The organism is Streptomyces montanus, from assembly GCF_005786655.1.
In the GTDB taxonomy this organism is placed as follows: domain Bacteria; phylum Actinomycetota; class Actinomycetes; order Streptomycetales; family Streptomycetaceae; genus Streptomyces; species Streptomyces sporangiiformans.
Genome location: NZ_VBZC01000030.1, coordinates 1 through 54,508, shown reverse-complemented (window position 1 = coordinate 54,508; position 54,508 = coordinate 1). Strand labels below are relative to the sequence as shown.

The window sequence follows — 54,508 nt, the reverse complement described above, 5'->3', positions numbered from 1 at the left end:
CGGCCTCGGCGTCGGCCTCGGTGTCCGCGTCGGCCTCGGTGTCCGCGTCGGCCTCGGCGTCGGCCTCGGTGTCCGCGTCGGCCTCGGTGTCCGCGTCGGCCTCGGTGTCCGCGTCGGCCTCGGCGTCGGCGTCAGCGCGGGTGGCGGTGGCGGGCGATGCCGTGCCGCACGGACCGCATCGACACCACGGGGACGAGGCATGCGCTCTGGACGAGGCCGTCCGTACGACGGTCCAGGCCGCGCAGCAACCACCTGCTGAGGCGGAGGCGACGGCCCTCGCCGGCCTCTCCACGGCCCTGGTGCGGCCACCGGCCGCGAACCGCCGACCGTACCGGCTCCGCAGCAGACGTACGGGAAGGACCGCGCTCGTCCGCACCTCGCGGTGGCGCATCTAGACCTCTCGCCCGCAGCCGACTCCATACCGGCTGCCGCGCCACGGCACACACCCCCGGACGACTGACCGTCCGTCATGGGGCCGTGGCGCGAGATGAGCACGCATCACGCATTCATCGAGCGAGAGCGAAAGAGATGCAGTCACTGATGAATACCCCTGTCACTCCTGTCACCCCTGTCACGCCCGTCAGGCCCGACCGGTCCGCCCTGTCGGCGCTGGTGGGGAACACGCCGCTACTGCGGGTGTCCGAGCCGCTGACTCCCGCGGACCGCGGCTTCTGGGCCAAGCTGGAGGGCTTCAATCCCGGCGGCATCAAGGACCGTCCGGGTCTGCACATGGTCGAGCGGGCCCGCGCCCGCGGCGACCTGGGACCCGGCGCCCGGATCATCGAGTCCACCAGCGGCACCCTCGGCCTGGGCCTCGCCCTGGCCGGGATGGTCTACGGCCACCCCGTCACCCTGGTCACCGATCCGGGACTGGAGATGTCCATGACCCGGCTGCTGACCGCCTACGGCGCCCAGGTCAACGTGGTTTCCGAGCCCCACCCCACCGGCGGCTGGCAGCAGGCCCGCCGTGAGCGGGTCAAGGAGTTGATGGCGCGTCACTCGGGCTCATGGTGCCCGGACCAGTACAACAACCCGGACAACACCACCGCGTACACCCCGCTCGCCCTGGAGTTGGCGACGGAGATGGGCCACATCGACGTCCTGGTGTGCAGCGTGGGCACCGGCGGGCACTCCGCAGGCGTCTCCCGCGTACTGAAGCAGCTGTACCCCGAACTGAAGGTGGTCGGGGTCGACACCATCGGCTCCACGATCTTCGGGCAGCCGGCCCGGCCGCGGCTGATGCGGGGCCTGGGGTCGAGCATCTATCCCCGCAACGTCGCCTACGACAACTTCTCCGAGGTCCACTGGGTGGCCCCGGCCGAGGCGGTGTGGACCTGCCGCCAACTGGCCACCTCGCACTACGCCACCGGGGGGTGGAGCGTAGGGGCGGCTGCCCTGGTCGCCGGCTGGCTGGCCCGCACCATGCCCGCGGACACCCGGATCGCGGCGATCTTCCCCGACGGCCCGCAGCGCTACCTGGGCACGGTGTTCGACGACGACTACTGCGCCGCTCACGGCCTGCTGGACACCCCGCCCTCGCCCGAGCCCGAGGTGATCGGGCGGGCGGACGAGAAGGAGGTCACTCGCTGGACCCGGTGCCCCGCCGTGGTCGACCCACTCACGCTGACCGAGCCGTCGCAGGAGACCGACGTACGGGCCGAAGCGCGGGCCGACGTCGTGGGGGAGGGCCGGTGAAGAGCACCCTCGCACAGGTACGCACGTACGAGCGCAGCGTCCAGCTGTTGATGGTCAATCAATTCACCATCAACCTCGGCTTCTACATGCTGATGCCGTATCTGGCCGCCCATCTGTCCGGCACCCTCGGACTGGCCGGATGGGTCGTCGGACTCATCCTCGGCGTACGGAACTTCAGCCAGCAGGGCATGTTCCTCGTCGGCGGGACGCTCGCCGACCGGTTCGGCTACAAGCCGCTGATCGTGGCGGGATGCGTGCTGCGTACGGTTGGCTTCGCGACGCTCGGGCTGGTCGACTCGCTGGCCGCGCTGCTCGCCGCGTCGGCGGCGACCGGTCTCGCGGGAGCGCTGTTCAACCCGGCGGTACGGGCCTATCTCGCCGCGGACGCGGGGGAGCGCAGGGTCGAGGCGTTCGCGCTGTTCAACATCTTCTACCAGGCCGGGATCCTGCTGGGCCCGCTCGCGGGCATGCTGCTGACCGGGGTGGACTTCCGCGTCACCTGCCTGGTGTCGGCCGGGATCTTCGCGCTGCTGTCCGTGGTGCAGATCCGCGCCCTGCCCGCCCGCAAGGGCGAAGACCGCGAGGACCGGGAGGGCGACGGCCAGGAGAGCGTGCTCGCCCAGTGGCGCGGCATCCTCGCCAACCGGCCCTTCCTGCTCTTCTCCGGCGCCATGATCGGCTCGTACGTGCTGTCGTTCCAGGTCTATCTCGCGCTGCCGCTCGAGGTGCGCCGGCTCGGGGGCGAGGGCGAGTTCGGCACGGCGGCGGTGGCGTTGCTCTTCGCCGTCTCCGGCCTGAGCACGATCCTGGGGCAGACGAGGGTGACCGCCTGGTGCAAGGCCCGTTACGAGCCCGGCCAGTCGCTGACCCGGGGGCTCGCCGTCATGGGCGTCGCGTTCGTGCCGCTGCTGGTGGCCACGGCCGTGCCCGTACCCGAGTCCGGCGTCGGACTGTGGCTGCTGGCCGCGGTGCCGCCGACGCTCGCCGCGTTGCTGCTCGCGATCGGCACGATGATCGCCTACCCCTTCGAGATGGACACCATCGTCCGCCTCTCCGGTGACCGCCTCGTAGCCACGCACTACGGGCTCTACAACACCATCTGCGGGGTCGGTATCACCCTCGGGAACCTGCTCACCGGCGCCGCCCTGGACGCCGCCCGCGAGGCCGGCATGCCCGCGCTGCCGTGGATTTCCCTGCTCGCACTGGGCCTCGCCTGCGCGACCGCCCTGTACGGCCTGCACCGCACGGGCCGACTGGCGACCCCGGAGCCGCAGCCCCGCCCCGTCCCAGCCTGACCCACCTTCACGAACCGGGGGGCGGGCGCCGTCGAGCGCCCGCCCCTTCCGGGTTCAGCGCCCGCCCTCTGCGGGTTCAGCGCCCGCCCCTTCCGGGGCAGAAGCAACGCCGAGGGCTCAGGACACGGGCGCGGAGCTTGGTGGACGCACCGTACCCACTGGCCACACCCGGTTCACCGGGATTCCCCGCTTACCGGCCTCCGCGACGACGTCGGCCGTGCCGCCGTAGCCATGGGCGGGCAGCCCGTCCCATACGGCGAGCAGGGCATCGATGTCGTCGAGCATGAGCTCGCCGGCGACCATGAACGCGTGCCCGTCGGATGTGGCCAGGCCTGTCCGACGCACGGTGGAGGCGTGGGAGAGGAGGTGGTCGAAGTCGGCGTGGTGACGTGTCGGAAGAACAGATCTGTAGTCCTCGGCGGGAATGACCGCCTCGATGCTTCCGGCGTGCGCCAGGGCTTCGTACGCGCACCAGGTGTCCGGGCCGTCGGCAAGACACGTGACCACCACCAGGTCGCCATGCGAAGCGACGGCGTATCCCTCGATATGTGTGGCGAGTTGCTCTCGCACCGGCAGGGCGATCGCCTCGGGCAGCCCGCGGTGTCCGGTGATGCCGACCCTCATCAGTCCTCCTCGTGGTCGGATGACATCCGGACCAACTTCGGTGAAGTACCGCCGTATTGCCCGTGACGGCCGTGACGGCATGGACAGGTCATGGCCTCCTGGGTGAAAGCTTTTCCTCGCACCATTCGGCATGGTCCCGACATCCTCGACGGTAAGGAAGCGTCTGTGAGAACGCACCGCACCACGCGAAGAGCCACAGTCCTCGCCTCAGGCACCGTGCTGATCACCCTCCTCGCGGCGTTCCCCGCAGGGGCGGGCGCGTCCGACCTGCCGGTGGTGACCGCGAGCAGCGAGACCGCCGCGCTCTACGACGACGAGGCGGGCGGCAACGCCGATGCGGATGACCCGGCGATCTGGCGAAACGCCGCCGACCCCGGCCGCAGTCTCGTCGTCGCCACCGCCAAGGAGGGCGGCCTGCGCGTCTACGACCTGCGAGCGCGCCTGGCGCAGTCGCTGGCCGCACCGAAGCCGCCGGCGGAGGACGACGCCCCGGGCCGCTTCAACAACGTCGACCTCGTCTCCGGTCTGCGTACGTCGTCCGGCCGGGCCGATGTGGCGGTCGTGACCGACCGGGGCAATGACCGCCTGCGGATCTACCGCATCGATCCGTCCCGCCCGGACGGCCCGCTGACCGACATCACCGACCCGGCAGCCGCCCCGGTGTTCTCCGCCGACCAGGCCGAGATCAACGACCAGCGGACCGCGTACGGCTTGGCCACGTGGAAGGACAAGGCCACCGGGCGCACGTACGCCCTGGTCAGCCGGCGCGAACGTACCCGCCTCGCTCTGCTCGAACTCGTCCCCGCCGCGGGCGGCACGGTCGGTTACCGCAAGGTGCGCACGCTCGACCTCCCGTCCTCCTTCCGTCTGCCCGACGGCACGACGTGGAGCCCCTGCGCGGAACCCGGTGAACTCCCGCAGGTCGAGGGCATGGTCGTCGACCCGGCCACCGGCACTCTCTACGCCGGCCAGGAGGACATCGGCATCTGGCGGCTGCGCGCCGACCTCACCGGCAAGCCGGTCCTGATGGACAAGGTCAGGGAGTACGGCGTCCCCGGGACGTACGACGAGGAGACCGAGGAGTGCGCGCCGGGCGCCGACCCGGGCTTCGGCGGGAAGCGGCTGTCTGCCGACGTCGAGGGCCTGACCCTCTACCAGGAGAGCGACGGCGACGGCTACCTGCTCGCCTCCAGCCAGGGCGACAACACCTTCGCCCTGTACGACCGTGAGGTGAGCGAGGACAACGAGTACGAGGGCGGCTTTCGGATCGGCGCCGCCTCGGAGACCCTCGACAGCGTGGAGGAGTGCGACGGCGCCGCCGTCCTGAACGCCCCGCTGGGCGCCCGCTACCCGCGCGGCCTGCTCGTCGTCCAGGACGGCCAGGAGACGCCGGCGGTACCGGACGGGGAAGGCGGCACCCGTACCGCGACCGGCTTCAAGTTCGTCGATCTGGGTGACGTCGTGGACGCCGCCGACATGTGAACGGCCTGTGCGGCCGCCGGGGCGCGCCCCGGCGGCCGCACAGGCGCAGATCAGAGCTGGAACTCCGCGGGGTTCACTCCCAGCGCCGTGCAGGCCTCCCGGATGATCATCTGCTCGGCCGGGGAGAAGTCTCCGTCGGCACCCGCGATGACCATGCCGGTCTGGATCACCGCCCTCGCCTCGGTCGGCTTCTTGGCGGCCTTGGCGATGTCCTGCATCGCCTCGGCCTTGCCGTGCGGGAAGTTGTGGGTCAGCTGGTCCACATGCTTGTTGAAGCGCTGACGCAACTGCTCCGGCGGGAAGTTCTGCAGCACGTCATTGCTGAGGATCATCGACTCCACGTGCTGCCGCTCGGCCGGGTCCACATGCCCGTCGGCTGCCGCGACCAGTGCGCACATCGCCATGCTCGCGTCCCGGTACGCCCCGCTCTTCAGCTCGGTCTTGAGGGAGCCGAGTTGCGTCTTCAGTACGCTGACCAGCTGGGCGCGTGAACCACCGCCGGACCCCGCACCGCGGCTCCGTCCGCCGGTCGCGCCGCGCCCGCCCTGGGACTGCTGCAGGGTCTTGGCCTGGTCCTTGAGCCGGTCCCACATTGCCATGGATGTCACCTCGGTAGTTGAGTCATCGGTCGCAAACCCGCTCGCGCGCGCTCAAAGGACCAACGGCCGCCTCTGTGCAAAGGTTCCGCAAAGTGCGCCGCCCCTGCCGTCGTCCGGTGTTCCGTCCGCCACAGAGCCCAGCGCGCCGGAGTGCGCCTCATCCCTGCGGTGGGCCGTCGTGTCCGTCTGGGCCGTCGTGGGCCGGCTCGGGGCGGTGGATGCCGCGGGGGCGGTAGCCGAGGGCGTCGGAGCGGCCCAGCAGGTCGGCGAGGAGCCAGATGATCGCCAGCCACATCTCGGTGCCCTGGAGCCCTGGTTCCGGGCCCGGGCCGGAGGTCCCCGGACCGAAGCCGAAGCCCCGGCCGTCCTGCCAGCGCCGCAGGGCGGCGTCCAGTTGCCGCTCGGCCCAGGCGCGTATCTCGGCCGAGCGGTAGCCGCCGTCGCCGGTGCCTCCGCCCAACTGCCGGGTGCACAGCCACAGCGGATGGGCGACGTCCAGCACATTGCAGGCGTTCTCCTGCCCCGCGCCGAAGTGGCGGACGTCGCGGGCGTGGTCCAGGACCGCGTCCACGGCCCGCCGCGGGTGCGGCACCGGCAGCCCGAACTGTGCGAACGAGCCGCGCGTCAGCCGGTAGTAGCCGTTGACGACCTGCAGCCGCCCGGCCACGGGCGAGGGTCTGCCCCACATGCCGCTCCACGGATCCGCCCGGGTCAGCAGCCAGCCGAACAGGGCCTCCAGGCTGCCCGGTCGGGTGCCGTCGCCGTTCGCGTACCGCAGGTTCCAGTGGGCGGCCGTGGCCCAGGTGTCGATCCACGCCCCGGCTCCCCACGCGCCGTCGCGCCACGGCAAGCCCTCCAGACGCGCGATGAGTTGGCTCGCCGTCATCTCCCTTACGCCGCGCACCGGATGCGGGAAGGAGGAGCCCAGCAGATCGAGGGCGTAGCCGACGGACAGGACGTGGTAGAGCGCGGCGCCCTCGCCGAGGAAGCCGTCGTCGTCCGGCGCGGGCAGCGGTTCGCCGAACTCGGGCACCAGACCGGTGTCCGGGTCCTGCAGGGCGGCCAGGCGCTGGACATGGTCGCTCGTGTCGAGCTGTTCGGGAGCGGTGCCCAGCAGCAGGTCGGCGATCTCCACGGCATCGCAGTGCGCCCGTACCGTGGGCGCGGTCCCGGGCCGGTCGGCGTACCCCTCGCCGTCCCAGCACCGGCCGAGGACGTCGGCCGCCTGCGCGCGGGCGGTCTCGGCGAACCGGGCCAGAACATCGCCGTCGTGTCCCGTGCGGGCCGTGCGGGCCGTGCCAGCCGCGGAGGTCGCCTTGGCGTCCCGCCGGTCGCGGACCGGCCGTGCAGGGTTTCCGGCGGCCACCGTCCACGCCGGCAGGTCCTTGGTGACCACCGCCCCGGCGCCGATCACGCAGTGGTCACCGATGGTCACGCCGTCCACTACGACCACGTGCGACCCGATCCATACGTCGTCCCCGACGGTGATCCCCCGGCTGGAGTGCGGCTGCTGGAAGACCGGCCGGTCGGGAGCCATGGAGTGGTTGAAGCCGAGCAGCGAGGTGTGCGCGCCGATCCGCACCCCCTTCCCCAGCGCGACGGTGCCGCGCACGACTGTGAAGGGGTTGAGCGTGCAGTCGGTGCCGGTGGTCAACTCTCCGGTGACATAGGCGTGGGCGGCGATGTACGAGTCGTCCCCGAGCCGTAGTTGATCGGGGAACACCGCCGCCGACTGGGCGACGTAACACCGCTCACCCGTCTCGCTGTCCCCGCCGATCGACCGCTGCCGCTCCCGCTGCGCGGCGCGCTGTTCCTCCGTCGCCTCCTCCGCGAAGAGCCAGGGGCAGTGATCGAAGTGCTCTGCTGACAATTCCTGTCCAAGACCCATGAGCCGCACAGTAAGCAGCGGGACGCCCGTGGCGAAGCTGGCACCTGGGTCAAGGCCTGCCTGAATGCGGAGGACCGTCTTTCAATTGCTCTGAATCGGGGTGCGGTTGACCCGGACTGCGTGATCGTTGATGGACTGGCGGCCAGCCCTGCAGGGGCGGATGCCGGTCGTGACCGCATGATCACTGGGGGAAGAATGACCCGTCCGAGCAAGCCCGCCTTGACCCGCCGCACTGTGCTCGGCGGTACCGCGGCGGCCGGAGCCGGCGCGGCGCTGGCGTCCGGCAGCGCCGCAGCGGCGGATTCCGGCCGCCACCGCCCGCTGGACCAAGCATCGATCGACGCTGCCGCCGCGCGGCTCGACAGCGATCTGATCGCGCTGCGGCGTGATCTGCACCAGCATCCCGAGACGGCGGGGCAGGAACTCCGTACCGCCGCCGAGGTGGCCGACCGGCTCCGTGCAGCCGGGCTTGCGGTGACCACCGGCGTGGGCGGCAACGGAGTCGTCGCCGTACTCAAGGGGGCGCGCCCCGGACGTACGGTGGCCTACCGGGCCGACATGGACGCGGTGCCGCCGGACGGGATCGTCACGGGAGGCACCGAGGCGGCCCACGTCTGCGGGCATGACATCCACACCACGGTGGGTGTCGGCGTCGCGCAGGTGCTGGCACAGCTGAGGCACCGGCTCAGCGGGACGGTGGTCTTCTTCTTCCAGCCCGGTGAGGAGGCCCTTGTGGGCGCTCGCGCGATGATCGACGCCGGTGTGCTGGAGTGGACCCGCCCCGAGGAGATCCACGCGCTGCACTGCGGCCCGTTTCCGGTGGGGCAGTTCGCGGTGACACCAGGCAGCGGACTGCCGGGCCAGGACCGTGCGGTGATCACGCTGACGGGGCCGGACACGACCGAGTCGGCGCGGCGGCTGGCCGCGGAGATCGGTGGGCTCGCCACGGTGGCACCCCCGCAGACGCCCGCGGACCTGGAGCGGATGGTCGCGGCGGTGCAGACGCCGGACGGTCCGCTGGCCCGGTTCGTCGTCACCCGCGCCAGGGCGAAGGAGGCCGACGCCGAAGGCAGGGCCGAGGTGCAGGTGTCGTACCGCTGCTGGCCCGAGGAGCGGTACGTCGAGGTGCGCGAGGAGATCCGCCGGCTGGCGAAGCCGTACGCAGGGGCCCTGGTGAGTTTCCCCGCTGATCCGTTCCCGGCCATGGTCTGTCCGGAGAAGGAGGCGCATGCCGTGGCACGGCATCTGCGCCGGGTGCTCGGCCCCGGCGGGGTGACGGTGCTGCACGCGGCGTTCCCCTTCAACGGCGAGGACTTCGCGCTGTTCCTCGACCGCATACCCGGCACCTACACCTTCCTCGGCGTCCGTGCCCCGGGCGCCGGCATCACGAGCAGCTACCCGCACTATGGCGACTTCGACCCTGATGAGCGGGCCATCGGTATGGGCGTCCGCGCGATGTCGGGCTGGCTCGCCGCGCGCGCCCGGGCGTGACCGACCCGGGTTGACCAGGGGCACACCTGCGACGGCTGCCGACTTCGACACGCGTTCGACTGTGGCAGCCAGAAAGACGCGCTTCACTGGTCTCGTGGAACTCGTTGAGCGACCGATCAAGTGGGACCAGCAGAAACATGCGGTCGGCACGGAGTCTCATCAACAGCGCTGCGCCTGGGGTGCTCCTTGTAGCCGCGCAGCGAGTTGGAGCGTTCATGTGACGGACAAGGGCGGCGACAGCTGGTGGGCTGTCTGCGAGGAACACCGTGCCTCGTCGGTGGTCTTGAACGCCATGCGTCCGGCTGAGTAGCGCAGGCTTCCTCTCGCCGCCGGCGACCTCTCAGTCGTCTGATCAGGCTCGGCCTCGGCCTTGGCCTCTTGCCGTCGGCCGTGTGGCGGTCGGGTGATCCTGTTGGGTGTTGGCTTTGAGCAGGGCCGCGCCCAGTGGGGTCAGGGTGTGCAGCACGGTGGTGGTGTGCCTGTGGCTGGTGATCAGGTGGGCGTTGCGCAGTGACGTGGTGTGGTGGGTGGCGGTCGCCGGTGAGATGCCGAGCGCGCGGGCGAGTTCTCCGGTGGTGGCCCCGGCGGCGATGAGGTGCAGGGTGGCGGCGCGGGTGCGGCCGAGCAGAGCAGCCAGTGTGGCCTGAGCCGAGGGATCGGCCGGCTGGGGCGGCGCCTCGTGGAGGAGCGGGTAGAGCAGTACGGGCGGCAGGCCAGGATCGGCCAGTGAGACGGGGGTGCCCCAGCAGAAGTAGGAGGGGATCAACACCAGGCCGCGGCCGTTGAGGTGGAGATCGCGCTCGGCGGCCGAGTAGTCGACCGTCAGCACCGGGGCCCGCCAGCGTACGCGGGGGCCCAGTCGGCGTAAGAGGGCTTCGGCACCCTGGTCGATGAGGCCGCGGGCGAGGTCGGAGCGTGTCGCGTCCAGGCGGGCCTGGAGGATTTCGGTATGCGGCGCGATGAGCGCGTCGTGGTAGGCGCGCAGCGCGCGGACCAGGTCGCCGCGGGTCTCCCGGTCGGCCAAGGCCGGTGCCCAGGCCGGGGCGCCGCTGACCCGGGCGAGGATGCCGACTTCGCGCAGGACCCGCCGACGGGGGGTGGCCACAATGGCCTCCAGGCCGGCGTCCAGGCCTTCGCCGGCCTGGGCGGGGGTGAGGAAGTCCGGGAAGTAGGCAGCGCGAGGGAAGAGCGGGAGCAGCAGGGTGCGCACCATGCAGTCCAGGCCGCGGTCCTGGAGTTCAGTGCGGGCCGTGCGATACCAGCCGGCGTAGGCCCAGCGCCCGCGGCGGGTCTGGAACCGGTGCAGGCTGAAGGCGAGGGCAGGGCCTCTCGGCAGCTCGGGGATGCGAATCGAACCGAGCAATGCCGGGAGGCCCTGTCGCCGTCTTCGAGATGAACGGGGCTGTCCAGGACGACTCCGACGCCGTGATCACACCGGCCGCACCAAGACCATCTCGCTCGCGACCAGCCGTCACAGGACAGCCGTCAGGTTGAGCGGATGGTCGAACAGGATGTGAGGAGGACGCGGGCGATTTCTGCGGCGAGCGGATGGCTCTGTTCTTCCAGCTCGACATCCCCCCGGGACTTGGAGCCTTTCGGCGGAGACCACTTGCCGGCCTTTCACTGCCGCACGCACAACGACGCATCCGACCCCCAGTCGGCTGACGGCCGGCTCGTGCCTGGGCACTGGGACGCTCCGCAGCCGCCCTACCCGCGTCCGTTCCGGCGCGTGCTGCTCCAACGCCACGCGGCGCTGTCGGCCGCGGAAGTCGAACCATCCCTGTGTGCCCTGCCGCTGACTCTGCAACGAGGTCTACCTGCTGGCGTGCCCAGGCCCGCCGCGACCCGGCGGCGGTGTGGCCGGTGAACCGGAACTGATTCGCCCAAAGGGCCCCTGAACAGCCAAAAGGCCCTTCCGAAGAAGGGCCGAGGCGCGGCGCCCCCGGCAGGACTCGAACCTGCGGCCAAGCGCTTAGAAGGCGCCTGCTCTATCCACTGAGCTACGGGGGCCGGGTGTGGTGGCCTGTGGCACTGATGCCCGGGTGTGGGCGGATCCGTGACCTCGCCGGGGACAAGGATAGGGCTCCCGGGTCCTTGTCCCTGGTGCTTCGCCTCCGTGGCTCAATGTGGAGGTTCGGTGAAGCGGTCCCGATAATCGCAGGCAGGTGCGAATCGTGCATCGCTTTTGGCGCCTCACGCCCCGGGTGTTGTGCACTCGTTATGCCTGCGCCCCAGTCGTCCCTTCCGCCCCGTGTGTCTGATCGGCGCGCAGACATGCTCATATGCTTCAGAAAGCATCCGAAATTGGGCATTCTTCGCATGTGGTGACCTTGGACGTACGGCCTCAGCTGCTCGATGCACTCTCCGCCCTGCGCGACCGCGTCGCCGCCGCACGCTTTCCGCTGCCCCTGGCGGGGGCTCCACGCGCGCGTGCCAATCGCGACGAACTGCTCGCGCAGCTCGACGACTATTTGGTGCCCCGGTTGAAGGATCCCGAAGCGCCGTTGCTCGCCGTCGTCGGGGGGTCCACCGGCGCCGGGAAGTCGACGCTCGTCAACTCCCTCGTGGGGCGGCGCGTCAGCGAGGCGGGGGTGCTGCGGCCCACGACACGCACTCCGGTGCTGGTGTGCCATCCGGAGGATCATCACTGGTTCAGCGGTATGCGCGTACTGCCCGCCCTCAAGCGCGCGTGGGCGCCTCAACGGGGGACCGGGGACAACATGTTCCTGCCGGGCGAGGAGGGCTCGCGCGTGCTGCGTATCGAGACCGTCGACACCCTCCCGCGCGGGCTCGCTCTCCTCGACGCGCCCGACGTCGACTCCCTGGTCGCCGACAACCGGGTGCTCGCCGCCGAGCTGATCTGCGCGGCCGACATCTGGGTCATGGTCACCACGGCCGCGCGGTACGCCGACGCCGTCCCCTGGCATCTGCTGCGCACCGCCAAGGAGCACGACGTCACACTCGTCACCGTCCTCGACCGGGTACCGCACCAGGTGGTGACCGAGGTGTCGCGGCAGTACGGCGCCCTGCTCACCAAGGCGGGGCTCGGCGAGGTGCCCCGCTTCACCGTGCCCGAGCTGCCCGAGTCCGCATGGGGTGGGGGGCTGCTTCCGGCCACCGCGGTGGCGGAATTGCGCGAGTGGCTCACCTATCTGGCTCAGGAGCCCGGGGCCCGGCAGCAGGCGATGGCGCGTACGGCGTACGGGGTACTCAACTCGCTGAAGTCGCGGATGCCCGAGCTGGCCAGCGCCGCGGCCGCGCAGTACGCCGCCGCGCTGCGGCTCACCGCGGCCGTCGACGGGGCGTACGACAGCGAGCACACGCGCGTGCGGAACCGTTTGCAGGCCGGGGCCGTGCTCGCCGGAGACGCGCTGAAGCGGTGGCGCAGCTATCCGCTGGACTGCACCGCCGGCGAACTGCTCGACGCGCTCGTCGAGAGCCTGGCCGCGCTGCTGCTGTGTGCGGTCACCGCCGCCGACGAGCGGATCGACGAGGCCTGGCGGCGCGAACCCGCGGCCCGCGCGCCTGGCCTGATGGACCGTGATCCGTCGCTGGAGGGAGCCGAACACCGGATCGGGATGACCGTACGACGGTGGCGGCGGGTCCTCGAGGAATACGCGGAGGAAGAACTGCGCCCCTTCGACAAGGGCTCCGCGCCGGACGCCGAGGTGGTGGCCGCGCTGGTCGCCACCGCGCTTCTGGGCGGCCGCAGGGCGCGGTCCGCGGGCGAAGGCCTCGCCGAGCGGATCGGAGCGCACCGTGCCCTGCGGCTGCGCGACCAGGGCGGCCGGCTGCTCACCGAGTACCTCGGCCAGGCCCTGCGCACCGAACGAGACCGCCGGCTCGCCCCGCTCGACGCCCTCGACGTACAACCGGAACCCCAGGCCGAACTCATCGCCGCGCTGTCCGTACTGCAGAAGGAGAGGTGACCGCGGTGACTGCCGTCACGGACCACTGGGATCACTCGGATCACACCGGAGACAACGAGGGACGCGGAGAACGCGGGAGACGTGAGGGACGTGAGGGACGGGGAGGGCCCGGGGGACATGAGGGACGCGAGGGACGTCGGGGTCGCGGGAAGGGTGAGCACGCGCGCGTGGCGGACGAGGACGACGGTTCCGAGGCTGACCCCAGGGACGGGGCCGACGACGCATCCGTTGACGCGGACTCCGAGACCGCCTGGGACGACGGGCTGATCGCGCGGCGCGTGTCCGACACGGCCGAGGGGCAGGCCATGCCGGAGAAGGTCGTGGACACCAAGCCGCCGACGGTGACCCCTCTCGCGTACGACGGGTCGCTACGGTCCCGTCTCGACGCGCTTCGCGAACTGGTGGGGCTGTCCCGGACCCGCCTCGACAGCAAGACGCTCGCCGAGGCGGGCCGGGTCCTCGACGAGGCCGCGGCGCGGCGCCGGCTCTCCGGGCAGCACACCGTCGTCGCCATCGCCGGAGCCACCGGCAGCGGCAAGTCGCAGCTCTTCAACGCGCTCGCCGGCGTGGCCATTTCGGAGACCGGAGTACGCAGACCGACCACCGCCGCGCCCATCGCGTGCAGCTGGAGCGACGGCGCGGCGAGCCTCATCGACCGGATCGGCATCCCGGGGCGGCTGCGGCGACGCCCCTTGCAGAGCCCGGAGGCCGAGGCGCAGTTGGGCGGGCTCGTCCTCATCGACCTGCCCGACCACGACTCCGCGGCCGTCCAGCACCGCGAGCACGTGGACCGCATCCTGGCGCTCGTCGACGCCGTCATCTGGGTCGTCGATCCCGAGAAGTACGCCGACGCCGTGCTGCACGAGCGCTACCTGCGGCCCATGGCGGGGCACGCCGAGGTCATCTTCGTGGTCCTCAATCAGGTCGACCGGCTGCCCGGAGAGGCCGCCGACCAGGTCCTCGACGACCTCAGGCGACTGCTCGACGAGGACGGGATCGCGCTCGGTGAGTACGGCGAACCGGGCGCGAGCGTGCTCGCGCTGTCCGCCCTCACCGGGGACGGCGTCGGGGAACTGCGCGAGGCGCTCGGCCACTTCGTGGCCAGGCGGGCAGCCGCGACACGCCGGATCTCCGCCGACCTGGACGCGGCGGCGGCGCGACTGTGGCCCGTCTACGCGACCGAGCGCCGGACCGGGCTCAGCGAGGAGGCACGGGAAGAGTTCGCCGACCGGCTCGCGGACGCGGTGGGCGCCACGGCCGCGGGTGAGGCCGCCGAGCGCGCCTGGCTCCGCAACGCCAACCGTGCGTGCGGCACGCCCTGGTTGCGGCTGTGGCGCTGGTGCCAGGACCGTTACGACCTCATGCCCGGGCGCCTCCCCGTACGGACGCAGGCGGACGAGGAGGCCACGGCGCGTCAGCGCGTCGAGCAGGCCGTGCGCACGGTGGTCGAGCAGGCCGCCGGCGGGCTGCCCACGCCCTGGGCGCAGGCGGTGCGGGAGGCAGCCGTGCGAGGAGCGCAGGGGCTGCCGGAGGAGCTGGACGAGCTGGCGGCACGGGCCGGTTCTCCGGCCGGACGACCGCCGCGACCTGGCTGGTGGCCGGCCGCCGTACTGGCGCAGGCATCCATGACGATCTTCCAAGTCATCGGTGGGCTCTGGCTGTTGGGGCAGATCATCGGCTTCATGTCGCCCAATCTCGGGGTGCCGGTGCTGCTGATGGCGATCGGCATCGTGGGCGGGCCGTTGGTCGAGTGGGCCTGCAAACTGGCGGCGCGCGGGCCGGCACGGAGGTACGGGCAGGAGGCGGAACAACGATTGCGGGAGGCGGCCGCGAGCTGCGGCCGGGCCAACGTGCTGGATCCGGTGGCGGCGGAGCTGCTGCGCTATCAGGAGGTACGGGAGCAGTACGCACGGGTCACGGGGGTCGGGGCTTCGGTCGGATGAGAGGGGCGGGCCCCATTCGGTGGGACGAGGGTGGGCCGGGTCCGTTTCGGTGGGATGAGGAGGCCGGGCCCGCTTCGATGAGGCATTGCCCCTCCATCGGGTGAAGGAGTTGTCCACAACTGGGCGGTGGCCCACAGCGCTCAGCGGGCTCGGGCCGGCGGAGGCAGTCTGAGGTCGCGGCGATCGCACCGCGGTCGTGGCGACAGACGCAGCCGTGCGGGACGGGCCCGTACGCATGTGGGCACGGGAGGGGTTCGAGATGAACGAGACGATGGTGTGCGTGGTGGGGAACGTCGCTACGCAGCCGGTGTACCGGGAGACGGCGACGGGAGCGTCGGCGAGGTTTCGGCTGGCGGTGACGCAGCGGTACTGGGACCGCGAGAAGAACGGGTGGACGGACGGGCACACCAATTTCTTCACGGTGTGGACCAAGCGGGCGCTGGCGACGAATGTGCAGGCGTCCCTGACCGTGGGCGATCCGGTAGTCGTCCAGGGCCGGTTGAAGGTCCGCTCCGAGCAGCGGGACGGGCAGTCATGGACGTACGCGGACATCGAGGCGTCCGCGCTCGGCCACGATCTGTCGCGCGGCACCGCCGCGTTCCGGCGGGCTTCCAAGGGGGAGGCGGCGTCGGCCGCGACGTCCCGGCCGGAGCCCAACTGGCAGACGGGGACGGGAGCCCGCCCGGATGCCACGGCCCAACAGCAGCCGGAGCCAGCATTGGTGACATGACGTCAAATGTCGTTGCTGTGCCGATAGGCCCAGCTCGCATCCGACGGGCGATAACGATTCCGAGTCGGATCGGTTATCCGATGGGATCACTGGGGAATGCGGTGCGACCCCGTCCCTAGGATGCCGGGCATAGCTCTTGTGGCTTGTGATTCTGCTGGTGGGACCGTAACCCCCCACGTCAACGGGTCCTGCTCGAAGGGAAATTCGTGCTTTCTTCGTTCTCTGCGTTGTCCGCGCGCGGGCTGGGCGCTGCCCGCCTCGCCGTGGCGGCGCTGGTGTCCGGGCTCGTCGTGGTGGGTGTGATGACCACCGCGGGTACGGCCGCCGCCGACGAGATCCCGCAGAACCATGGCGGCGCGACCGCCACCATAGGTGGCCTCAAGACGTCCGGGCCCGCTGTCATCCACGACAACGGCGAGGACAGGCAGGTGTCCGCGGGTCTGTTCGAGATGTTCGTCGACGACGGCGGCGCTCTGCAGACCTACTGCATCGACATCAACAGCCCGACGCAGAAGGACGCCAAGTACCAGGAGACGTCCTGGAGCGGTACGTCGCTGAACGGCAACCCCGACGCGGGCAAGATCCGCTGGATCCTGCAGAACTCCTATCCGCAGGTGAACGACCTCGCGGCGCTGGCCGGGAAGGCGGGCGCTAGCGGGCTCACCGAGCAGGACGCGGCGGTCGGCACGCAGGTGGCGATCTGGCGCTACTCGGACGGCGTCGACGTGGATGCGGTGAACCCGCGGGCGGAGAAGCTCGCCGACTATCTGCAGAAGCATGCGCGGAACGTGGCGGAGCCGGAGGCCTCGCTGACCCTGGATCCGCCCGCGGTCTCCGGGCACGACGGTGGGATGCTCGGCCCCGTGACGGTGCACACCAACGCGGACAGCGTGAGCGTGACGCCGCCCGCCGACGCTGCCAGCGGGGTGAAGGTCGTCGGCGAGGACGGCAAGGTCATCACGTCCGCGGCCAACGGCAGCCGGCTCTTCTTCGACGTGCCCGAGGACGCCGCGGACGGCTCGGCCGCGCTGACGGTTCAGGCCTCGACCACCGTCCCGGTCGGCCGGGCCTTCGCCTCAGAGAGCAGGAGCCAGACACAGATCCTCGCGGGCTCCAGCGAGTCGACGGTCTCCGCGACGGCGTCCGCGTCCTGGGCCGGGAAGGGCGCCATACCCGCGCTGTCGGCCGAGAAGAACTGCGCCAAGGGCGGCGTGGACATCACGGGGGTCAATCAGGGCGACGAGCCGTTCACCTTCGAGCTGATGGGGATCGAGCGCACCATCGAGGCGCGCGCGACGCAGACGGTGACGATCCCGTTGCAGGAGGATCAGGCGTACGACTTCACGATCAAGGGGCCGAACGGGTACGAGGAGCGCTTCAAGGGCGTGCTCGACTGCAGGACGCAGAGCAGCGCCGGCGGTGAGAGCACCCAGACGCTGAGCGAGCCGAGCCCGGCCTCGGCGGGCGGCACCTCCACCGCCACCGGGGGCGTCGATCTCGCGGAGACCGGCTCCTCCAGCGCCACGCCGGTGATAGCCGGGATCGCGATCGCCCTGCTCGCGATCGGTGGTGCCGCGGTGTTCCTGGTCCGCAAGCAGAAGACGCCGACGCGGGACTGACGGGGTGCGCACCTACTCGCCCCCGGCGCTCGGTGGTGGCCCGACCTGACCTGGGCACGGGCGATCACTGAGCCACACCGGCCAGCAGCCAGCGCCGCACGGGAACTTCGAGCAGAACGCGGCCTCCGCCCTGTTCGCGCGGGGCGGAGACATCCCATCCGTACTTCGCGGCGAAGGCGTCCGTGATCCTCTTCGGGAACGGGCCGCGGTGCAGCACCGCCTCCCCCTCGGCCACGACAGGAAACCGGCCGTCCTCCAACGTCAGGGAGACCCGCGAGAACTTCTCGACATTGCGGACCTTGACCGAACGTCCGTCCGCGCCGATCCACCAACTGCCCTGCAAGAAGACGAACCAGACCGGCGTCACATGGGGAGACCCGTCCGGACGCACGGTGCACAGCCAGGCGTGCTTCTCCTGAGCCAGACGGTCGCGCACAGCGGCCCCGGGCGGAGACAGCGGGGACAGGGGAGACACGGGATCACTCATGGACCCATCTCACCCGCACCCCCGCCGCGGCGCCTCGGTCCGAGGGCCCGGGACACATCGGGCTTGCGCCCTACTCCGATGGGACCAGGCCATGTTGCGGAGGTCCAGGTCCCTCACGGGAGGCAATTGCGCTCACGGATAAGTGCTGTAGGGACGCGGGTACTGTGGGGCGGGTTTGTTTGCCTGGACTACGGCGTAGGTGACCGAAGTTGCCACGGCTACCAAGACGATTCCCGCGATCTTCTGGACGAACGAGTTCTCGATCGACCTCACTCCAAAGGCGAGGAGCACGAGGAAGCCAACGGCCAGCAGAGCCATGAGTATTGATGAAGCGGACATCGAATTACTCCCCCGACTGGATAACTCGCGTGCGCGGTGTCAACGCTTCTCCTGGATCAAGGCATTGTCAATCACGCAGAACGCCGACTCGGAAGCGGGAGTCGCGGCAGTGGCGCAGCTCGGGGCCGGCCAGTGGAGCATTCAATCATTCAGCCGGCGAAGTCGATCAGCATCACGAGGATACAGAGAATGAGAAGCACGCCGGAGCAGATGGCGATCGTCAGGGATGTTCTGCCGCTGGTCATTTGGCCGGGGGTCGTGACATTGGTCAGATCCTGCGGATCGTAGATCACTTCCAAGGCGCCACCGATCGAGGCAGGCGGCCACTGGAACGGACCGACACTCGTCCGCAGATCGCCCGCCTCCGTGGTGAAGCGCACGAGGAGAAACGTCTGCCCGTTGTCGTTCTGCACATTCTCGCATCTCGCACTGGTGCGTATCCCGCGCTTGCGCAGCAGTCGTCCCCGCCTGTTTATGACTGCCGAAAGGATCAAAAAAAGCTTGCTATAACAGCAACCGGAATAGCCGGACCGCCCATCACCCACCTCCACAGGTCGAGCATGTTGCCAGACGTGCCAGTGCGATCGTAAGTGGTCAGAGTGATGATTATGCGGCCGCAGATGGTCAGTTGTGGCTGTACAGCAGCGAAGGACAGCAGCTATCGCGACCTCAGCTGACCATGCGCGACCATGAGTCGTCGCTTCCAAGTGAGTGGAGCTACGGGCCCTACTGGGTGTCAGGCCGGCGGCGTGCGAAGAGAATTCCCCCGAGCGTGCTCTCGGCAGAGGTGAGAGTCATCCGTGCCTCGACCGTGAAGCCGGCATCGTTGAGCCAGGCGGCCACTTCCTGGTCCGCATAGCTCGTGGCGACGGTGTCGTACGACGTGCGGGTGTCTTCTAACCAGCCTTCAGTGGTCATGCCGGGACACGGTAGGTCAGGGGCCGTTCATCTCTGCATTGCACCCCCGCTGGAGCGGGCGGAACATGAAGAGAAGGAGGCAGTCTTCTGTGCGTGCGGTGCACCGAAGGAGATGGGGATCGTGGATCTCATCCTGCGCCCAGGTACTGCGAACGATGCCGCGGAGTGCGGCAGGATCTGTTACGAGGCCTTCGCCGGAATCGCTCGTGAGCATGGCTTTCCGCCCGACGTGCCCAGTCCCGACGTGGGTGTCGCGCTGATTGAGATGGCGCTGACCAACCCGGGGTTCTACAGCGTCATCGCCGAGCTCGATGGGCGCATCGTGGGAAGCAATTTTCTGGACGAACGCTCCCCGACCGTAGGGGTCGGCCCCATCACCATTGATCCCGCTGTTCAGAACCGGGGTATCGGCCGACGGCTGATGCACGATGTGGTGGACCGGGCTGCCGAGCGGGGGGCGCCGGGAATCCGGTTGCTGCAGAGCGGGTATCACACCAGATCGTTTTCGCTGTACGTCAGCCTGGGATTCGTGTTCCGGGAGACTGTGGCCTGCGTGCAGGGGCAGCCGATCCTGCGCGAGATGCCCGGACACACCGTCCGGGAAGCCACGGACGCGGACCTCCACGCCTGTAACGAGCTGTGCCGACGGGTTCACGGCGTCGACCGTGGCGGCGAGGTCGCCGACGCACTGAAACAGGGCACGGCCCGTGTCGTCGAGCGCGAAGGGCGCGTGACCGGATACGCCACGGACCTGGCGTTCTTCGCGCACGCCGTGGCCGAGACCACCCCAGACCTGCAGGCCCTGATCGCCTCGGCGCCCGCATTCGGCGGACCCGGCATCCTCGTGCCCGCAAGTAACAGCCCGCTGCTGCAATGGTGTCTGGCGAGCGGCCTCGGCGTGGTGCAGCTGATGAGCCTGATGAGCATCGGTCTCTACAACGAGCCCGACGGCGCGTACCTGCCCTCGATTCTCTACTGACCAGAGTCTGCCGATCTCCACTGACGAGAGTCTGCCGAGTGATCGTCCCTGGGCCGTCCCTGGGTCGTCCCCGGGGCGCCCATGCGCCGTCCAAGGCCCCGGAGGGCGCTCAACGGCGACCGGCAGTGACGGGCGGGCCACCGCCGCCGGCAGTGAAACCCCAGGTCAGAGGCACCCGAACATACGGGTTTCCCCCCAGGGGTGGCGGTCGGGCAAGATGGGGTGTATTGCCCCCTGCCGATTTCAAGCGTCCCGGACGGTTTCTCTTGGCTGAGTTCATTTACACCATGCGCAAGGCGCGCAAGGCGCACGGCGACAAGGTGATTCTCGACGACGTCACCCTGAGCTTCCTGCCGGGAGCGAAGATCGGCGTTGTCGGTCCGAACGGTGCCGGTAAGTCGACCGTCCTCAAGATCATGGCCGGTCTGGAGCAGCCGTCGAACGGTGACGCGTTCCTGTCGCCCGGTTACAGCGTCGGCATGCTGCTGCAGGAGCCGCCGCTGGACGAGTCCAAGTCGGTCCTGGAGAACGTGCAGGACGGCGCCGCCGAGATCATGGGCAAGCTCAAGCGCTTCAACGAGGTCGCCGAGCTCATGGCGACCGACTACTCGGACGCGCTCATGGAGGAGATGGGCAAGCTCCAGGACGACCTGGACCACGCCAACGCGTGGGACCTCGACGCCCAGCTGGAGCAGGCCATGGACGCGCTGGGCTGCCCGCCCGGTGACTGGCCCGTCACCAACCTCTCCGGTGGCGAGAAGCGCCGTGTCGCGCTCTGCAAGCTGCTGATCGAGGCCCCCGACCTCCTGCTGCTCGACGAGCCCACCAACCACCTGGACGCCGAGTCCGTGCAGTGGCTGGAGCAGCACCTCGCGAAGTACCCCGGCACCGTCGTCGCCGTCACCCACGACCGGTACTTCCTCGACAACGTCGCGGGCTGGATCCTGGAGCTCGACCGTGGCCGGGCCATTGGCTACGAGGGCAACTACTCCGTCTACCTGGAGAAGAAGCAGTCCCGCCTCAAGGTCGAGGGCCAGAAGGACGCCAAGCGCGCCAAGCGGCTCAAGGAAGAGCTCGAGTGGGTCCGGTCCAACGCCAAGGGGCGTCAGGCCAAGTCCAAGGCGCGTCTCACCCGCTACGAGGAGATGGCCGCCGAGGCGGACAAGATGCGGAAGCTGGACTTCGAGGAGATCCAGATCCCGCCGGGTCCGCGTCTGGGCAGCATCGTGGTCGAGATCAACAACCTCTCCAAGGCCTTCGGGGAAAAGGTCCTCATCGACAACCTTTCCTTCACGCTGCCGCGCAACGGCATCGTCGGCGTCATCGGTCCGAACGGCGCTGGCAAGACCACGCTCTTCAAGATGATCCAGGGCCTGGAGACGCCGGACTCCGGCGAGATCAAGGTCGGCGAGACCGTCAAGATCTCGTACGTCGACCAGAGCCGCGAGAACATCGACCCCAAGAAGACGCTGTGGGCCGTCGTCTCCGACGAACTGGACTACATCAACGTCGGGCAGGTCGAGATGCCGTCCCGGGCGTACGTCTCCGCCTTCGGCTTCAAGGGCCCGGACCAGCAGAAGCCGGCCGGAGTGCTCTCCGGCGGTGAGCGCAACCGGCTGAACCTCGCGCTCACCCTCAAGCAGGGCGGCAACCTGCTGCTCCTCGACGAGCCGACCAACGACCTGGACGTCGAGACGCTGTCGTCGCTGGAGAACGCGCTGCTGGAGTTCCCGGGTGCCGCCGTGGTCGTCTCCCACGACCGCTGGTTCCTGGACCGGGTGGCGACGCACATCCTCGCGTACGAGGGCGACTCCAAGTGGTTCTGGTTCGAGGGCAACTTCGAGTCGTACGAGAAGAACAAGATCGAGCGGCTGGGCCCGGACGCCGCGCGTCCGCACCGCGCCACCTACAAGAAGCTGACCCGGGGCTGATCTTGCGGCACATCTACCGCTGCCCGCTGCGCTGGGCGGACATGGACGCGTACGGCCACATCAACAACGTGGTCTTCCTCCGCTATCTGGAAGAGGCGCGCATCGACTTCCTGTTCCGCCCGGACAAGGATTTCCAGCAGGGGTCCGTGGTGGCACGCCATGAGATCGACTACAAGCAGCAGCTGGTGCACCGGCACACGCCGGTGGACGTCGAGCTGTGGGTCACGCAGATCAGGGCGGCGTCGTTCACCGTCACGTACGAGGTCAAGGACCCGGACCAGGTGTATGTCCGGGCCTCGACGGTGATCGTGCCGTTCGACTTCGAGGCGCAGCGGCCGCGCCGTATCACCGCCGAGGAGCGGGCCTTCCTCGAGGAGTACACCGACGACGAGGACGATCCGGCGGGGGCCGTCGCGGCATGACGGTTCTGCACCTCGCGGACGACGGGGAGGCGGCGGATCTTGCCGCCTTCCTCGCTCGGTTGATCCACTACGACCGTGCGGCCGCGGTGCGGCTGCAGGTGTCGGGGACGACGCTCGCGGTGTTCGGGCGGCCGCCGTCGTTCGAGGTGCTCGCGATCCGCACGGCACGGCTCGCGAAGCCGTACGAGAACGGGCTCGACGCCTCGCTCGACGTCACCGTCTCGGCCGGTGAACTCCTGGAGTCCATCGACGAGTCGGCGGCCACGGCCGTCGTCCCGGCCGCCGTCACCGGCCCGCCGTGGGCCGGGATGCTGCCGCCCCGCGGTGGCTGGCGGCAGGAGCCGGGGCTGCCCGGACTGGACACGGTGCGGGCGATGGTGGCTGAGGCGGTCGCCGAATTCCGCTCTCGCATCGGAGAGTTGACGACCGAGCAGCGTACCCGGGCCGAACTGGACCGGATCGGGCGGGAGATCTGGTCCCGGCCGATCGGTGACACCGGCCTGCCGGTGCGGGCGGCGCACGCGGCGCAGTCACTGGGCTTCCTGAGGCCCGTGGCACGCGCGACCGTGCCCGACGAGTCGGCATGGGCGCTGCTCTCGTCGGGCACATGGCTCAGGCTGCGTACGCCGTACGGGTCGATCGCCGTACGCAGGGCGGGACTCGGGGCGTTGGACGTCAGCGTGCGCTGACCCTCCCGCGACGGCGTGCGCCGACCCGCTACACGAGCGGCCACAGCGCGGCCGTGAGGGCGAAGCCGATCGCACCACATCCAAGAGACCGCCACCGCCGCCGCGGCCGCCCTGGAGACCTCCGACGCCGTCATCCGCACCACCCGCGAGGTCGTCACCGGCAGGGACCCGGACGCCAGCCTCGCCATCTCCCGCCGCGTCTCCGCCGCCCTCGTCGAAGCGGTACGCCTCGTCAACTCCGCCCGCCGGCCCGCCTTCGTCATCGCCAAGGGCGGCATCACCTCCATGTCGCGGTTCCGGGCGGCGGCGTCGGCGGGGGCGAGGCTGCGGGTGTTGGTGAGGACGAAGAAGGCGGTGCTGTTCTGGCGCAGGGCCCAGCGCAGGTCGTCGACGGTCCAGCTGGTGAGGACGGGGATGTCCTTGAGCAGCACTTTGGGGCCGGCGTGTGCGGCATCCCGCAGGGAGTCGATCCGTCCGGTCGTCAGCGTCGAGAAGTCGGCGGAGGCCAGCCAGGCCGAAGGCCCGTCGCTCACGCGCCCGTTGGCGCGCAGTACGGCCGGATCGGTGAGGAGCGGCCCATAGGTGGTGAAGTCGACCTTGTTGATGCCCCGGCCGCCCAGCTCGTCCAGTTGCCAGAGTAGGGCGAGGTGGCCGGGGTGGGCCGGTACAGACTGGTGATCCTGACCTGCACCTTCGGGCCCTTGAGCCGGTCTGCGAGTGTGAGCCGCGCGCCGGGCCTCAGCGACAGCGCCCGCGCGGCGGTCTCGGGAAGGGCCACCTCGATCTCGCGCCCCCTCGGATCGCGCGGCAGCCGCCCCTCGACGACCCGGACCCGCGACGGGTCCAGCGCGGCGAGGTGGGTGAGGTCCGGGTCGTCCCCGCGAGCGGCGGCCGGCTGTAGCGAGCGCGGCAGCGCGTACGGCCCCGACCGCACCAGCGTCCGCAGTGCCACCGGCAGCCCGTCGAAGGTGCGCCGCGCTGCCTTCCGTACGGCTCTGTCGGCGGCCTCGCGCTCATCGGCGGGCACGTCCGCCTTGACGATCAGGGTCGTGGCCGCGGCGCTCTCCGTGCCCGCCGTGTCGAGGAGGGAGTGGCGCAGGGCCGCGTCGCCGATCGCGCCGGAGTACGCGGTGAGGGTCGCCAGGACGGCGGTCGTGAGCAGGACGGTGAGCAGGGCGGCGCTCAACAGCAGGCGATGTGCCCGAGCCCGTAATAAGACGTACTCCGTCACGCGGCCCCCTCCGCAAATGTCCCGACCCGGGGCGATGTTGTCAGAGGGAGTGGCCGGCGGGTAAGCGCTTGCCGACCGGGCTTGACCCGATTGTGACCGAAATCAGGTGACGTGAGCGGCGTCAGCCCGCCGTGTTCACCATCGACGCCGCCGCGTACGTCAGGTAGTTCCACAGCGTGTGCTCGTGTTCCTCGGAGAGGCCGAGCTCGTCGACGGCGACCCGCATGTGCTTGAGCCAGGCGTCGTGCGCCGCGCGGTCGACGGTGAAGGGCGCGTGGCGCATCCGCAGCCGGGGGTGGCCGCGGTTGTCGCTGTAGGTGGTCGGGCCGCCCCAGTACTGGATCAGGAACAGCGTGAGGCGCTCCTCGGCCGGACCCAGGTCCTCCTCGGGATACATGGGCCGCAGCAGTGGGTCCTCGGCGACACCCTCGTAGAAACGGCGCACGAGGCGCCGGAAGGTCTCCTCGCCACCGACCTGTTCGTAGAAGGTCTGCTCCTGAAGTGTGCCGCGCCGAATCTCTTTCACCCGTCCATGGTCTCAGACGGGGGGACCGAGGACTCAAGGCTTAGGACCACCGGCATTCGATCCCGGTCAGACGCGGTCAGGCCCGTTTCGGCGCTCGCCTCGCGGCCCGTCGCGCAGCACAGTGGAGGCATGGGTGCACACGCCACCGACCACGGGCCGACCGACCTCGCCGCCATGGCGCGGGCCGCGCTGGTGCGAGAGATCGACGCGAGCGGGGCCTGGGACGCCGACCCGGTCTGGCGGGAGGCGTTCGCGAGCGTCCCGCGTCATCTCTTCGTGCCGTACTACTACGTCGGCGCCGAGGACGGCTACGAACGCCTGTGGGGCGAGGACCCCGACCCGCGCAGGCGCGTGCGCTGGCTGCGCGGCGCGTACACCGACTCCCCGCTGGCCACGCGGGTGCGCGACGGCCGGCTGGTCTCGTCCAGCAGCCAGCCGTCCCTGATGGCGAAGATGCTGACGGAACTGGAGGTACGGGACGGGAACACGGTCCTGGAGATCGGCGCGGGCACCGGCTACAACGCGGCCCTGCTCGCCCACCGGCTGGGCGACGACCTGGTCACCACGATCGATCTGGACCCGGAGATCACCGAGTCGGCCCGGCAGCACCTGGCCGCCGCCGGACACCGCCCGACCGTCGTCACCGGAGACGGCGCCCGCGGCTGCCCCGAACGCGCCCCGTACGACCGGATCATCGCGACCTGCACGGTGACCTCGATCCCGCGCCCCTGGCTCGCCCAGTGCAATCCCGGCGCCCACATCCTCACGCCGCTCGCGACCGGCCTGATCGACCTGCGCGTACGCGACACCGAGCACGCCGAGGGGCACTTCCTGCATACGCCCGCCTACTTCGTGCCCCTGCGCGGCACCGACCGGCATGAGCCGGAGCCCACGGGCGACGGATGCCTGCCGCGCCGGGCCGTCCAGCACGAGTCCTTCCGCTTCCTGCTGGCCCTCACCTGGGGCATCCTCGATCCGCACGAGGCCGTGGCCCTGTGGGAGAGCGCGGAGCACCCGGAACGCGAGCGGTACGGGGTCTCGGTCAGCGGCGAGCGCGAGTGGGCGTGGCTTGACGACCCGGAAGGGCCGTATACCTGGACGCTGCGGTGACACCGTGACTTGGTGACACCGCAGCTCCGGCCCGTACGCCTCTCATGCGGCCCGTACGCCCCCGAAGCGTTTCTGCCCCTCAGCCCCGGCGGATCGTGATCGTCGTCCAGGCCCCCACATGCACCCGGTCGCCGTCCTGCAGCGGTACGGGGACGAAGGGCTGGATGGGCTCCTCGGCGCCGTTGACGGTGGTGCCGTTGGTGGAGTTCTGGTCGACCACCGCCCAGCTGCCGTCGGGTTGCTGGACAAGGACCGCGTGCTGGTGCGAGACGCCGGGGTCCTCCGGCGGCACCGACAGATCGATGTCGGGGGTGTCGCCCGTGGAGTGGCGACGGCGGCCGATGGTGATCTGGTTGCCGACGAGGGGGCGCTGCTGCTCCGGTGAGTACGCGGGCAGGTTCAGCCCCGTGGCCTCGGGGCCGGAGCGCTGCATCATCGCCATGAAGTACTCGCGGTCGGGCCCGATCGTGATGCTCCAGTTCAGCGGCTGCTGCTGGTACCCGGGCGGGGCCTGGGTCGCGCCGGGCTGCGGGTAGCCGTACCCGCCCTGACCGGAACCGGGGCCGCCGGGCGCACCGGTCGCCGGACCCGAAGGCGGCGAGATGACCCAGTCGTCTTCGCCACCCCCGTAGGACGGTCCGCCCGGAGCCTGCGGGTGCCCGGTCTCCTGCGGATACGCGGGCGGAGGCGGCGGCCCGCCGGCCTGCTGGAACGCCTGCGGATCACCGGGTCCACCGGGACCGCCGTGCCCACCGGGACCGCCCTGACCACCGGGACCGCCCTGACCACCGGGAAAACCAGGATCACCAGGAGCACCGGGAAAACCAGGATCACCGGGATAACCGGACCCGCCGGACCCGCCGGGCCCACCGGGACCGTTGGCCCCGGGCCCTGGGCCTCCCGGCCCGGGCGGCGGCGGAACCGGGCGCGACGGATCGCCGGGGAACCCGGACGGTCCCGAGGGCTCACCGCCGAACGGCGGGATCGGCTCTGCGGGCCGGTTCACCTGCGAGGGCCGCGAGCTCTGGTAGTCGTACGGATCATGGCCGGAACCGGGCTGTCCGGGCTGCTGCTGGAACTGGAGCGCCGGGTTCGGCCCCCCGGGACCGCCGCCGGGACCCGGCCCCGGCGGGCGCGGTGCGGCCGGGGTGTACGAGGTCGCCGTGTTCGTCAGGAAGTTCCACCGGCACTCCTCGCAGAACGGCGCCCCGCCCTCGCGCGGGGTGTGGCACTGCGGGCAGAACTCCGGCTCGGGTGCCTGGTCGGGCACGGCGGACAGGTGCGGGTGCCCGCCCTGGCCGGGCGGCGGCGGGGGATAGCCGTAGCCGGCCGCCGGGGGCGGCGGAGGAGGGGGCGGGGGTACGGCTCCGGCCATGCGGTGACCGCAGACCTCGCACCAGTCGTCGGAACCCGACTGGTGTCCGTTCGGGCAGGTCGGCATGTCGGCGCTTCTCCCTTTCCTGTCCGGTCCCGGGGGACCGAAGTTCTCCGTCCCCTCGGGTGAGGGCCGGGCTCGTTTTTCTCCGGCCCCGGGGAGGGGCCGGACCGCCTACTTCTTTACACGAACAGTCTTGGTGGACCGTGTCTCGAGAGTCATCTCGTCGGCTTCCTCGACCTTCGCTTTCAATCGCACAGTACCTGCCGGGGCGTCGACCACGTCCACCACCTTCGCAAGGAGTTTCGCCGTATCCGCGTTTCCGGAGATGCTGGCGAGCTGAACCGCCCGGCCCAGCTTGGCCGTTGCTCCGTCGACATCTCCCGCCTTACGGGCATCCAAACCCTGTTGGATGACTTGTGCCAGTTCGGCCTGACCCGTGTAGTGCGCGACCTGCGGGTTGATGGACGTGGACGCCGTCATGTCGTCGGTCCACACGGCCCGTACGAGACCCTGCGCGCCCAGTGTCTGGGCGGTGCCGTCGGGTTGCGGGATCACCAGGGAGACCCGGGCCGCGAGCATTTCCTGGCCGATTCCGGCCGACGGCACCTCGACGCACACGTGGTAGTCACGGGACTCGTCGCCCCATGAGCCCGTCGGATAGTCCCCGGCGCGCGGGCCCGCCTCCGTGCGGCGGTCGGTCAACTCCTCGACCGTGGGCGCGACCTGCTTGACGAACTTGATGGCTGTGCCCACCGGCGTCCACAGCCGCAGTGCCACGTCCGCGACCTCCTTGCCCATGGCCGTCTCCATCATCTGTGTGAAGTCGGCGGACAGGCCGGCCGGGTCGGCGACGATGTCGGCGGTGCCGAGCAGCGCGGAGGCGATCCCGGTGACCTCCTTGACCTCCCAGTCGGTGCCGACGCCCCTCGCGTCACAGGTGAAGCGGCCGGCGCAGGCGTCCAGCGCCGCCTTCAGGTCCTCCGGCGACTCGTGTTCGTTGCGGCCGTCGGTGAGCACGATGCCGTGCCGGATGGCGACGTCCGCCGAGGAGAGCAGCCGGTCGGCCAGCCGCAGCCAGGTGCCGATCGCGGTGCCGCCGCCCGCGCTGAGCTTGCGCAGCGCCTGCTTGGCCTGGTCGCGGGTCCGCGCGTCGGCGACCGCGAGCTGCCCGTCGCCCGGGTAGACCTCCTTGGCCACGTGTGTGCCGCCGATCACGGCGAAGTGCACGCCGTCGCGCAGGGCGTCGATGGCGGCGGCCGTCGCGTCGCGGGCGCCGCGCATCTTGGTCGGCGGGTAGTCCATCGAGCCCGAACAGTCGACCATGATCGCCACGGCCGCGTCCGGTCCCTGCCCCGGTGTGTAGAGATGTGGCGCGGCGACCGCACTGCCGATGGTGCCGCCGCCGGTCGAGGTCACCGTCACGATCGCGTTGACCTCACGGCCGCCTTCCGGCAGGTACTCGTTCTGGTACACATCCACCGAGAACTGCGGCACGTTCGACTTCGAGAAATTGGCCATGCTGTCTCTGCTCCCCCTCAGGACCCCCACGAGCCGTGGGACATATCGGTGGGCGGACCGGTCCCCTCCGGCCCGGGGCCGTTCCTTCCCGGCCCCCGAGACCGGTCTCCGGCCGGCCTCGGAGACCGGATCCGTCCGGTTCCCGAGACCGGATCGCGTCCGGCCTCAGGCCGATCCTGCCCCCTGGGGCGGGGCCGGGAACGGCAGGACGGCCACTGTTACGTTGTCGTGGCCCCCGCCGTCCAGGGCGTGGCCGACCAGGACCTGGGCGCTGTGCAGCGGCCGGACCGCGGCGTCGGGCGGGATGACCTCGGCCATTTCCTCGGCCGCCTCAGCGTAGTTCCACAACCCGTCCGTGCACACCACCACTACACCCGGCCGGTCCGGTTTGAAGGAAGCGGTGTGCGGCTCCAGTTCGTACGCATCCGCCCCGAGCCAGCCCGTGATGGCGTGGGCGCGCTCGTCGGCGTAGGCCTCGGCCTCGCTCATCAGGCCCGCGGCGACCATCTGCGCCGCCCACGAGTCGTCCTCGGTGAGCCGGGCCGCGGGTGAACCCCGGTCCACCGGGACCCAGTAGGCGCGGCTGTCGCCGACCCAGCCGACGATCAGCAGGCTGGGGGTGACGACGGCGCCGACGAGGGTGCACGCGGGCGCGTTCTGATGCGGGGCGTGCTCGTCCGGAGGGGTGGCGCCCGCCAGGGAGTTGACTGCCTGGGAGGCGGCGATGATCGCGTCGTGCATGGCCTGCTGCGGATGGGCGCCGCGCGGCAGGGAGTCCAGGAGCGCTTCGTTGGCGGCGCGGGACGCGGCCAGGGAGGCCTCGTCGGGGCGGGTCGCCGAGGACACGCCGTCGCAGACGACCGCGACGACCGCGGGGGAGCCGTCGGGCAGCGCCGTCGACGACACGGCGAACGCGTCCTCGTTGCGGTGGTGGCGCAGCCCCCGGTCACTGACCGCGGCGACCGCTCCCAACTCCTGCTCCATGTGGTCGCGTTCGCGTGGCTGCGCGTGTCCGCAGTTCTCGCAGTAGCCGTCGCGGTCGACCTGGCCCGCACGGCAGGCCACGCAGAGCTTGGTGCCCGCGGACGGCGTCGCGAAGTCGGCCGTTCGTGGATCGGGTGCCTGCAAGGCGTACTCGTCCGGCTCCGGAGGCCCGTCGAACCGTACCTCCGCCGGGAGTTCCGACCCGCCCGAGTCGGTCCCCTGGATGTCGGTCGGCACATGCACCGGGGCGGGCCTGTCCGAGCTGTCCACCTCCGGGGCGACCGGCCAGTCGACGGGCCCGACGGCCGAAGCGGGCCGCGGCACCGCGCCGTTCATGGTCATCGTGGGGCTGTCGTCCGGTGGTGCGGGCACGGCCGACAGGTCGTACCCGCACGCACCGCAGAAGCGGTCGCCGGACTCCAGCGGCTCCTCGCAGCTGGGGCACTTCGACAATGCCGGGGGCATCTGCGACATCAATTACACCCACGTCCGGGGGCGGTAGCGGTTGGCGCGCTCCACCAGATCGATCCTCTCCTCGCCACCCTGGGCGAGCCGGGCCAGTGTCCGGTACGAGCGCTCGAGGCCGAAGCGGAGGCCTCGCTCGTCCAGGTCACTGCCGAGCAGTACGGTCCGCGCACCGGTGGTCGGTGGCGCAGAACCCCGGCTACCGGAGAGTACCCAGTCGAGGGCGCAGCCAAGGACCTCTGTGGACAACTGCTCGCGGCGAACCGCGTCCAGACCGTATCCCCCCAGCGCCTCGATCTGTCCAGCCGCCGCGGTGAGGTCCTCCAGGAACGGCGCGTCGGGCGCCTCGTTCATACGGTGCCGCAGACGCGCCCGTACGGCGGCGACGCGGGCCGCCGTGTAGTGGATCGACGCCTCCGGCACCGACTCCAGGGTCCGTACGGCACCCCGGCGGTCGCCCGCCGCGAGCTGGACGCGGGCCAGCCCGAACGCGGAGCTCACATAGCTGGGATCGGTCGTCCACACGAGGCGGTAGTACTCGGCGGCGTTGTCCAACTGCCCGAGGACCTCCGCGCACAGACCGAGGGCCAGCTTGGGGGCGGGTTCGCCGGGGAACGCGTCGTAGATCGCGTCGAAGGACAGCGCCGCGGTCTCGTACTCGGCGGTGGCGAGGGCCGCGACGCCCCGGTACCAGACCACCCGCCAGTCGTCGGGGTGGTCCGCTTCCAGGGCCGCGAGTGCGCCGGCGGCACTGTCGAGCTCGCCCATCTCCAGGCGCGCCCGCAGCTCGCGCAGCCGCAGCTCCGGAGAGCCGGTGGGCGCCGCGTGCAGCGCGGCGATCAGCTCCGCGGGCGCGGACGCCATGAGGCCGGCCAGGAAACCCGCGTTCGGGTCGCCGGGGTCGACCCGGGGGACCGGCAGCGCGAGCGCCGCGGCCGCCGTGCCGAGCGGCTTCACCAGGGCGGTCGGCGGGGGTGCCGGTGCGCCGTTCGGGGACGTGATGGCCGGCGTGCCGAGCGCAGACGCGAGAGCCGGCACGCCGTTCGCGCCGGTCGCCGACGCGGCCGGTGCCCCCGACGTCGTCCCGGGCGGCAGTTGGGGCGCGCCCTTCTTCCCGCGACGGCCCACCGGAATGACGCGTGCTCCCAGCCGCGACACGTCCCCGTCGAGCTGCCCGAACAACTCCGTGTCCGTGACCTTCAGTTCGGGCCCGAAGAGCGTGGACAGCGAGGGGCGGGGCCGCCCCGTCTGCAGGGCCACGACCTCACGCAGCACACCCGTCAGCTGTTCCGACATCTCCTGCGCGGAGGCGAACCGGCGGGCCGGGTCGGGGTCGGTGGCCCGCACGAGGAGCCGGTAGAACGACTCGTACGTGCGGAAGACCTCGATGTTGTCCGGGTCGGGCAGGGAGTCCACGAACACGTTCGTGTAGCCCTGGAAGTCGAAGGTCAGCACGGCGAGCGTACGGGCGACGGTGTAGAGGTCGGAGGCGACCGACGGGCCGAGCTCGGCGACCTCCGGCGCCTGGTAGCCGACCGTGCCGTAGATGGCCGACTCGTCGTCGTCCATCCTGCGCACCGCGCCCATGTCGATCAGCTTGAGCTGGTCCTCGGTCTGGATCGCGTTGTCGACCTTGAAGTCGCAGTACAGGAGGTTGCGGCTGTGCAGGTGCCCGAGGGCTTCGAGCGCCTCGATGCCGTACGCGCACGCCTGCTCCACCGGCAGCGGATCGCGCTTCCCGTCCGTCGCACGACGCTCGTTGGCGATCTCCTTGAGGGACTTGCCGCCGACGTACTCCATGACGATGTAGCCGTCCAGGGAGCCCGTGCGCTGGTCGAGGTGCTCGACGAAGTTGTAGATCCGCACGATGTTGGAGTGCTCGATCTCGGCGAGGAAGCGGCGCTCGGAGATCGCGGCGGCCATCGCGTCCTGGTCGCCCGTGTCGAGCAGGCCCTTGAGGACCACCCAGCGGTCGGACACCGCCCGGTCCACGGCGAGGTAGACCCAGCCGAGCCCGCCGTGCGCGAGGCAGCCCACCACTTCGTACTGACCGTGCACGATGTCGCCCGTGTGCAGCTTCGGCACGAACGAGTACGGGTGGCCGCACTTGGTGCAGAAGCCCTCCGTACGTCCCGGCCGGTCGCCGCGCGAACGCCCCACCTGCGCCCCGCAGTCGGAGCGCGAGCAGAACCGCTTGCGCTCGGGCACCTCGGGGTTCTCCTGGACCATCTCGCGCGGATCGGGGCGCGGCACGTCCGGGACCGTGACGAGGCCGACACCCAGCCGGCCGCGGCCGGAGGACCCGGCCGTCGAACCGGAGCTGCGCACCGACACCGAACGGCCCGTCGACTTCCCCGACAAGGAGCGCGACAGACGGCCCGAGACCGAGCGCCGGGACTGCGAGGAGCGGGACGACGCCCGGGAGGACGCCCGGGAGCTGGAGCGCGAACTGCCGCTTCCGCGCGAGCCCTTGCCGCCCGCCGTGATCCCCGTGGGCGGGGAGCCCACCATGCCGCTCTGGGAGACGACGGGCGCCAGACCGCACGTGTCGCAGTACAACTCGCCGCCGCCCACGTCCTCGTACGACCCCGAACACCCGGGGCGCTGGCACTGCCTTGGCTCGCTCGCGTTCTGCTGACTCACGATTCCCCCCTCCGGTCCTGAGGCCCTCCCTGGTCGGGGACCCTGGGCACCAGCAAATCGGCGGCCGCCCGCTGGTAGCGCAGCACCGCCTGTTCGGCCACGCGCAGATCGCACGGCGCGCTCCACAGCATGCGGCGCGCCGCGTCGTAGCGCTCCACCAGCAGCGGGTCCTCCGCGAGACCGTGCCGGGCGACCTTCGCCTTGTACGCGTCGAGGCGGCCGCGCAGTTCCGCGCGGACCGCGAGCGGAGCCGTGACGGCCGTCAACGACTCGCGGGCTCGGAGCAGTTCGTCCTCGGCCCGCTGCTCCAGCGCCTCCAGCAGCGGCGACAGACGGTGCCACTGCGCGTGTCTGCGGTATTCGGCGGCCGTCGCCAGCTGTTCCTGCAGCGCGGTCGGCGGGCCGCTGACCGCGGGCACCTCCGACGCGGCGATCTTCGCCAGCACCTCTCCGCGGGCCGACCGCGCCTCGGCCAGCGTGCGGTCCGCGCGCGAGAGCACGTCCCGCAGTTTCACCAGCCGTGTCTCCGCGTCCTGCCGGACGGTGAGCACCGCGTCGATCTCCCGGCGCACGTCCTCCAGGGCGCGCGCCTCCCGGTCGTAGCGCGTGGTGTCAGGGCGGCCGCCACCCGGCGCCGAACTGCCCTGCGCGGGCAGCCAGAAGGCCAGCGGGTCGGACACCACCTGCTCGCGCAGACCCGTGAGCGTGCGTGTGATCCGCTCCAGGTCGTCGCCCGCCGGGTGCTCACCGGGCCGTACGCCGACGGAGTGCGCGAGCCGGCGCGTGCGCTGCAACTCCGCTGCCAGCAGATCGATCCGGGCGGGCAGTGCCGACCACACGGCGTCGGCCGCCACGACCATGTCGAGCGACTGCGCGTACAACGTGTTCATGCGCTCGACGAGTTCGGCGAGGGTGAATCGTTCGCTGAGCTTGCCCGTGCCGGCCAGGGTGGGCGCGGAGGCCGTGGCGGCGGTGCTGCCGGCCACCGTGACGCTCTCGCCGCGCAGCAGCTCGGTCAGCTCCACCAGGTCGTCGCGGTTCGGCCAGCGTCTGCGGGAGCGCACCTCACGTGCGGAGCGCAGGGCGCCCGCGTACGCGTCGAAGTACGCCCAGAGCAGCGTGATCGACGCCTCGGCGGCCGTCCAGCGCTCCCGGGTCGTGCCCGTGAGCTCGGCGCCTTCGAGGAGTCTGCGGCCCGCGTGGTCCTGCAGGGCGAGGAGCGAGGTCTCGATGGCCTCGTGCTCCGCGCCGAGCCGCGCCAGCGCACGGTCCACCTCGTCCCGGTCCATCACCGGCCCGGAGGGTCCCGCGACGCCCATCAATCACCTCTCGATCTCGGTCGTTCCCTGCGCGCGTCCCCCGCGCCCGGGCAACTGTCCAGTCGTATCAGGTCGGTTATCGGTACTCGACCGGGGGCGGGCCCGACGATGCGCCGAGGCTTGCCCTGAGCCATGTGTTGTACGACTGCTGCCAGCCGTCCTTGCGGTAGTCCACCAGGACCTGATTGACCCGGCGTACCAGATCGTCGGCGCCCAGCTTCATCGCCACGCCGTAGTACTCGGTGGTGAACGGCTTGCCCTTGAGCTCGACCGTCGGGTCCTGTGCGGCCTGGCTCGCGGCGAGCGCGCCGTCGGTCACCACGGCGTCGACCTCTCCGAGCTGGAGCCTCACCAGGCAGTCGAGCTGGTTGGGCACGGTGGTCTTGATGTCGGCGGAGGCGACGAGGTCGCCGTTCTTCTGGTCCGCCTCCAGGTTCTCGTAGGCGGTGGAACCCTTCGCGGAGCAGATCTTCTTGTTCGCGAGTGAGCCGTCGTACCCCGTGATGTCCGACTTCTTCGGGGCCAGGACCTGCTGACCGGTCTGGAAGTAGGGGGACGAGAAGGCCACTTCCTTCAGGCGGTCGCAGTTGATCGTCATCGTGCGCACCACCATGTCGACGTCGCCGCGCTTGATCGCCGGGATGCGCTGGTCGGTCGGGATGGCGTGGAAGCGGACCTCGGCGTCCTGCTTGCCCAGGATCTCGTCCGCGATCGCGTGCACGAGATCGATGTCGAAGCCCTCCAGCTCGGCCTTCTCCGAGGTGCTGTTCGGGTCGCGGTAGCCCCAGCGGAAGCTGTTCTGGTCGACGCCGACGGACAGATACCCGCGCTTCCGGATTGCCTGGACCGCCTCGCCGTCCTGGTCACCGGACGGCGCCAGGCTGCGGTCCTCCGGGGCGGTGCACTTCGCCTCGGCCCTGATCCGCTCACCTTGGGCCACACCCTGGCCGCCGACGCCCGTGCCGCTGTCGCCGGGTGACTGGGTCAGCGGCAGCACCAGAGCGAAGAGGGCCGTCAGGGCGCAGACGACCGCCATGGCACTCACGCCGCCCCAGCCCCTCAGACTGGCCCGCAGACGCTGTACGTTCATCGTCACGCCTCCTCTCACCGGTACTCCGACAGCCTGCGCCCGATGCCGAGCACCGCGCCCGCCGCGGCCAGCACGGCCAGCACCGCGGCGCCGACCGGAAGGCCGCTCATCGCGTCCCGGCCGTCACCGGCCGCGAGCTTGAATTCCTTCTCCTCGTGCGTGAGCGCCGTTCCCAGCTTGTCGACCACGTTGTCGAAGCACTCACCCGTCGGCTTCTTGTCCTTGGAGCCGATCACCTTGTCCAGCGCGCCCTGGTAGTTGCCCTCGAGGTCCTCCGCGCGGGCTTCCTTGTGGCGCTCCTGCCAGACCTTCATGTTGCCCGTCGCGGCCTTCACCGGACTCTCGCCCGCACTGTCGTCCGCGAGGTCCTCGGCGGCGGCCAGCTTCGCGGCGAGGTCCTTCATCTGGCCCTGGAAGTCGTGGTCGTAGGCGTCCACGCTCTTCTTGTCGTCGCCCGTGCCCACCTCCACGGTCTCGGCGCCACGGCTGACCAGGGTCAGGTTCTCGTTTCCGCGCGCCTTGAGGGAGGCGATCCGGGCGTCGTTCAGCGTGTTCAGGGACAGCACTCCGTGGTCGTACGACTCGTTCAGCCCGGACCGGGCGACGGTGTGGCCGACGACCAGCCAGAGCAGCACCACGGTGGTGGCGGCGGTGGCGGCGACCATGCCGTGGTTCAACACCCGGTTCGTCCGCCGGTAGTTGCGCCGCTGGGCCCAGACGAGCCCGCCGATCGCGACGACACCGACGCCGATCGCGATCCACGGGTAGGGCGTCGCGTCGTCGTAGTCGGCGCGCAGCCGCTGGTTCTCCAGTTTGTAGAGAGCCTCGGCGTCGTCGAGCATCACCTGCATCTTGTCGTTGGCGTACCGCAGGTAGGCGCCGCCGAGGGGGTAGCCCTGCCGGTTGTTGGCCCGGGCGCGCTCGATCAGGCCCTTGTACTCGGGCAGCAGCTTGTTCAGCCGGGTGATGGTCTTCTCCGACTCGGAGCCCGGCTCGGAGTTGGAAGCCGCGCTCACCAGCTTCTCGCCGGCCGTCTTGATATCCCGCTCGTACCTGGTGCGGGAGGCGGCCGTCTCCTGGCCGCCCGCCAGGAAGCCGCTGGAGGCCGCCGTGTTGGCGTCGGCGAGCGAGCGGTAGATCTCCGCCGCGGAGGCGCTCAGCGGCTCGCTGCTGTAGAGCACGTCGTCGGCGGCCGCCGATCGCTCCGTCATCTGCCAGGCGGTGACCGCTCCGAACGCCACGACGAGGAGGGCCAGTACGGCACCGATGATGCGCAGCCGGCCCGGTTCCGTCGTCGCCGCGGCGCGCAGCTGGTCGACGCCCTCCGCCCACGCTGTACGGCGCGGGGGTGCCACGTCGGGCGCGGTCGGCCGGGCCTGCGACGCGGGCGTGACCGATGGCACCACGGCCGGCGGCCCCGGTTGCGGCGGCATCGCGGGCATCGTGGGCGTACCGGCGCCCGGTGGAGCCTGACTGCCGTTCGGCGGGTGTGTCACTTGACCTCCCCCTGGTCATCTTTCAGCCACATCCGCCCGGCGTCAGGACGCACGGGCAGAGGTGCACGGCCGCAAGTATCGCCGCCGGGACTGACATCCGAACAGGCCTTGACTGGATCTTGTTCGGATCGCAGCGCAATCGGATCCGGCGCGGCATCCGATCTCGGCCATCGATCCCGGCATTCGATCCGGCATTCGGTCTCGACGTCCGATCTCGGCGCAGCGGAAGATCCCCGCACCACCTCTGCCCATGAATACGCCATCCGCAACCGTGCGGTTCCCTGGTTTTCCCTGGTTCCCCGGGGTTCTCAGAGGCTCTCAGGAGCTCTCAGGGGTTTTCAGGCGTGAGCACTCGGCGTCCGCCCTCGTAATGCGTCCGCACGCGCGCGTGCACCTCGTCAGGCGCCCCCACGTGGTCGAGACCGAGCAGCGCGGACCCCAGCACCGGGCTCGCGGTGACCACCTGGGGTACGGCCTTGGGGGCGCGCTCGGCCAGCAGCTCGCGTATCCGGTCGTCGAGTTGGGGGTGCCGGGCCGCGAGGATGCTTCCGCCGAGGAGCACCGGTGTCTCCTCGTCCAGCAGGCCGAGGCGGGACAGGGCGACGCCCGCCATGGTCGCCACCTCGTCCGCGAGCCGGTCGACGAGCGCGCGGGCCACCGGGTCGCCGTCCGCCGCCGTCGCGAACAGGACCGGCGTCAGCTCGTGGCGCCGTTCGTGCGCGATGTGCTTCAGGTGCAGGGCCTCGATCAGCGCGTACATGGAGTCGAGGCCGAAGTGGGCGGGCAGGGAGCGGGCCAGCGCGGTCGGTCCGCCGCGGCCGTCCTCGGCGCGCGCCGCGTACCACACGGCTTCCTCGGCGAGGCCCCCGCCGCCTCCCCAGTCACCGGAGAGGCGGCCGATGGCGGGGAAGCGGGCGATGCGGCCGTCGGGACGCATGCCGACGCAGTTGATGCCCGCGCCGCACACCACCGCCACCCCGCGCGGCTCGGCGACCCCGGCGCGCAGGATCGCGAAGGTGTCGTTGCGCACCTCGACACTCGCGCCCCACGCGCGCGCGTGCAGCGCGGCCGCCAACTGTTCCTCCTCGACGGGGAGATCGGCGTTGGCGAGGCACGCGGAAACGTGGTCGGCCGAGGTCACGCCCGCCTCGGCGAAGGCCCGGTCGACGGCCTCGGCCAGTGTGTCCACGGCCTGCCGCACCCCGAGCGCGTGCGGCTGGAACCCGCCGGCGCGCGCCTCGGCGAGCACGCGCCCGTCCCGCGCGACGACGGCGACATCGGTCTTGCTGTTCCCCGCGTCCACGGCCAGTACGGACGCGGAGGCGGACCCGGCGGCCGCGTGGGCACCGGGCCCCGATGACGTCATGCCCACGCGAGGTGCTCCCGGTTGTGCGCGATCAACTGGTCGGTGAGGGCGTCGGCATAGGCGTACTGGCCGACCAGGGGATGCGCCAGCAGTGCGCGGAACACCAGGTCGCGGCCACCGCGCAGCGCGGCCTCGAGCGCCAGGTCCTCGTACGCGGTCACCTGCGCCATCAGGCCCGCGTACAGCGGGTCCACCGACGGCACCGGCAGCGGCGTGGGCCCCTTCGGCCCGACGGCCGCCTGCACCTCGATGACGGCGTCGTCCGGCAGGAACGGCAGCGTGCCCTTGTTGTACGTGTTCACGACCTGGTACGGACTGCCGGCCCCGCCGCCCAGCAGCGAGGCCGCCAGGTCCACGGCCGCCTCCGAGTAGTACGCCCCGCCCCGCCGGGCGAGCAGCGCCGGCTTCTCGTCGAGCTCCGGGTCGCCGTACATCTTCAGCAACTCGCGTTCCATCTCGGCGACTTCGGCGGCCCGCGACGGCTTCGTCCGCAGCTCTCGTACGACCTCGTCGTGCGCGTAGAAGTAGCGCAGGTAGTAGGAGGGGACGACGCCGAGGCGGTCGAGGACGTCGCGGGGCAGACGCAGGTCGGCGGCGATGGCGTCGCCGTGCTCGGCGAGCAGCTTGGGGAGGACGTTCTCGCCCTCCGGGCCGCCGAGCCGCACCTCGGTTTCCCAGGTGAGGTGGTTGAGGCCCACATGGCCGAGGTGTACCTCGGCCGGCGCGATCCCGAGCATCCCGGCGAACTTCCGCTGGAATCCGATCGCCACGTTGCACAGTCCGACCGTTTTGTGACCGGCCTGGAGCAGGGCGCGGGTCACGATGCCCACCGGGTTGGTGAAGTCGATGATCCAGGCGCCCGGATTCGTACGCCGTACGCGCTCCGCGATGTCCAGCACCACCGGCACCGTGCGCAGCGCCTTGGCGAGGCCGCCCGCACCGGTCGTCTCCTGCCCGACACAGCCGCACTCGAGAGGCCATGTCTCGTCCTGCTCGCGCGCGGCCTGTCCGCCGACGCGCAGCTGGAGCAGGACGGCGTCGGCGCCCTCGATGCCCGCGTCCAGGTCGGAGGTCGTGACGATCCGCCCGCCGTGCCCCTGTTTGGCGAAGATGCGCCGGGCGAGACCCCCGACGAGCTCCAGCCGCTCATGGGCGGGGTCGACGAGCACCAGTTCCTCGATGGGCAGGGTGTCCCGCAACCGGGCGAATCCGTCGATCAGTTCCGGTGTGTAGGTCGATCCGCCGCCGACGACTGCCAGCTTCACCCCTTGACTCCCGTCAGTGTCACGCCTTCGATGAAGGCTTTTTGTGCGAAGAAGAAGACGGCGATCACCGGCGCCATGACGAGCAGGGTCGCGGCCATGGTGAGATTCCAGTTCGTGTGGTGGTTGTCCTTGAACGACTCGAGGCCGTAACTGAGCGTCCAGGCGGCCGGATTGTCGCTGGCGTAGATCTGGGGGCCGAAGTAGTCGTTCCAGCAGTAGAAGAACTGGAAGAGGGCGACGGCGGCGATGCCCGGTTTGGCCAGCGGTATCACGATGCGCAGCAGGGTGCGCAGTTCGCCGCAGCCGTCGACCTTGGCCGCGTCCAGGTACTCGTTCGGCACGGTCAGCAGGAACTGGCGCAGCAGGAAGATGCTGAAGGCGTCGCCGAAGGCCATCGGGATGATCAGCGGCCACAGGGTCCCGCTCAGATGCATCTGCTTGGCCCAGAACAGATACATCGGAACGATGACCACCTGCGGCGGCAGCATCATCGCGGAGATGACCAGCATCATGGCGATCCGGCGCCCGCGGAAGCGGAACTTGGCCAGGGCGTAGGCCACCGGGATGCTGGAGACGACGGTGAGGAGCGTGCCGAGGCCCGCGTAGATCAGGGTGTTGCGCCACCAGGTCAGAAAGCCGGGGGCCTGCCACACCGTCGCGTAGTTGTCCCAGTTCCAGGAGCGCGGCCACAGCGCGCTGGTGAGCGCCTGCCGGTCGTCCATCAGGGAGGTGAGGAGGATGAACACGAACGGCATCACGAAGAACAGCGCGGCGGCGATACCGAGGGAGTGCACGGCGATCCAGTGCAGCAACTCCTGGCGTCGGGCGGCACGGCTCGCGGGACTGCGGTCGGTCGCACGCGCCGGGCCCGGCGCGGCCGGGGATACGGGCGGCGAGGTGACGGCGTTGGTCATGGGGATCAGTCCTCCACCGTGATCAGGCCGCTGCGGCGGCGCATCAGCAGCGCGGTGAACGCCATGGACAGAGCGAACAGGACGAGTGCCACCACGCACGCGGAGCCGGTGTCGAAGCGCTGGAAGCCCAGGGTGTAGACGAGCTGGGGGAGGGTCAGCGTGGACTTCCCCGGGTAGCCGGGCTCGTAGATCTGGCCGGCCCCGGCGCCGATGACCCCGCTGGCCGTCTTACCGGCGATGATCGGCTGCGTGTAGTACTGCATGGTCTGGATGACGCCGGTGACCACGGCGAACAGCACGATCGGCGAGATGTTCGGCAGCGTGACGTAGCGGAAGCGCTTCCAGGAGCCCGCGCCGTCGAGCTCCGCGGCCTCGTACTGCTCCTTGGGCACGTCGAGCAGCGCCGCCATGAAGATGACCATGAGGTCGCCGATGCCCCACAGGGCGAGCAGGGTCAGCGCCGGCTTCGACCAGGTCGGGTCGTTGAACCAGCCGGGCTGCGGCAGACCCAGGTCGCCGAGCAGCTGATTGACGGGGCCGGTGCCGGGGTTGAGCAGGAAGGCGAAGGCCAGGGTCGCGGCCACGGGCGGGGCCAGATACGGCAGATAGAAGAACGTGCGGAACCACCCCGCGCCCGTCTTGATCTTCGTGATCAGCATCCCGACGCCGAGCCCGAAGATCACCCGGGCCGTGACCATGATCGCCACGAGCCACAGGGTGTTGCGCATCGCGGCCCAGAAGAAGGGGTACTGGCTGAAGACGTATGTCCAGTTGGTCAGCCCGTTGAAGGTGGGCGGCTTGAAGCCGTCGTACTTCATGAAGGAGAAGTAGACGGTCGAGAGCAGCGGATAGACGAAGAAGACGCTGAAACCGATGAGCCAGGGGGAGAGGAACGCCAGCGTACGAAGCCCCTCCCGGCGGCGCTTCGAACGAAGCGCCGCCGAGTGGCCGTGAAGGATCGTCATGGGGCTACTTCGCCTTGGCGATGTCGGTGTCGATCTGCGCGGCCGTCTTCTTCAGCCCGGCGTCCAGGTCCTTCGCCTTGCCCGACTCGAAGTCGTAGGCGAAGTTCTGCAGGGTCTCCTGGTAGGCGCTGCCGTTGACCGCGGCGGGCGCGGTGTTGCTGTTCGGGTTCTCGGCGATCTTCACGAAGGCCTGCATCGTCGCGTCGTTCTCGAGCTTCGGGGACTTCAGTGCCTCGAACGTCGAGGGGACGTTGTTGATGGCGTTGGCGAAGGAGACGACCGCGTCGGTGTTGGTCGTCATGTACTTCACCAGCTCCCAAGCGGCGTTCTGCTTGGTGCTGGTGCTGGCGAGGCCGATGATCGTGCCCGTCAGGAAGCCCTTGCCGTAGGTGTCCGCCTGGTCGTCCGGGACGGGGAACGGCGCGACGCCCACCTCGAAGTCCACACCGGCGTCCTTCATCATCCCGCCGCGCCACTCGCCGTCGATGTTCATGGCTATCTGCCCGGTGTGCAGCGGGTTCTGGGCGGACCACTCGTCACCGAAGGTGGAGCGGTACTTCTCCAGCTTCTTGAAGCCGCCGAGCGACTTGACCATGTCCTGCTGCCAGGTGAGCAGTTCCTTGAAGGCCGGGTCCTTGGCGACGTTCGACTTGCCGTCGGAGGTGAAGTACTCCGGGCTCCACTGTGCCGCGAGGTGCGGGACGGTGACCTCGTAGCCGTGGAAGTTCGGCATGAAGCCGAGCTGCGAGTAGCTGTCGCCCTTGGTCTTGGTCAGCTTGATCGCGTCGGCCTTGAACTCGGAGAGCGTCTTGGGCGGCGACTTGATGCCGGCCTTCTCGAACGCCGTCTTGTTGTAGTAGAGGCCGTACGCGTCGCCGAGCAGCGGCAGTGAGCAGCGCGTCCCCTCGAACTGGGTGTAGTCCAGCATGGGCTTGGGGAAGGTCTTCTCGGCGTCGATCTTCGACTTCTCCAGGAACGGCTTCAGATCGGCGAAGACACCCGACGAACAGAACTTTCCGACGTTGCTGGTCTCCGGCGAGGCCACCACGTCCGGAGCGTTGGAACCGCCCGCGCGCAGCGCCTGGTTGACCTTGTCGGCGTCGACGTTCCCGACGACCTTGACCTTGATGTTCGGGTGCGCCTTCTCGAACGCCGCGACGTTCGCCTCGATCGCCTTGACCTCGTTGGGCGCGCTCCAGGGGTGCCAGAAGGTGATGGTCGACGGCTTGCTGGCGTCGTCGTTCGCGCCGGACGTACCGGAGCCGGTGCAGGCCGTGGCGGTCAGAGCGAGCGCGGTGACCGCGCCGGCAAGGCAAACACGGGTGAATCTGGGCATGACGGAACTCCTCGTGGCGTGCACAGGGAAAGGGAGAGAGATGTGGTGGAGAAAGGGGGTGGAACGGAGATGGAGACGAGGGGGGAGACGGGGGACGGGCGAGCCCGCGGATCAGGGAATGCGGATCAGGGAATGCGGATCAGGCGGTGAGGTACGGATCAGGAGGAGACGTACGGATCAGGGGGTGCGATCCGTGGTGTCGAAGACCTCGTCGCGGGTGGCCGCGAGGGCTGACTGCAGGGCTCCGGTCAGCACCGGGCTGTCGGGTGTCGTGCTGAGACGGATGGCGGGGCGGGGTACGGCCAGTTCGGCGAGTTCGGACTGGATGAGGGAGCGCAGGGGCTCCCCTCCGGCCGTGATCAACCCGCCGGCCAGGATGATCAGTTCGGGGTCGATCACCGCGACGATCGAGGCGAGTCCGGTCGCGAGGCGGGTGGCGAACTCGGCGAGGACGGCTTCCCCCGGTCCGGGGGAGTCGGCCGTACGCGCCGCTTCGGCGACCACCGCCGCGGCCTTCTCGGTGAGGCTTCCGCCGGGCGGAGGTGTCAGCCCGTGTTCGCGGGCCAGCCGCAGTACGGTCCGGAGCCCGGCGAGTTCGTCGAAGCCGCCGGAGTTGCTGCGGGCGACATGACGTACCAGCGGGGCGCCGGGCACGGGGAGGAAGCCCACCTCGCCGGCGCCTCCGGTGGCACCCCGGTGCAGTCGGCCGCCGATCACGACCGCCGCGCCGAAGCCCCGTTCGCCCCAGAGGAGGGTGAAGTTCTCGCAGCCGCGTGCCTCGCCGATGCGCTGCTCGGCCACGGCGGCGAGGTTGACGTCGTTCTCCACCTCGAAGGGGATGGGGCCGAGCGCGGCGGCCAGCTCCTCCAGCAGCCGGGGCGAGTGCCAGCCCGGCAGATGGCTGGCGTAGCGCAGGTTGCCGGTGGTGGGGTCGAGGGCGCCGGGCGTGCCGATGACGAGCCGGTGCACATCGGTGCGGTGCAGCCCGGCGTCCTTGACCGCTCCGTCCAGCGCCTGCAGCAGGCGGTCGATGGCGCCCTGCGCGCTGCGTCCGGGCGTCGGCAACTCGAAGCGGCCGACGGTACGGCCGGTGATGTCGGCCACCGCGGCCCGGATCCCGGACGGGGTGACATCGAACCCGGCGACCCGGGCGGCGGCGGCGTTCACCGCGTACAGCTGTGCGCTGGGTCCGGGCCGTCCCTCGCTGGTGCCGGTGACGACGACGAGCCCCGCGGTTTCCAGCCGGGCGAGAAGCTGCGAGGCGGTCGGCTTCGAGAGCCCGGTCAGCTTGCCGATCCGTGTGCGCGACAGCGGCCCGAGCTCCAGCAGCAGATCAAGAGCGGCCCGGTCGTTCATGGCGCGCAGCACACGAGGGGTGCCCGGGGTACCGGCGGATCCTGCCATGTCTGTCGCCACCTGCCCTTCAGCCGCCCAAGCTTCTCAGCGCTTTCACCGAGAAGTCCAACCATCGATCACTGTTAGGAAACTTTCCTATCGATGGGAGGAAGGTAGGCCGCGCATCGAGGAGGCGTCAATACCGGCCACTGGCGGAAACCGAGTCGTTACCTGGGGTGGCCCGCCAAAGGGGTTGCTGCGTGCGCATGGCGTCGCAGGGGCACCAGGGGCGGCTCGAAACTAGATCGAGGCGCTGATGCGGCGAGGGGCGTCGAGGATGCGACTCATCGCTTCGATCGCGGCGGGCGGCTGCTCGGTGTCGTCGTCCTTGTTGGTGGAGAGCGCGTACCAGACTTGCTCGATCGAGGGCGGACCCACCGCGAGATTCCGCAGCGCCGCCTGGGTCGAAGTCGCTTCGCCGAGACGGACCGCATACGCCGCGACCATGGCTCCGGTCCGCCCGACCCCGGCTCCGCAGTGCACGAACACCGGACCGGACGACGACTCGACGGCCTTCACGAAGTGGTTGACCTGCTGTGTCGTGGGAGTCTGCCCGTCCCTGATCGGCATGCGCACGGCCTTCATGCCGGCGTCCTCGGGCCCTGCCAGAGCCTTGGCGGAGAGATCCTCGGCGCGCAGATCGACGACGGTGTGCACGCCTCGCGCCGCGAGCTCGCGGTATCCGGCCTGCTGGGGGGCGGATCCCCTCCACAGGTGGTCGTCGACGGCCTGGAAGTGGTTGATCCCGGCCATGCGTACGCCGGACGAAGTCTGCTGGGAAGCCAGGGCGTGGATCCCGAGCATGCCGAGGGTGGCGACGAGCCACACGGCGACGTAACCGATTATGCAAAGGACCGCGATCTTCGCGGTCCTGCGGAGGAGCGGGTAAAGGCGAGGGATCGAGGACGTAGGGCCAAACAACACGAAGCGGAACCTTGGATGGGGAAACCTTGTGTCCCACACTACCTGGATCGACCTAAGAGGTACCTAAATGTGACAAAGCATACAAAAATCGTAAATGGGACTTCTGGGGTGGTGTGGCTTCAAGGAAGAGGCGGTACCTGCCCCTCACCCAGGACGTCGGCCCTCGCCCGGTTCGCGGTGGTGTCCCTGAGGCAGCCACGCAGCCGCATCATGTCGTGGCTGGGCAGCGCGGGCCGGACCACGCCCGCGTACACCCCATCGCCCAGGCTGGACAGGGGTGTGTACTCGCGCGAGGCGGCGGTGGACCGGCGACAGGTCTCCCAGAGGTCGCGGGCGGCCCCGTCCCGCATCGGCCCGGTGTCGGCGTTACGCAGCGTGACGCGGAAGACGACGGCGCTGGCCGCGGAGTCGGGAGTCGGCGCGGGGCGCGTCTGGACCGCGTCGGCGATGGCGAAGGTGAGGGCACCGAGCAGCCCCGTGACCACCACGCCCACGGTGGCCTTGAAGAGAACGCGTCCCGGCCGGCCCGGAGGTACGGCGGGACGCTCCTCGATGCCGGGGACGTCTCCGCGTGTGCCACCGGGCGGGGCGGCGAGGCTCGTCAGGCGGCCCGCCAGCATCCGCTCCGCTCTCGCGCGGCCCGTGGTGCTCGCGATCTTCTGGATGACGAAGGCGACGACGGAGAGTAGTGCGCCCGCGGCCATCAGTACGGGCACGAACACGAACGTGTCGTTCCTGTCCTCCCTGCCCTCGAAGGGGCGCGTGTCCAGCCAGCGGAAGCGCTCGGGTGCGGCTTCACGGCTCTGCTGCAGCCGTCGCTGCACCTCCTCGGCGCGCGCCTCGGCCTCGACGAGTCGCCGCTCCAGGCGGCCGAGCCGGGAGAGCAGGACCGTGGCCACCAGGAAGACCTCGACGATCAGCAGCAGCACTCCGCTGGTCAGGGCGCGTTGCCACTCCCAGCGGTGGAGGTATACGAAGAGGTAGATCGCGGCCGCTGCCGCGGCCCCGCCTCCCAGCAGGTAGCTGATGTACTTCATGGGAGGTCCGCTCCCGCTTCCGCGTCCCCTTTACCTTCCTTTTCCTCTTCCTCGTCCCTTTCCCCTTCCCCTTCTCCTTCTCCTTCCTGTTCCTGTTCCCCTTCCGTGCTCAGGGCTTCGACCGTGCCGCTCGTGCCGTCCACGATCAGTTCGGTGCCCTGGGGGAACCGCTCGACGGCGTCCGGCACGCCGACGACCGTGGGCACCTTGTGCTCACGGGCGAGCACCGCGAGGTGGGACAGGACACTCCCGGTCTCGGCGACCAGTCCGCCCAGGTCGGGAAGCTCCGCGGCCAGGTCGGGGTCCAGGGTCCGTACGACCAGGACCGCGTGTGCCGGCCGCGAGCCGTGGCGGTGCCAGGCGGTGCCGGTGCCGTGACCGCCGCCCGCGCCCTGCCCGGTGTGGTGGCCGCGGTCCCGGCTCCCCGCACGGCCACGGCCACGACCGCCGGTCGGCTCGGCGACGGGGAGGTTTTCCGGCGAGAGCCGGAAGGCGGCGGGCAGCGGGGGCGCGTCCGGCCGGGGCTCGCGTTCGTCGAACTCGGCCGTCCACGGGGCCCCGCCCAGGAGCTCGGCCAGCTCCGGCCAGCGCAGTGTGGACAACCGCCGCAGCACATCGGGCCGCTCGGCGGTGCGCAGTCGGGCCGCGTACTCACGGACCAGACTGGCCTGCATCTCCTGCACCCAGCGGATGCGCAGCCGCAGCCCTTCACGGACGGGCAGCGCCTCGACGCCGCGTGATGCCCCGGTCCAGCCGGTAAGTCGCGGCAGCCGCGCGGGCCGCTGGAGCGAGGGCGGCACCAGGGACAGCAGCACCGGGTGCCGGGCCAGCAGCTCGGCGTCGGGGACGCCTCGGGCGCGCCCCTCGGCGAGTACGGCCAGTGCCTCGCCGACGGCCGTGGCCCCGCTGCCCCCACCGACCAGGGAACCGGCGAGGGACTCCTGCGCGTGCAGCGACGACAGGACATTACGGCCCCAGGCCAGCGCGGCCAGTATCGCCCCGGAGAGCATCTCCGGCGGGGGCGGGATCTGGGCCAGCTCGCGGTCGACCTCGGCCATCAGGTCCACCGCCAGCAACGGCAGCGCACTCTTCAGCCGCCCCACCCGCCACGCCGCGGAGGCACGCCGGGCTCCGGGGAGGGGGTTGATGAAATCGAGGACGGGGTGCGCGGAGGGCACGGTGCCCAGCAGCCTCAGATCCGCCGCCACCCGTCCGTCCACGGTGGTGACCGGGGGCACCGAGCGCAGGATGCGTCGCGGGGTGGTGCCGGCGTTGTCCAGTGCCAGAGTCAGCCCGTGGGACATCGGGGCCACCCACAGGTCCTCCTCCAGCGGCTGGAGCACCATGGGGAAGGTCTCCGCGACCGGGCCGGGGCCCAGCAGCCGGGCACCGCGTGCGGCTCGCAGGGCCATGGCCGTGATGGGACGCGCCTGGAAGAGCCACAGGGCGTTGTCGGTGTCGAAACCGAACTCCATGTCCTGGGGCTCGCCGAACACCCGCTCCGCGTTCCGGGCCAGCCGCACCAGATGCGATATCCGGCGGTGGCCCAGCAGCCGGTCGCGGCGGGGTTCGCGCGGTTCAGTGGCGACCAGCCTGCCGTGGCGGGTCACCTGGTAGCGGATGCCCTGGACGGTGCCCGCCAGCAGTTGGTCGGGCCCGCCCCGCACCGCGCTGACCAGGATGCGGTCCTCACGGCCCGCCAGGGGGTCGGCGCCGAACATGACTCCACCCACGGCCGTCCGCAGCATGGGCTGGACCAGGACGGCCATGCCGCCGTTCGGCAGGTCATCTCCGCCGGGCGCGGGCGCGGGCGCGCGGCTTCGACGGGACGAGTCGAGCACCTTCTGTACCGCGGTCATGAAGTCGTCCCAGCCGCGCACGTCGAGCTCGGACGCGAAAAGGCCGGCCATCGAGGATTCGGCGGTGTCCTCGTACGCGGAGGACGACCGTACGATCAGCGAACGCCCCTCCTCGCCGGTCAGCCCGCGCCAGGCCTCGCGCACCGCGGACGGCCCGGTGGGCAGGTCGGCCGCCGGTTCCTCCGGAACGAGAGCGAACCCCGGCAGGACGGGCAGCCCGGCAGCGGCGGCATGGGCGAGACGGGCCGCCTTGGCCCCGGTCAGCGCCGGGTCCCCGGCCTCTTCGCTATCCAACGGAATCACCGCCAGCCGCTCCAGGCAGATGCCCACAGCCGACTCCTTCGGTCAGGCCGAAAACCACCCCCGGATACCACTCTGAACGCCTCACCGCGTCCGCGCTATCGCTGGCCTTGCTCCCCCCACCGCCGGGCTGCAACCCGGACACAGCGAGGCGGCGCCCGGTGTGCTTCGGGCGCCGCCTCGCCGACGGTTACTTCGGGGTACGGGCCGGTGGCGCAGCCGCCGGCGCCAGTGGTGTGGCCGCCTCGGACTGCGGGGACGACGTGTTCGCGTAGGCCGACGGAGGCGCCATCCCCGCCGTCGGGTCACTGGTCGGCTCGCCCTCGGGCTGGGCCGGGATGCCGCCGACGATGCGGATGCCGGCCGCGTCGAAGGCTTGCTTGATGCGCCAGCGGAGTTCGCGTTCCACGGAGAGGGCCTTGCCGGGCATCGTCTTCGCCGAGACCCGGACGACCATCGACTCCAGGAGGACGCTGTCGAGGCCGAGGACCTCGACCGGGCCCCAGAGGCGCTCGTTCCAGGGCTCCTCCTTGCTCATGGTCTCGCCGACCGCGTCGAGGGTGGTCTTCACCTTCTCCAGGTCCTCGTCGGAGCGGACGGTGACGTCCACACCCGCCGTGGCCCAGCCCTGGGAGAGGTTGCCGATGCGCTTGACCTCGCCGTTGCGGACGTACCAGATCTCTCCGTTGTCGCCGCGGAGCTTCGTCACGCGCAGGCCGACCTCGATGACCTCGCCGGAGGCGACCCCCGCGTCGACCGTGTCGCCCACGCCGTACTGGTCCTCAAGGATCATGAAGACGCCGGAGAGGAAGTCGGTGACGAGGTTGCGCGCGCCGAAACCGATGGCGACGCCCGCCACACCGGCCGAGGCCAGCAGCGGTGCCAGGTTGATCTCGAACGTGCCGAGGATCATCAGGCCGGCCGTACCCATGATCAGGAAGGACGCGACCGAACGCATGACCGAGCCGATGGCCTGAGAGCGCTGGCGGCGGCGCTCGACGTTCACCAGCAGGCCGCCGAGCGCGGTGCCGTCGACGGCCTGGGCGGTCCGGTTCATGCGGTCGATCAGCTTGGTGATGGCCCGCCGGATCACCACCCTCAGCACACCCGCGATCACCACGATCAGCAGGACCCTGAGCCCGATGCCGAGCCACGTGGACCAGTTCTGCTCGACCCAGCTCGCGGCGTTGTTCGCGCTCTCCTGGGCGTCCTGGAGCGATGGCGCCGTCGGATCCTCGACGGGATCGGCGGCCGACAGGACGGACAAGAACACGGCAGGTACCTCCAGGCATAGCGGTCTGCCCGCGGCTGGGGGGTCACAAGCGGGTCACCGGACGAGCAGACTCAACACACTATCGGGGCACCATGTGTGGATCGCTCCAATGTTCCAGGGAGACACTGTGCTCACCTGGGGAGGGAGGCGGGAAAGAAAAACGGTGTGGTCGAAAACACTCCCAGCCCGTTACCGGGACATGGTGGCGCTTCCACCAGGCATGAGGGGAGACTGGCTGCAGATCGTCCCGGCGCGAGCCACGCGCCGCCGGCGTACAAGGAGGCATCCGTGCCGCATGTCCTGGTCCTCAACGCGTCGTACGAGCCACTCGGCGTCGTACCGCTCCGCCGCGCGCTCGTACTGGTCCTCGAGAACAAGGCCGTGTGCCTCGAGGAATCCGGCGCCTTTATGCATAGTGCAACCGTTACTGTCCCCGCACCCAGCGTGGTCCGGCTGAAGAGGTTCGTACGGGTCCCTTACCGGGGGCCCGTTCCGCTGACCCGTCGGGCACTGTTCGCCCGCGACGGCGGCCGGTGCATGTACTGCGGTGGCGTCGCAACCAGCGTCGACCACGTCATCCCGCGCTCCCGCGGAGGTCAGCACGTCTGGGACAACGTGGTGGCGTCGTGCCGCCGCTGCAACCACGTCAAGGCCGACCGCCATCTCTTCGAGATCGGCTGGCGGCTGCGCCACAAACCCGCCCCGCCCACAGGTCTGGCCTGGCGCATCATCGGAACCGGGCATAGGGACCCGCGCTGGCTGCCCTACCTGCAGCCGTACGGCGCGGATGACGCGATGGCCCGGATCGACGGCATCTCCGCCTGACGAGCCGGGCCTTCGTCTTGCCCCGTGCGGTTTCCTCCGGCCCTCCGGGAGGTCCCCGCGGTGCCTCCCGGAGAACCGAGCCCTTGTGCCTGCGGGCCGGGCCTTTCGCGTGGAGCCGCGTGAGCGTCGTGAGGTACGTGAGGTAGTGAGGTTCGTGAGCGTCATGTGGTGCGTGAGCTGCGCGAGCTACGTGTAGCGCAGCTCCGTAGGCCGAGCACCTCCTGCGGCACGCCGGCGGCGGCCTGTGCGGCGAGGCCACGACCCGGCGCGGCGCGGCGCGCTCAGTCCGCCACCGCGTATGCCTCCACCGACCACAGCGAATACCCGTACCGGGTCGCCCGCTTGACGCCCTGTACGCGGATGAAGCGTGTGTCGCGGGCATCCATGCGGACGGACTCGCGGCCGCCGCGGCCGTGGTCGACGGTGGCGGCCGTGTGCCAGTCACGGCCGTCCCGGGAAACCTGGACGCGATACGCGGAGGCGTACGCGTCCTGCCAGCGCAGTACCACCTGGCCGAGGCGGACGGGCTTCGCCAGCTCCACCTGCCACCAGGCGTCGTCCTCGGCGGGGGACGACCAGCGGGTGTCCGGATCGCCGTCGCCCGCCTCGGTGGCCGGGAAGTCCTCGGTCTCGTCACCGGAGGAGGTCGCCCGGCCCGTGCGGACCAGGTCGGACCCGGCGGTGCGCGGGAAGGCCCGTACCGTCAGCGTGCGGGTCTCGTCGCCGAAGCCGATCCGGATCGGGTACGTCCCCGACGGCGTCCCAGCGGGGACGGTGACCGACACGGGGACCTCAACCGTGGTGCCCCGCGGGAGAGTCGAGGTCCGCGGGACGCCTGCCTTGATCCCCTTGGGTGCCCGCACCGTCAGTTTCCCTCGGACGTCGGCGGGGCGCCGCGAGGTCAGACGGGCCGTCACCCGCTCCGTACCGCCGCCGATCTCCACGTCCGTCGCGGGGCGGGTCAACTCCAGGGAGGCATCGGGGGAGTCGCCGTACCAGGGCACCAGGTGGTGGACGCGGGACGGGGCCGGACCCGTGACCCGTACCGCGTTCGCACGAAGTCCCCGTCGCGTGGCGATCTCCGTCGCGCCGCCGTCCGCGAGGTCGCCGAGGCGGCGCCAGCCCTCGCCGGGCACCCGGGCCTCGACGGTGCCGGAGGTGCCGGGGGCGGCGAGCACGGTGACGCCGGCCAGCTCGCGGGGGCGGGTGAGGCGGACGGTACGGCCGTCCGCCTCGGGCGCGCGGTCGGCGGCGGGCTCGTGGTCGAGCCCGGCCCACGCCTCGTACGCCTCCCGCGCGCGCGTGAGGAACGGGTCCAGCACGCCCTCGCCGACCGTCACCCGGCTCGCGTCGAGCTCGGCGCGCAGCCGGTCGAGGGCGCGATACGCCCGCCAGGCCCGGGTGGTGTCGCCGTCGGTCTGGGCGCGCAGCATGTCGACGGCCGTGCGGCCCGCCTCCCCGTAGCGCGCCAACTGCCCGGCCCAGGGGGCGACTTCGGAGCCCAGGAGCGAGTCCGCGGACAGCCGCCGCGGGGTCTCGCGCATCACCGTGAAGGCGGCGCGCAGACGCCGCGCCGCGGTGCTGTACGCGGTGCGGTCCATGGTCGTACGTGCCTGCCAGAAGGCCTTCAACAGCGGGCGCAGATACGCCGATTCATCGCCGCCGAGCACGGACGACGCATCGTTCCCGGCCAGCGCCCACAAGGCCTCCTCGCGCTTCTCGTCACCGCCCGCGAGGTCGCCGATCGCCGCCCGCCAGGACTCCTGGGCGCGGTACTCCCTCGGGTTCCAGGCGAAGTCGGCGGCCGTGAACAGCGGAATGCGGGAGATCTTCGCCTGCTCCATCGCGTTGGCCAGCAGTGCCGCCGAGCCGGTCGCCACGGCGGGCTCGCGGCCGGTGTAGGGGCCGAGGAAGATCCGGTCCTGGGCGTAGTCGTTGATCGGGTAGTTGTCCATGGTGACCAGCGGATGCCCGAACGCCTCGCGCGTGGCGGCGAGTTCGCGTCCGGTGATCGTCCTCGGTACGACCCCCACGCCCGTCCACACCACCTCGACGCCGGAGTGCAGCTCGTCCGCGAGCGTCCGTCGGTACGCGGTCGAGCCGTCCTGGTAGTACTCCGTCGGCATCAGCGACAGCACGTCGGGGCCCGGGTGGCGCCCGGCCAGGTGGCGGGCCACCGCGTTCGCCACGCGCGCGTGGGCACGCGCGGCCGCCTCGGGGCCCGAACCGAACGCGTCGGCGTCCTCGTCGCAGCTCCACTCGCTGTAACTGACGTCCTGGAACTGGAGCTGGAAGGCGCGCATCCCCAGCGCCCACATCGTGTCGAGCTTGCGCGTCAGCGCCTCGATGTCGCCGTCCGAGGACAGGCACATCTCCTGGCCGGGAGCCACGGCCCAGACCGGCGTGACATGGTTACGCCGCGCGCGCTCGGTCAACTCCCGGAACCGCGCCCGCTGCCCGGGCGGGTACGGCTCACGCCAGCGCGCCTGGCGGTAGAGGTCGTCGCCGGGGGCGTACACATAGCGGTTCTGCTTGGTCCGCCCCATGAAGTCCAGCTGGGCGAGGCGCTGTCGCTGAGTCCAGGGCGTGCCGTAGAAGCCCTCGGTGGTGCCGCGCACGGCGGTGCCGGGCCAGTCGTGTACGACCACACCGGCGACGCGGCGGCCGTCGATCAGCTGACGCAGCGTCTGCACGGCGTGGAACAGGCCGTCCTCGCCGGCACCCGCGAGGGCGACCGTGTCCCGGCCCCGGACTCGGCCGACGGCGAGACGGTAGCCCCCGGAGGGGAGGTCGGTGCGCGGGGTGGCGCCGAGGGTGGTGAGGGCGTCGTCGAGGGCGTGGTTCAGGGCCGCGGGGCGCCCTCCGGGTTGGTCCGCGCCCTTCGTGCTCCTGGGCGCCGTCTCGCCCGCGCGCACCACCAGCGCATCCTTGGGCAGCCGCTCCCACTCCCGCTCACGTAACCGCGTGATCTGCCGGACCCCCGCCTTCCGCAGAAGGGCGCGCAGGGCGTTGAGCGCGTACGAGTCCGCCGTCCCGTCGGTGACCAGCGCGACCTCGTCCGTCATCGTGACCGCGTCGTCGCCCGCCCGCAGGGACTGCGGCCTGGGCCACACCGAGGGGAGGCCGCCGCCGGACTTGTCCCGGGACTTCCCGCCGGACTTCTCGCCGGACTTCTCGTCCGAGGGAGCCGAGGAAGCAGAGGGAGCCGAGGACGTGTCGGGCGGCGGCGGAGCCGCGACGGCGCCGGGAATCGCGCCGCACACGCCCGCGACGACGACGAACGCGAGGGCTGTCGCCCTCTTCCTGCGCCGGAGTTGCAAGGACCTCTCCTAGTCGGTCGACGCGTCCCACTCGTCCAACTCGTCGGCCCTCACGGCACCGTCAGGGCGGCATTCGAGCCCACCATCCGTGTCGCCGAGGTGTCAACGAGAGTGGCCGTAGTGTCGCACTTTGACACTCTGTGTCATGAATTTGGCTTACGTGTCGTGTCGCGAACTCGGAGTGTTGTCGTGCGAACACCCTTGGTCAACTGCCGCACGCGGGAGAGAATGTGAACAGCGACACGATGTCCGCCCGATTACGTCTGTGATCGCGCACGCTGGGTAGGGCTCGCCCTGACCCTGACGTACGACGACTACCAAGGAGGCCACCGTGGCCGCATCGGCAGTACTTCTCCCGGCCTTTTCCAAACCCTCGGCGGAGCAGCCCGCCGACCCCGACCTGCACCTTTGCATCTTCACCGCCGAGGGATCGTGCGCTGAGGCGCCCCTCACCAGCGAACCCCCGCTGCCCGACGCCGAACCCCTGACCAGCGAGCCCCCCATCGCCGACGCCGCTCCCCTGACGAGCGAACCCACCTCCACGGGTGCTGCCGTGGCCCAGGACTTCCCGGGGGTCTGATGCCGCTTTCCCGGCTCGCCGCACTGCACGGCGTCGCCACCTCCTACAGCCCGTCCCCGGATCGCACGGTCGCGGCATCGGACGCCGCGGTGATCGCCGCTCTCGCCGCGCTGGGCGTGGACGCGAGGACGCCGGACTGCGTCGAGAGCGCGCTCGCGGCCCGCGAGGCGGAGCTGAGGGAGCGGCTGCTGCCGCCGACGGTGGTGTGCTGGAACGGCACCGGGAACGAGAACGAGAACAGCGCCGGGAACGAGAACGGGAGCGGGGGCGCGGCCGTGAGCGGCGACCGCGAGCCCGCGGCGGACGCCCCCGCGCCCGCCGCGCGAGCC

Annotated in this window: 42 protein-coding genes, 1 tRNA gene and 3 pseudogenes; 17 read left to right on the top strand and 29 right to left on the bottom strand. The window is 70.7% G+C overall.

Annotated features, from left to right (window positions below; all coding sequences use genetic code 11):
- Positions 1-391 (bottom strand): hypothetical protein (locus FE633_RS47430; protein WP_212747279.1); only part of this gene is annotated, 391 nt, incomplete at its 3' end.
- A 149-nt stretch (positions 392-540) separates the two neighbouring features.
- On the opposite strand from FE633_RS47430, the gene FE633_RS25840 reads away from it, so the two are divergent.
- Positions 541-1,695 carry a PLP-dependent cysteine synthase family protein gene (locus FE633_RS25840; RefSeq protein WP_138047585.1) on the top strand — a complete coding sequence of 385 codons (1,155 nt, stop codon included), beginning with the start codon at positions 541-543 and terminating at the stop codon, positions 1,693-1,695.
- On the top strand, positions 1,692-2,990 hold the full coding sequence (locus tag FE633_RS25835) for an MFS transporter (RefSeq protein ID WP_138047584.1): 1,299 nt from the start codon (positions 1,692-1,694) through the stop codon (positions 2,988-2,990). Before FE633_RS25840 ends, FE633_RS25835 begins: the two co-directional genes overlap by 4 nt.
- Before the next feature lie 117 nt (positions 2,991-3,107).
- Here the strand turns inward: FE633_RS25835 and FE633_RS25830 are convergent, their stop codons facing one another.
- Positions 3,108-3,614 (bottom strand): hypothetical protein, encoded by a 507-nt coding sequence (locus tag FE633_RS25830; protein WP_138047583.1) that lies wholly within the window; start codon positions 3,612-3,614, stop codon positions 3,108-3,110.
- 165 nt (positions 3,615-3,779) lie between these two features.
- Here FE633_RS25830 and FE633_RS25825 point away from each other — a divergent pair, with 165 nt between their 5' ends.
- Positions 3,780-5,096, top strand: a complete 1,317-nt coding sequence (locus tag FE633_RS25825) for a phytase (protein ID WP_138047582.1) — start codon at positions 3,780-3,782, stop codon at positions 5,094-5,096.
- A 50-nt stretch (positions 5,097-5,146) separates the two neighbouring features.
- On the opposite strand, the gene FE633_RS25820 is transcribed toward FE633_RS25825, so the two are convergent.
- Together FE633_RS25820 and FE633_RS25815 are read right to left on the bottom strand one after the other, a co-directional pair.
- Entirely contained in the window at positions 5,147-5,695 is a 549-nt protein-coding gene (locus FE633_RS25820; protein WP_138047581.1) for a tellurite resistance TerB family protein, read from the bottom strand.
- 157 nt (positions 5,696-5,852) lie between these two features.
- The gene (locus FE633_RS25815; RefSeq protein ID WP_138047580.1) at positions 5,853-7,583 is read right to left on the bottom strand and encodes an acyltransferase; all 1,731 of its coding nucleotides are present in this window, start codon (positions 7,581-7,583) and stop codon (positions 5,853-5,855) included.
- 195 nt (positions 7,584-7,778) lie between these two features.
- On the opposite strand from FE633_RS25815, the gene FE633_RS25810 reads away from it, so the two are divergent.
- Positions 7,779-9,074: a M20 metallopeptidase family protein gene (locus tag FE633_RS25810; protein ID WP_138047579.1), complete on the top strand. Its 1,296-nt coding sequence runs from the start codon at positions 7,779-7,781 to the stop codon at positions 9,072-9,074.
- Positions 9,075-9,426: 352 nt separating this feature from the next.
- Here FE633_RS25810 and FE633_RS25805 read toward each other — a convergent pair whose 3' ends face one another.
- Both FE633_RS25805 and FE633_RS25800 read right to left on the bottom strand, forming a co-directional pair.
- Positions 9,427-10,437, bottom strand: coding sequence for an ArsR/SmtB family transcription factor (locus FE633_RS25805; RefSeq protein WP_138047578.1), 1,011 nt, complete (start codon positions 10,435-10,437; stop codon positions 9,427-9,429).
- 574 nt (positions 10,438-11,011) lie between these two features.
- Positions 11,012-11,084: transfer RNA gene (locus tag FE633_RS25800), tRNA-Arg, on the bottom strand.
- Between the two features lie 311 nt (positions 11,085-11,395).
- On the opposite strand from FE633_RS25800, the gene FE633_RS25795 reads away from it, so the two are divergent.
- From FE633_RS25795 to FE633_RS25780, 4 genes are all read left to right on the top strand, one after another.
- Positions 11,396-13,003 (top strand): dynamin family protein, encoded by a 1,608-nt coding sequence (locus tag FE633_RS25795; protein WP_171060120.1) that lies wholly within the window; start codon positions 11,396-11,398, stop codon positions 13,001-13,003.
- Positions 13,000-14,946 carry a YfjP family GTPase gene (locus FE633_RS25790; protein WP_425473226.1) on the top strand — a complete coding sequence of 649 codons (1,947 nt, stop codon included), beginning with the start codon at positions 13,000-13,002 and terminating at the stop codon, positions 14,944-14,946. The genes FE633_RS25795 and FE633_RS25790 overlap by 4 nt, the downstream gene beginning before the upstream one ends.
- A 259-nt stretch (positions 14,947-15,205) precedes the next feature.
- On the top strand, positions 15,206-15,676 hold the full coding sequence (locus tag FE633_RS25785) for a single-stranded DNA-binding protein (protein WP_138047637.1): 471 nt from the start codon (positions 15,206-15,208) through the stop codon (positions 15,674-15,676).
- 206 nt (positions 15,677-15,882) lie between these two features.
- Entirely contained in the window at positions 15,883-17,295 is a 1,413-nt protein-coding gene (locus FE633_RS25780; protein ID WP_171060119.1) for a Cys-Gln thioester bond-forming surface protein, read from the top strand.
- A 64-nt stretch (positions 17,296-17,359) separates the two neighbouring features.
- Here the strand turns inward: FE633_RS25780 and FE633_RS25775 are convergent, their stop codons facing one another.
- The 3 genes from FE633_RS25775 to FE633_RS47860 all read right to left on the bottom strand — a co-directional run bounded on the left by FE633_RS25775 (position 17,360) and on the right by FE633_RS47860 (position 19,039).
- Positions 17,360-17,782: a pyridoxamine 5'-phosphate oxidase family protein gene (locus tag FE633_RS25775; RefSeq protein WP_138047575.1), complete on the bottom strand. Its 423-nt coding sequence runs from the start codon at positions 17,780-17,782 to the stop codon at positions 17,360-17,362.
- A gap of 488 nt (positions 17,783-18,270) precedes the next feature.
- Positions 18,271-18,534, bottom strand: a complete 264-nt coding sequence (locus FE633_RS25770) for a hypothetical protein (RefSeq protein WP_138047574.1) — start codon at positions 18,532-18,534, stop codon at positions 18,271-18,273.
- A gap of 313 nt (positions 18,535-18,847) precedes the next feature.
- Positions 18,848-19,039, bottom strand: a complete 192-nt coding sequence (locus tag FE633_RS47860) for a hypothetical protein (RefSeq protein WP_212747278.1) — start codon at positions 19,037-19,039, stop codon at positions 18,848-18,850.
- Positions 19,040-19,151: 112 nt separating this feature from the next.
- On the opposite strand from FE633_RS47860, the gene FE633_RS25760 reads away from it, so the two are divergent.
- The 5 genes and pseudogenes from FE633_RS25760 to FE633_RS49550 form a co-directional block, all read left to right on the top strand.
- A complete protein-coding gene (locus FE633_RS25760) occupies positions 19,152-20,018 on the top strand; it encodes a GNAT family N-acetyltransferase (RefSeq protein ID WP_138047573.1) in 867 nt (288 codons plus the stop codon).
- Positions 20,019-20,284: 266 nt separating this feature from the next.
- Complete coding sequence (ettA, locus tag FE633_RS25755; RefSeq protein ID WP_138047572.1) at positions 20,285-21,949, top strand: energy-dependent translational throttle protein EttA; 1,665 nt, start codon at positions 20,285-20,287, stop codon at positions 21,947-21,949.
- Between the two features lie 2 nt (positions 21,950-21,951).
- Entirely contained in the window at positions 21,952-22,371 is a 420-nt protein-coding gene (locus FE633_RS25750) for an acyl-CoA thioesterase (RefSeq protein ID WP_138047571.1), read from the top strand.
- Positions 22,368-23,060 carry a DUF8010 domain-containing protein gene (locus FE633_RS25745; RefSeq protein WP_138047635.1) on the top strand — a complete coding sequence of 231 codons (693 nt, stop codon included), beginning with the start codon at positions 22,368-22,370 and terminating at the stop codon, positions 23,058-23,060. The genes FE633_RS25750 and FE633_RS25745 overlap by 4 nt, the downstream gene beginning before the upstream one ends.
- A 78-nt stretch (positions 23,061-23,138) precedes the next feature.
- Positions 23,139-23,330, top strand: a pseudogene (locus tag FE633_RS49550) (four-carbon acid sugar kinase family protein); the annotation flags it as partial.
- A gap of 152 nt (positions 23,331-23,482) precedes the next feature.
- Here the strand turns inward: FE633_RS49550 and FE633_RS25735 are convergent.
- Positions 23,483-24,291 (bottom strand): annotated as a pseudogene (locus tag FE633_RS25735) (ABC transporter permease); the annotation flags it as partial.
- Positions 24,292-24,412: 121 nt separating this feature from the next.
- Complete coding sequence (locus FE633_RS25730; protein WP_138047570.1) at positions 24,413-24,817, bottom strand: globin; 405 nt, start codon at positions 24,815-24,817, stop codon at positions 24,413-24,415.
- A 129-nt stretch (positions 24,818-24,946) separates the two neighbouring features.
- Here FE633_RS25730 and FE633_RS25725 point away from each other — a divergent pair, with 129 nt between their 5' ends.
- Positions 24,947-25,927: a methyltransferase domain-containing protein gene (locus FE633_RS25725; RefSeq protein ID WP_138047569.1), complete on the top strand. Its 981-nt coding sequence runs from the start codon at positions 24,947-24,949 to the stop codon at positions 25,925-25,927.
- A gap of 79 nt (positions 25,928-26,006) precedes the next feature.
- On the opposite strand, the gene FE633_RS25720 is transcribed toward FE633_RS25725, so the two are convergent.
- The 17 genes from FE633_RS25720 to FE633_RS25640 form a co-directional block, all read right to left on the bottom strand.
- Complete coding sequence (locus FE633_RS25720; protein ID WP_138047568.1) at positions 26,007-27,368, bottom strand: FHA domain-containing protein; 1,362 nt, start codon at positions 27,366-27,368, stop codon at positions 26,007-26,009.
- Between the two features lie 108 nt (positions 27,369-27,476).
- The gene (locus tag FE633_RS25715; RefSeq protein WP_138047567.1) at positions 27,477-28,823 is read right to left on the bottom strand and encodes a vWA domain-containing protein; all 1,347 of its coding nucleotides are present in this window, start codon (positions 28,821-28,823) and stop codon (positions 27,477-27,479) included.
- Between the two features lie 165 nt (positions 28,824-28,988).
- On the bottom strand, positions 28,989-30,284 hold the full coding sequence (locus FE633_RS25710) for a PP2C family protein-serine/threonine phosphatase (protein ID WP_138047566.1): 1,296 nt from the start codon (positions 30,282-30,284) through the stop codon (positions 28,989-28,991).
- Entirely contained in the window at positions 30,285-32,918 is a 2,634-nt protein-coding gene (locus tag FE633_RS25705) for a serine/threonine-protein kinase (RefSeq protein ID WP_138047634.1), read from the bottom strand.
- Complete coding sequence (locus tag FE633_RS25700) at positions 32,912-34,234, bottom strand: hypothetical protein (RefSeq protein WP_138047565.1); 1,323 nt, start codon at positions 34,232-34,234, stop codon at positions 32,912-32,914. The genes FE633_RS25705 and FE633_RS25700 overlap by 7 nt, the downstream gene beginning before the upstream one ends.
- Before the next feature lie 76 nt (positions 34,235-34,310).
- A complete protein-coding gene (locus tag FE633_RS25695; RefSeq protein WP_138047564.1) occupies positions 34,311-35,324 on the bottom strand; it encodes a glutamate ABC transporter substrate-binding protein in 1,014 nt (337 codons plus the stop codon).
- A gap of 14 nt (positions 35,325-35,338) precedes the next feature.
- On the bottom strand, positions 35,339-36,766 hold the full coding sequence (locus tag FE633_RS25690) for a hypothetical protein (RefSeq protein ID WP_246113834.1): 1,428 nt from the start codon (positions 36,764-36,766) through the stop codon (positions 35,339-35,341).
- Between the two features lie 382 nt (positions 36,767-37,148).
- Positions 37,149-38,186: an N-acetylglucosamine kinase gene (locus tag FE633_RS25685; protein ID WP_138047562.1), complete on the bottom strand. Its 1,038-nt coding sequence runs from the start codon at positions 38,184-38,186 to the stop codon at positions 37,149-37,151.
- Positions 38,183-39,451 (bottom strand): 6-phospho-beta-glucosidase, encoded by a 1,269-nt coding sequence (locus FE633_RS25680; RefSeq protein ID WP_138047561.1) that lies wholly within the window; start codon positions 39,449-39,451, stop codon positions 38,183-38,185. The genes FE633_RS25685 and FE633_RS25680 overlap by 4 nt, the downstream gene beginning before the upstream one ends.
- Entirely contained in the window at positions 39,448-40,365 is a 918-nt protein-coding gene (locus FE633_RS25675; RefSeq protein ID WP_138047560.1) for a carbohydrate ABC transporter permease, read from the bottom strand. The genes FE633_RS25680 and FE633_RS25675 overlap by 4 nt, the downstream gene beginning before the upstream one ends.
- Positions 40,366-40,370: 5 nt before the next feature.
- Positions 40,371-41,330, bottom strand: coding sequence for a carbohydrate ABC transporter permease (locus tag FE633_RS25670; RefSeq protein ID WP_138047559.1), 960 nt, complete (start codon positions 41,328-41,330; stop codon positions 40,371-40,373).
- A 4-nt stretch (positions 41,331-41,334) separates the two neighbouring features.
- On the bottom strand, positions 41,335-42,666 hold the full coding sequence (locus tag FE633_RS25665) for an ABC transporter substrate-binding protein (RefSeq protein ID WP_138047558.1): 1,332 nt from the start codon (positions 42,664-42,666) through the stop codon (positions 41,335-41,337).
- Between the two features lie 177 nt (positions 42,667-42,843).
- Positions 42,844-44,070 (bottom strand): ROK family transcriptional regulator, encoded by a 1,227-nt coding sequence (locus FE633_RS25660; protein ID WP_138047557.1) that lies wholly within the window; start codon positions 44,068-44,070, stop codon positions 42,844-42,846.
- A 231-nt stretch (positions 44,071-44,301) separates the two neighbouring features.
- Positions 44,302-44,889, bottom strand: coding sequence for a fused DSP-PTPase phosphatase/NAD kinase-like protein (locus FE633_RS25655; RefSeq protein WP_246113832.1), 588 nt, complete (start codon positions 44,887-44,889; stop codon positions 44,302-44,304).
- A gap of 215 nt (positions 44,890-45,104) precedes the next feature.
- Positions 45,105-46,022, bottom strand: a complete 918-nt coding sequence (locus tag FE633_RS25650; RefSeq protein ID WP_138047556.1) for a hypothetical protein — start codon at positions 46,020-46,022, stop codon at positions 45,105-45,107.
- On the bottom strand, positions 46,019-48,211 hold the full coding sequence (locus tag FE633_RS25645) for a PEP/pyruvate-binding domain-containing protein (RefSeq protein ID WP_138047555.1): 2,193 nt from the start codon (positions 48,209-48,211) through the stop codon (positions 46,019-46,021). Before FE633_RS25645 ends, FE633_RS25650 begins: the two co-directional genes overlap by 4 nt.
- Before the next feature lie 160 nt (positions 48,212-48,371).
- Positions 48,372-49,454: a mechanosensitive ion channel family protein gene (locus FE633_RS25640; RefSeq protein ID WP_138047554.1), complete on the bottom strand. Its 1,083-nt coding sequence runs from the start codon at positions 49,452-49,454 to the stop codon at positions 48,372-48,374.
- 288 nt (positions 49,455-49,742) lie between these two features.
- Between FE633_RS25640 and FE633_RS25635 the strand changes: the two genes are divergently transcribed.
- On the top strand, positions 49,743-50,279 hold the full coding sequence (locus FE633_RS25635; RefSeq protein WP_119106420.1) for an HNH endonuclease: 537 nt from the start codon (positions 49,743-49,745) through the stop codon (positions 50,277-50,279).
- A gap of 281 nt (positions 50,280-50,560) precedes the next feature.
- Here the strand turns inward: FE633_RS25635 and FE633_RS25630 are convergent, their stop codons facing one another.
- Positions 50,561-53,599, bottom strand: a complete 3,039-nt coding sequence (locus tag FE633_RS25630) for a beta-N-acetylglucosaminidase domain-containing protein (protein ID WP_138047553.1) — start codon at positions 53,597-53,599, stop codon at positions 50,561-50,563.
- A gap of 331 nt (positions 53,600-53,930) precedes the next feature.
- Here FE633_RS25630 and FE633_RS25625 point away from each other — a divergent pair, with 331 nt between their 5' ends.
- A complete protein-coding gene (locus FE633_RS25625) occupies positions 53,931-54,179 on the top strand; it encodes a hypothetical protein (RefSeq protein WP_138047552.1) in 249 nt (82 codons plus the stop codon).
- Positions 54,179-54,508, top strand: a pseudogene (locus FE633_RS48685) (4-alpha-glucanotransferase); the annotation flags it as partial. The gene FE633_RS25625 and the pseudogene FE633_RS48685, both read left to right, overlap by 1 nt.

Bases quoted from the DNA above. Each gene is read 5' to 3' on its own strand.
- FE633_RS25820 (WP_138047581.1), bottom strand. From the start codon at position 5,695: ATGGCAATGTGGGACCGGCTCAAGGACCAGGCCAAGACCCTGCAGCAG.
- FE633_RS25815 (WP_138047580.1), bottom strand. From the start codon at position 7,583: ATGGGTCTTGGACAGGAATTGTCAGCAGAGCACTTCGATCACTGCCCC.
- FE633_RS25785 (WP_138047637.1), top strand. From the start codon at position 15,206: ATGAACGAGACGATGGTGTGCGTGGTGGGGAACGTCGCTACGCAGCCG.
- FE633_RS25660 (WP_138047557.1), bottom strand. From the start codon at position 44,070: ATGGCAGGATCCGCCGGTACCCCGGGCACCCCTCGTGTGCTGCGCGCC.
- FE633_RS47860 (WP_212747278.1), bottom strand. From the start codon at position 19,039: ATGACCACTGAAGGCTGGTTAGAAGACACCCGCACGTCGTACGACACC.
- FE633_RS25675 (WP_138047560.1), bottom strand. From the start codon at position 40,365: ATGACCAACGCCGTCACCTCGCCGCCCGTATCCCCGGCCGCGCCGGGC.
- FE633_RS25810 (WP_138047579.1), top strand. From the start codon at position 7,779: ATGACCCGTCCGAGCAAGCCCGCCTTGACCCGCCGCACTGTGCTCGGC.
- FE633_RS25830 (WP_138047583.1), bottom strand. From the start codon at position 3,614: ATGAGGGTCGGCATCACCGGACACCGCGGGCTGCCCGAGGCGATCGCC.
- FE633_RS25725 (WP_138047569.1), top strand. From the start codon at position 24,947: ATGGGTGCACACGCCACCGACCACGGGCCGACCGACCTCGCCGCCATG.
- FE633_RS25775 (WP_138047575.1), bottom strand. From the start codon at position 17,782: ATGAGTGATCCCGTGTCTCCCCTGTCCCCGCTGTCTCCGCCCGGGGCC.
- FE633_RS25760 (WP_138047573.1), top strand. From the start codon at position 19,152: ATGGGGATCGTGGATCTCATCCTGCGCCCAGGTACTGCGAACGATGCC.
- FE633_RS25695 (WP_138047564.1), bottom strand. From the start codon at position 35,324: ATGAACGTACAGCGTCTGCGGGCCAGTCTGAGGGGCTGGGGCGGCGTG.
- FE633_RS25685 (WP_138047562.1), bottom strand. From the start codon at position 38,186: ATGACGTCATCGGGGCCCGGTGCCCACGCGGCCGCCGGGTCCGCCTCC.
- FE633_RS25690 (WP_246113834.1), bottom strand. From the start codon at position 36,766: ATGCCCGCGATGCCGCCGCAACCGGGGCCGCCGGCCGTGGTGCCATCG.
- FE633_RS25840 (WP_138047585.1), top strand. From the start codon at position 541: ATGAATACCCCTGTCACTCCTGTCACCCCTGTCACGCCCGTCAGGCCC.
- FE633_RS25720 (WP_138047568.1), bottom strand. From the start codon at position 27,368: ATGCCGACCTGCCCGAACGGACACCAGTCGGGTTCCGACGACTGGTGC.
- FE633_RS25665 (WP_138047558.1), bottom strand. From the start codon at position 42,666: ATGCCCAGATTCACCCGTGTTTGCCTTGCCGGCGCGGTCACCGCGCTC.
- FE633_RS25715 (WP_138047567.1), bottom strand. From the start codon at position 28,823: ATGGCCAATTTCTCGAAGTCGAACGTGCCGCAGTTCTCGGTGGATGTG.
- FE633_RS25670 (WP_138047559.1), bottom strand. From the start codon at position 41,330: ATGACGATCCTTCACGGCCACTCGGCGGCGCTTCGTTCGAAGCGCCGC.
- FE633_RS25650 (WP_138047556.1), bottom strand. From the start codon at position 46,022: ATGAAGTACATCAGCTACCTGCTGGGAGGCGGGGCCGCGGCAGCGGCC.
- FE633_RS25745 (WP_138047635.1), top strand. From the start codon at position 22,368: ATGACGGTTCTGCACCTCGCGGACGACGGGGAGGCGGCGGATCTTGCC.
- FE633_RS25700 (WP_138047565.1), bottom strand. From the start codon at position 34,234: ATGGGCGTCGCGGGACCCTCCGGGCCGGTGATGGACCGGGACGAGGTG.